This window comes from Microcoleus sp. Aus8_D2 (genome assembly GCF_036702665.1).
Classification (GTDB): domain Bacteria; phylum Cyanobacteriota; class Cyanobacteriia; order Cyanobacteriales; family Microcoleaceae; genus Microcoleus.
On the sequence record NZ_JAUBUN010000009.1, the window covers coordinates 88940 to 146610 of the forward strand.

51 protein-coding genes, 1 tRNA gene and 1 pseudogene are annotated in these 57671 nt (G+C 48.2%); 14 read left to right on the top strand and 39 right to left on the bottom strand.

The window, feature by feature from the left end; all coding sequences use genetic code 11:
• Positions 1-144: 144 nt before the first annotated feature.
• The gene (locus QUB64_RS09710) at positions 145-1482 is read left to right on the top strand and encodes a serine/threonine protein kinase (RefSeq protein ID WP_333267998.1); all 1338 of its coding nucleotides are present in this window, start codon (positions 145-147) and stop codon (positions 1480-1482) included.
• A 32-nt stretch (positions 1483-1514) separates the two neighbouring features.
• On the opposite strand, the gene QUB64_RS09715 is transcribed toward QUB64_RS09710, so the two are convergent.
• Entirely contained in the window at positions 1515-2399 is an 885-nt protein-coding gene (locus QUB64_RS09715; RefSeq protein WP_333267996.1) for a LysR family transcriptional regulator, read from the bottom strand.
• Positions 2400-2611: 212 nt separating this feature from the next.
• On the opposite strand from QUB64_RS09715, the gene QUB64_RS09720 reads away from it, so the two are divergent.
• The 8 genes and pseudogenes from QUB64_RS09720 (at position 2612) to QUB64_RS09745 (ending at position 8898) form a co-directional block, all read left to right on the top strand.
• Positions 2612-3547, top strand: a complete 936-nt coding sequence (locus tag QUB64_RS09720) for an aspartoacylase (RefSeq protein ID WP_333394040.1) — start codon at positions 2612-2614, stop codon at positions 3545-3547.
• A gap of 327 nt (positions 3548-3874) precedes the next feature.
• Positions 3875-5554: a S8 family serine peptidase gene (locus QUB64_RS09725; protein ID WP_333267992.1), complete on the top strand. Its 1680-nt coding sequence runs from the start codon at positions 3875-3877 to the stop codon at positions 5552-5554.
• 139 nt (positions 5555-5693) lie between these two features.
• The gene (locus QUB64_RS09730) at positions 5694-5975 is read left to right on the top strand and encodes a hypothetical protein (RefSeq protein WP_333267990.1); all 282 of its coding nucleotides are present in this window, start codon (positions 5694-5696) and stop codon (positions 5973-5975) included.
• Positions 5959-7383, top strand: coding sequence for a calcium-binding protein (locus QUB64_RS09735; protein WP_333267988.1), 1425 nt, complete (start codon positions 5959-5961; stop codon positions 7381-7383). The genes QUB64_RS09730 and QUB64_RS09735 overlap by 17 nt, the downstream gene beginning before the upstream one ends.
• A gap of 103 nt (positions 7384-7486) precedes the next feature.
• On the top strand, positions 7487-8098 hold the full coding sequence (locus QUB64_RS09740; RefSeq protein WP_333267986.1) for a WD40 repeat domain-containing protein: 612 nt from the start codon (positions 7487-7489) through the stop codon (positions 8096-8098).
• Positions 8099-8104: 6 nt separating this feature from the next.
• Positions 8105-8161 (top strand): annotated as a pseudogene (locus QUB64_RS32940) (hypothetical protein); the annotation flags it as partial.
• Positions 8159-8425 carry a hypothetical protein gene (locus QUB64_RS32945; protein WP_369124801.1) on the top strand — a complete coding sequence of 89 codons (267 nt, stop codon included), beginning with the start codon at positions 8159-8161 and terminating at the stop codon, positions 8423-8425. The pseudogene QUB64_RS32940 and the gene QUB64_RS32945, both read left to right, overlap by 3 nt.
• A 197-nt stretch (positions 8426-8622) precedes the next feature.
• The gene (locus QUB64_RS09745; protein WP_333267984.1) at positions 8623-8898 is read left to right on the top strand and encodes a LapA family protein; all 276 of its coding nucleotides are present in this window, start codon (positions 8623-8625) and stop codon (positions 8896-8898) included.
• A gap of 16 nt (positions 8899-8914) precedes the next feature.
• On the opposite strand, the gene QUB64_RS09750 is transcribed toward QUB64_RS09745, so the two are convergent.
• The 4 genes from QUB64_RS09750 to QUB64_RS09765 all read right to left on the bottom strand — a co-directional run bounded on the left by QUB64_RS09750 (position 8915) and on the right by QUB64_RS09765 (position 13793).
• Positions 8915-9913 carry a hypothetical protein gene (locus QUB64_RS09750; RefSeq protein WP_333267982.1) on the bottom strand — a complete coding sequence of 333 codons (999 nt, stop codon included), beginning with the start codon at positions 9911-9913 and terminating at the stop codon, positions 8915-8917.
• Positions 9914-9941: 28 nt separating this feature from the next.
• Positions 9942-11015, bottom strand: a complete 1074-nt coding sequence (locus tag QUB64_RS09755) for a transposase (protein ID WP_333267980.1) — start codon at positions 11013-11015, stop codon at positions 9942-9944.
• Positions 11016-11286: 271 nt separating this feature from the next.
• Complete coding sequence (locus tag QUB64_RS09760; RefSeq protein WP_333267978.1) at positions 11287-12348, bottom strand: hypothetical protein; 1062 nt, start codon at positions 12346-12348, stop codon at positions 11287-11289.
• 770 nt (positions 12349-13118) lie between these two features.
• Complete coding sequence (locus QUB64_RS09765; RefSeq protein WP_333267976.1) at positions 13119-13793, bottom strand: Npun_F0813 family protein; 675 nt, start codon at positions 13791-13793, stop codon at positions 13119-13121.
• 825 nt (positions 13794-14618) lie between these two features.
• Here QUB64_RS09765 and QUB64_RS09770 point away from each other — a divergent pair.
• Together QUB64_RS09770 and QUB64_RS09775 are read left to right on the top strand one after the other, a co-directional pair.
• The gene (locus QUB64_RS09770) at positions 14619-14825 is read left to right on the top strand and encodes a hypothetical protein (RefSeq protein ID WP_333267974.1); all 207 of its coding nucleotides are present in this window, start codon (positions 14619-14621) and stop codon (positions 14823-14825) included.
• Between the two features lie 175 nt (positions 14826-15000).
• Positions 15001-15074: transfer RNA gene (locus QUB64_RS09775), tRNA-Arg, on the top strand.
• 181 nt (positions 15075-15255) lie between these two features.
• Here QUB64_RS09775 and QUB64_RS09780 read toward each other — a convergent pair.
• The 30 genes from QUB64_RS09780 to QUB64_RS09925 all read right to left on the bottom strand — a co-directional run bounded on the left by QUB64_RS09780 (position 15256) and on the right by QUB64_RS09925 (position 49014).
• A complete protein-coding gene (locus tag QUB64_RS09780; protein ID WP_333267972.1) occupies positions 15256-15975 on the bottom strand; it encodes a hypothetical protein in 720 nt (239 codons plus the stop codon).
• A gap of 199 nt (positions 15976-16174) precedes the next feature.
• Positions 16175-16507 carry a hypothetical protein gene (locus tag QUB64_RS09785; RefSeq protein ID WP_333267971.1) on the bottom strand — a complete coding sequence of 111 codons (333 nt, stop codon included), beginning with the start codon at positions 16505-16507 and terminating at the stop codon, positions 16175-16177.
• Positions 16508-16778: 271 nt separating this feature from the next.
• Complete coding sequence (locus QUB64_RS09790; RefSeq protein ID WP_333267969.1) at positions 16779-19445, bottom strand: DUF3987 domain-containing protein; 2667 nt, start codon at positions 19443-19445, stop codon at positions 16779-16781.
• 591 nt (positions 19446-20036) lie between these two features.
• Entirely contained in the window at positions 20037-20228 is a 192-nt protein-coding gene (locus QUB64_RS09795) for a hypothetical protein (protein ID WP_333267967.1), read from the bottom strand.
• Positions 20225-20644 (bottom strand): hypothetical protein, encoded by a 420-nt coding sequence (locus tag QUB64_RS09800; protein WP_333267964.1) that lies wholly within the window; start codon positions 20642-20644, stop codon positions 20225-20227. Before QUB64_RS09800 ends, QUB64_RS09795 begins: the two co-directional genes overlap by 4 nt.
• Positions 20619-20960, bottom strand: a complete 342-nt coding sequence (locus tag QUB64_RS09805) for a hypothetical protein (protein ID WP_333267962.1) — start codon at positions 20958-20960, stop codon at positions 20619-20621. Before QUB64_RS09805 ends, QUB64_RS09800 begins: the two co-directional genes overlap by 26 nt.
• Positions 20961-21021: 61 nt before the next feature.
• Positions 21022-21150, bottom strand: coding sequence for a hypothetical protein (locus QUB64_RS09810; RefSeq protein ID WP_333267960.1), 129 nt, complete (start codon positions 21148-21150; stop codon positions 21022-21024).
• Positions 21151-21241: 91 nt separating this feature from the next.
• The gene (locus QUB64_RS09815) at positions 21242-21439 is read right to left on the bottom strand and encodes a hypothetical protein (protein ID WP_333267958.1); all 198 of its coding nucleotides are present in this window, start codon (positions 21437-21439) and stop codon (positions 21242-21244) included.
• A 93-nt stretch (positions 21440-21532) separates the two neighbouring features.
• Complete coding sequence (locus tag QUB64_RS09820) at positions 21533-21928, bottom strand: hypothetical protein (protein WP_333267956.1); 396 nt, start codon at positions 21926-21928, stop codon at positions 21533-21535.
• Between the two features lie 264 nt (positions 21929-22192).
• Complete coding sequence (locus QUB64_RS09825) at positions 22193-23332, bottom strand: site-specific integrase (protein ID WP_333267954.1); 1140 nt, start codon at positions 23330-23332, stop codon at positions 22193-22195.
• A gap of 669 nt (positions 23333-24001) precedes the next feature.
• Positions 24002-26752: a DUF6519 domain-containing protein gene (locus QUB64_RS09830; RefSeq protein ID WP_333267952.1), complete on the bottom strand. Its 2751-nt coding sequence runs from the start codon at positions 26750-26752 to the stop codon at positions 24002-24004.
• A gap of 21 nt (positions 26753-26773) precedes the next feature.
• The gene (locus tag QUB64_RS09835) at positions 26774-28981 is read right to left on the bottom strand and encodes a hypothetical protein (protein ID WP_333267950.1); all 2208 of its coding nucleotides are present in this window, start codon (positions 28979-28981) and stop codon (positions 26774-26776) included.
• A complete protein-coding gene (locus QUB64_RS09840; RefSeq protein WP_333267948.1) occupies positions 28978-31500 on the bottom strand; it encodes a baseplate J/gp47 family protein in 2523 nt (840 codons plus the stop codon). Before QUB64_RS09840 ends, QUB64_RS09835 begins: the two co-directional genes overlap by 4 nt.
• Complete coding sequence (locus QUB64_RS09845; RefSeq protein WP_333267946.1) at positions 31497-34001, bottom strand: baseplate J/gp47 family protein; 2505 nt, start codon at positions 33999-34001, stop codon at positions 31497-31499. Before QUB64_RS09845 ends, QUB64_RS09840 begins: the two co-directional genes overlap by 4 nt.
• Positions 33998-34402, bottom strand: coding sequence for a GPW/gp25 family protein (locus QUB64_RS09850; RefSeq protein WP_333267944.1), 405 nt, complete (start codon positions 34400-34402; stop codon positions 33998-34000). The genes QUB64_RS09845 and QUB64_RS09850 overlap by 4 nt, the downstream gene beginning before the upstream one ends.
• Complete coding sequence (locus QUB64_RS09855; protein WP_333267942.1) at positions 34403-34732, bottom strand: hypothetical protein; 330 nt, start codon at positions 34730-34732, stop codon at positions 34403-34405.
• Positions 34732-35241 (bottom strand): phage baseplate assembly protein V, encoded by a 510-nt coding sequence (locus tag QUB64_RS09860; protein ID WP_333267940.1) that lies wholly within the window; start codon positions 35239-35241, stop codon positions 34732-34734. Before QUB64_RS09860 ends, QUB64_RS09855 begins: the two co-directional genes overlap by 1 nt.
• Positions 35238-36368, bottom strand: a complete 1131-nt coding sequence (locus QUB64_RS09865; RefSeq protein WP_333267938.1) for a phage late control D family protein — start codon at positions 36366-36368, stop codon at positions 35238-35240. The genes QUB64_RS09860 and QUB64_RS09865 overlap by 4 nt, the downstream gene beginning before the upstream one ends.
• Before the next feature lie 15 nt (positions 36369-36383).
• Positions 36384-36656 carry a hypothetical protein gene (locus tag QUB64_RS09870; RefSeq protein WP_333267936.1) on the bottom strand — a complete coding sequence of 91 codons (273 nt, stop codon included), beginning with the start codon at positions 36654-36656 and terminating at the stop codon, positions 36384-36386.
• Positions 36657-36674: 18 nt separating this feature from the next.
• Positions 36675-37409 carry a hypothetical protein gene (locus QUB64_RS09875; RefSeq protein WP_333267934.1) on the bottom strand — a complete coding sequence of 245 codons (735 nt, stop codon included), beginning with the start codon at positions 37407-37409 and terminating at the stop codon, positions 36675-36677.
• 10 nt (positions 37410-37419) lie between these two features.
• Entirely contained in the window at positions 37420-37662 is a 243-nt protein-coding gene (locus tag QUB64_RS09880) for a hypothetical protein (RefSeq protein WP_333267932.1), read from the bottom strand.
• Positions 37663-37735: 73 nt separating this feature from the next.
• Positions 37736-39478 carry an eCIS core domain-containing protein gene (locus QUB64_RS09885; RefSeq protein WP_333267930.1) on the bottom strand — a complete coding sequence of 581 codons (1743 nt, stop codon included), beginning with the start codon at positions 39476-39478 and terminating at the stop codon, positions 37736-37738.
• 97 nt (positions 39479-39575) lie between these two features.
• Positions 39576-40919, bottom strand: coding sequence for an eCIS core domain-containing protein (locus QUB64_RS09890; protein WP_333267928.1), 1344 nt, complete (start codon positions 40917-40919; stop codon positions 39576-39578).
• A gap of 27 nt (positions 40920-40946) precedes the next feature.
• Positions 40947-43058 carry an ATP-binding protein gene (locus QUB64_RS09895; protein ID WP_333267926.1) on the bottom strand — a complete coding sequence of 704 codons (2112 nt, stop codon included), beginning with the start codon at positions 43056-43058 and terminating at the stop codon, positions 40947-40949.
• Positions 43055-44290, bottom strand: coding sequence for a Pvc16 family protein (locus tag QUB64_RS09900; protein ID WP_333267924.1), 1236 nt, complete (start codon positions 44288-44290; stop codon positions 43055-43057). Before QUB64_RS09900 ends, QUB64_RS09895 begins: the two co-directional genes overlap by 4 nt.
• A gap of 6 nt (positions 44291-44296) precedes the next feature.
• The gene (locus tag QUB64_RS09905; protein ID WP_333267922.1) at positions 44297-45202 is read right to left on the bottom strand and encodes a hypothetical protein; all 906 of its coding nucleotides are present in this window, start codon (positions 45200-45202) and stop codon (positions 44297-44299) included.
• Position 45203: 1 nt separating this feature from the next.
• The gene (locus QUB64_RS09910; RefSeq protein ID WP_333267920.1) at positions 45204-45977 is read right to left on the bottom strand and encodes a hypothetical protein; all 774 of its coding nucleotides are present in this window, start codon (positions 45975-45977) and stop codon (positions 45204-45206) included.
• Positions 45978-45983: 6 nt separating this feature from the next.
• Complete coding sequence (locus QUB64_RS09915) at positions 45984-46493, bottom strand: phage tail protein (RefSeq protein WP_333267918.1); 510 nt, start codon at positions 46491-46493, stop codon at positions 45984-45986.
• An 11-nt stretch (positions 46494-46504) separates the two neighbouring features.
• A complete protein-coding gene (locus QUB64_RS09920) occupies positions 46505-48076 on the bottom strand; it encodes a phage tail sheath family protein (RefSeq protein ID WP_333267916.1) in 1572 nt (523 codons plus the stop codon).
• Positions 48077-48144: 68 nt separating this feature from the next.
• Positions 48145-49014 (bottom strand): hypothetical protein, encoded by an 870-nt coding sequence (locus tag QUB64_RS09925; RefSeq protein ID WP_333267914.1) that lies wholly within the window; start codon positions 49012-49014, stop codon positions 48145-48147.
• A 796-nt stretch (positions 49015-49810) separates the two neighbouring features.
• Here QUB64_RS09925 and QUB64_RS09930 point away from each other — a divergent pair.
• From QUB64_RS09930 to QUB64_RS09940, 3 genes are read left to right on the top strand one after another with little or no spacing between them, the layout of a single operon-like run.
• Positions 49811-51184, top strand: coding sequence for an ABC transporter substrate-binding protein (locus QUB64_RS09930; RefSeq protein WP_333267912.1), 1374 nt, complete (start codon positions 49811-49813; stop codon positions 51182-51184).
• A gap of 57 nt (positions 51185-51241) precedes the next feature.
• Positions 51242-51400 (top strand): hypothetical protein, encoded by a 159-nt coding sequence (locus tag QUB64_RS09935; RefSeq protein WP_333267909.1) that lies wholly within the window; start codon positions 51242-51244, stop codon positions 51398-51400.
• Positions 51363-52616 carry an FAD/NAD(P)-binding protein gene (locus QUB64_RS09940; protein WP_333267908.1) on the top strand — a complete coding sequence of 418 codons (1254 nt, stop codon included), beginning with the start codon at positions 51363-51365 and terminating at the stop codon, positions 52614-52616. The genes QUB64_RS09935 and QUB64_RS09940 overlap by 38 nt, the downstream gene beginning before the upstream one ends.
• A gap of 332 nt (positions 52617-52948) precedes the next feature.
• On the opposite strand, the gene QUB64_RS09945 is transcribed toward QUB64_RS09940, so the two are convergent.
• From QUB64_RS09945 to QUB64_RS09960, 4 genes are all read right to left on the bottom strand, one after another.
• A complete protein-coding gene (locus tag QUB64_RS09945; RefSeq protein ID WP_333267906.1) occupies positions 52949-53350 on the bottom strand; it encodes a hypothetical protein in 402 nt (133 codons plus the stop codon).
• Between the two features lie 218 nt (positions 53351-53568).
• Positions 53569-55044 (bottom strand): dihydrolipoyl dehydrogenase family protein, encoded by a 1476-nt coding sequence (locus QUB64_RS09950; protein ID WP_333267904.1) that lies wholly within the window; start codon positions 55042-55044, stop codon positions 53569-53571.
• A gap of 272 nt (positions 55045-55316) precedes the next feature.
• On the bottom strand, positions 55317-56453 hold the full coding sequence (gene cobD / locus QUB64_RS09955; RefSeq protein ID WP_333267902.1) for a threonine-phosphate decarboxylase CobD: 1137 nt from the start codon (positions 56451-56453) through the stop codon (positions 55317-55319).
• An 18-nt stretch (positions 56454-56471) separates the two neighbouring features.
• Positions 56472-56783, bottom strand: coding sequence for an HU family DNA-binding protein (locus tag QUB64_RS09960; RefSeq protein WP_332948562.1), 312 nt, complete (start codon positions 56781-56783; stop codon positions 56472-56474).
• Positions 56784-57671 lie beyond the last annotated feature (888 nt).

The window sequence follows — 57671 nt, forward strand, 5'->3', positions numbered from 1 at the left end:
ATCTATTCCGTGGTGAGTCAGTTTTAAAATTGTCCGTTATTCGCGAAAATATCATGCTTCCGGGGCACCCTAATTCTGACTATCGAGAAAATAGTCAATTTAATAGTTAAGGCAATTTCGTAAAATCAAAAAGAGGGCAAGGCTATGTTAGAGCCAGGAAAAATTTTACAAGAACGTTATCAATTGCAACAGCGTTTAGGCCGCACAGCAGCCGGTCATCAAACTTGGCTAGCAGTAGATTTAGAGTCTCAAGAACAGGTGACGCTAAAAATGTTAGCTTTTAGCCCGGAAATGCACTGGGAAGAACTCAAGCTCTTTGAAAGAGAAGCACAAGTTTTGCAGGCGCTAAATCATCCCCGCATTCCTTGCTATCGAGATTATTTTTCCCTGGAGCGGGAAGCAGGAGCGGGATTGCCTTGGTTTGGATTAGTGCAAGATTATATCCCAGGGTTTTCACTTCAGGAATTGTTAGAACAAGGTCAGAGATTTTCCGAGAAAAAAGTACGACAAATTTCCATTGAAGTGCTGGAAATTTTAATTTATTTGCATGAATTGAGTCCACCTGTTTTGCACCGAGATATTAAGCCGAGTAATTTAATTTGGGGTGATGACAAGCACATTTATCTAGTAGATTTTGGCGCCGTACAAGCTCAAGCTGCGGTGACAGGTGTAACGTTTACAGTTGTAGGAACGAGTGGCTATGCACCGTTAGAACAGTTTTGGGGGCGGGCGGTTCCAGCTTCGGATTTGTATGCTTTGGGAGGTACTTTAATTCATTTATTAACGGGGACGACTCCTGCGGATTTGCCACAGAAAGATTCTCGGATTCATTTTAGCGATCGCGTGAGTGTGAATCCCAGTTTGGTAAACTGGATTGAGCAGATGACGGAAATCGGTTTAGAAAAACGTTTCAGCAAGGCTAGAGATGCTTTAGCAGCTTTGAAATCGGGAAATATAAAAAGGGCTGACGATCGGATTGCTAATATTAGGAAAATTCCTAAACCGCCCCACAGTCGCATTGAAGTGAGCAAATCAGCGACGGAGTTAAACATTAAAATTCCAGCTCGCTTAGTCCGAATGTCTTTCATCTCTGCTGCTTTTGTAGGAATAGTTATTTCAGGAACATTCGGATGGATGATTCTACTATTATTATCATTTGAACTATCGATCCTAAACTTAGTAAGTTCTGCAAGTATAATGTGGGTGTTCCTTAAATGTTTGGGTAATGGTAATCAATTGACATTTTACCGCAACAAGTTTGAACTAAAATATCAGATATTTGGCAGGACTTGCCTCCGACAAACGGGAGAAAAGTCTGAGATTTTGGGTGTTTTTATATGCGAGACGGTTACGGGATATGCAATCAAGATGCTTTCAGGCAAACATACAGGAACTGATTATCATGTCTTAGCGCAGGGTTTGAAAGAGATTGAGGCGACTTGGTTAGTTCAAGAAATCCAAGATTGGTTAAATTTAAGATGAGTGAATTGAGAGGAAAATTGGATTTAAATAACTCACTGGCTTTTAATGATATCGATGAATTGCTGCAAAATGGTCGATGAATCATTCTGCCGCCAAACCGCAGTTAAGTGAGTAGTTGCCGTTGGTTCCTGAATCGGACGATATACCACTCCTTCCCGTTGAATATTTAACACATGAGATGGCAGAATACTGATACCAGTTTCCCCAGCAACTAGCCCCAAAATAGTCACCATAAAGACGGCTGTTTGAACAACTTTCGGCACAAATCCTGCTTGCGAACATAGATGATAAATTTGTTCGGACAAGCCAGCCACAACCTGATGCAGGGGCATGACAAATTCTTCATCTTTTACGTCGGCAAGCGAAATTAGGGATTTGGCTGCTAGCGGATGATTTTTGGGTAAAACGGCGACAAGTGGTTCTTGCGTGATAGACATCGTTTCTAAATCATTGTCTTCAGAAATCTCGTGGTAGAGATACAGAAAAATGATATCAGTTTGCCGATCGCGCAATCTTTGAATTAGGGAAGCACTATGTTCTTCCTGCAAAATCAATTCTACCTCTGGATATCGCTGACGAAACGTTCGCAGCATCTCTGGAAAGACACCATTCGCGATCGAACTCGTAAAACCCACAGTCAAATAGCCCAATTCACCCTGATGAATGCGCTGGGTTTTCTGTACTGCTTGTTCTAACTGCGCTAGGGTTGTGCGAGATTCTTCTAAAAACGCTTGTCCTGCTGGGGTTAGCTGAATTGGGTGACTTTTGCGATCGAATAATTGCACACCCAACTCCTTCTCCAAATCTTTAATTTGGTGACTTAGGGGCGGTTGTGCCATGTGCAATCGCTCTGCTGCGCGGCTAAAGCTCTGCTCGTCTGCCACTGCAATGAAATAACGGAGATGTCTAAGTTCCATAAGTTATACCATTTGAGATTTGAATTTTTAAATTTCATTAATAATAATTAGCATAGCTATTATTGGGTAGATATTGCCATACTTTTTTAGTCTAATTTTAGATAAAAACAAGTATTTGACATTTGGCAAATATTTATTTTGAAACAAGTAGTAGTGAAAAAAATCTGCCGATCATTACCAATTAAAGTATTGCTCAATGAGGATTATTCATGATGTCGCACGTAATTCGACGAGTTGCAATTGTGGGAGGAACCCATGGAAATGAGCTAACAGGAGTTTATCTGGTTAAGAAGTTTCAAGAATTCCCAGATTTGCTGAAACGATCGACCTTTGAGACAGTTGCCTTATTAGCCAACCCCAAAGCGGTGGAGATGAATCGGCGTTATGTCGATCGCGATTTGAACCGTTGCTTTGGCCGCGCAGATTTAGCTAACCCAGACTTGACGAGTTACGAGGACACGCGCGCTAAGGAAATCTGGGCCCAACTAAGTCCTAAATACGATCGTGGGGCTGATTTCATTATCGACTTGCACAGCACAACCGCCAACATGGGGTTGACAATTTTACCATCTAGCAAACATCCATTCAATTTGCAATTATTAGCTTATTTAAGCGAACTCGATCGCTCAGTTCGAGTGTTTTTCCGAGAGGAGGATGGTGAGGATGCGCCAATGTTGCGATCGCTATCTGCTTGCGGTTGCACCATAGAAGTTGGGCCAATCGCCCAAGGAGTCGTCAACGCCAATCTGTTTCAGCAAACCGAAATGCTGGTTTACGCCATTTTGAACTATCTCGATGCCACAAATCGGAGCAATCCGCTAGTTATAGCATCACATTTAACTGCATATCAGGCGATCGTTTCCGTAGACTACCCCAGAAATTCCGTAGGTGAAATACAAGCCACAATCCATCCACAACTTCAATTCAAAGACTATGAACCCTTACATCCCGGTGAACCAATGTTTCTCACATTTACCGGAGAAATTTTTCCCTATCAAGGAGAATCTACAGTTTTCCCTGTATTCATTAACGAAGCCGCCTATTACGAAAAGCACATAGCGATGGTTTTGACGAAAAAACAACAGCTTCAGCTTGAAACTGCGTCAAATAACGTCCCGTCAAACACCAGAAATAAAAAAGGTTTGTAGTGAGGACTTTAGTCCGCATCCATCCCAAAACAGCAGAAAATGATGTGCCGTCAAACACCAGAAATAAAAAAGGTTTGATCGTTCGGAATGCAAGTCCGCATCCATCCCAGGACTGAATTTCCCACTATCGAACCAATCTTACTAAGGTGATTCTCCCCAATGATTCAAAATATGACTTTTATGACATTAGGGTTATGACTTTTATGAATTAAAGCAATGAATTTATGAATTGACGTATCATCTTGCCTCTGTAATAATGTTAATTACTTTCAAATCAAGTATGTTTTCCAAAACCAAAGTGAATCTAAAATTATCAGACTTAATCTTATGGAAAGTACCTTCGGTATACTTGGAAGCGATCGCCAACAGCAGCTAACAGCCGCATTAACCACCTTTGGTAACAGCGGTCAGCTTAATTTTTTCACGGCACCCAGTCAATTTAGTGGTAGCGTCCCCAGCAACGGCCCGGACGGGTATCCTTTGACAGCCAGCCCGATCGCCCAACAACAAATAGCAGATTTTCTAGCACCAGAAGCCAGCGACAGCCTCAATTTCTGGGCCCAGAATCAAGTCGCCAGCGGTACGCCTGCTACTCCCGAAAAACTCAACTCAGACACTCTCGCAGAGGGCACAGATCCGCTAACAGGAACGAGAACGGCCTCTCAGTTAAATTTATCATATCCAGACAACACCTTAGCCACTGCTCGAAATGTGGTGGGCGTTGAAAACGGCCGCATCAACTTAAGCGATTTTGTCGGAGTTGGCGATGACGAAGATTTTTACAAATTTACTCTGAACACCAATAGCGATTTAAACTTGCGTCTCGACGGTTTGACAGGGGATGCTGACTTACATCTGATTCAAGATAATAACCGTAACGGTATATTTGAGTGGAGTGAAATTATTGGCAGGTCTATTAACTACGACAGCACACCAGAAAACATTAATTTTTTAGGTCTAAATCCAGGGACTTACTATGTCAGAGTCTCTAGCTTCTGGAATGGCTCAACAAATTACAACCTGACTCTTTCTGCAACGCCTGGTACTGGTTTTAGCAGCAGTTACGGATACGGTTTACTGGATGCAAATGCAGCAGTTTCCCGCACGCTGAACCGTCCAACTCTCTTCCCAGCAGTTCCTGATTTGGGTGGGAATAATTGGGGGAGAGACATCATAAATGCGCCGGAAGTTTGGAATCAAGGAATTACTGGAAATGGGATCGTAGTCGCTGTGGTCGATAGCGGAGTTGACTACACGCATCCCGATTTGGACGACAATATTTGGCAGAATGCAGGTGAAATTCCCAACAACGGTATTGACGACGATCGCAACGGATATATAGATGATGTCAGGGGTTGGGATTTTGCGTCTAACGATCGCAACCCGATGGATGAGTTTATCTACGGTCACGGGACTCACGTAGCAGGTGTAATAGCGGGCGAACGAAATAATTTTGGCATTACAGGAGTTGCTTACAATGCAAAGATTATGCCTGTGAGAGTTTTGGATTCCTCGGGTTACGGAAAACTTAACGATATCGCTGCTGGAATCCGCTATGCTGCTGATAATGGAGCTAATATTATTAACCTCAGCTTGGGACATGAAATTGGGTCTCAAACCGTTGATGCTGCAATTCAGTACGCAACAGACAAAGGAGTTTTTGTCGTCATAGCAGCAGGAAATGATGGTTCTAACCAACCAGGATATCCGGCTAGAGATGCCGATCGCTTCGGAATTGCTGTAGGAGGAATTGATATAAATGGTAGGATGAATGAATACTCAAATCGCGCGGGTTCCCAAGTTTTGAATTACGTAGTTGCTCCGGGAGTAGATATCTATTCTACAACTCCCTATAACACCTATGAAACCTACAGCGGCACATCGATGGCGACGCCTCACGTAGCGGGTGTTGCGGCTTTAATTTTGAGTGCCAATCCGACTCTAACTCCGGCTCAAGTTGAGTATATTTTGACGACTACGGCAAACCCAAATGGGATAACAGTCTAGAAACAACAAGCAGCAACTATTCCGAAACATTAGTCGATCGCCCTACAACCCCGCTAATCTGTCTTCTGGGAAGCTCTGGGAGCCCGATCGATCGAATTCCTGTCAATTTACAAAACAGGTATTTTTAGTGTGAGGATTTATGACAATTACTCGCGTTTCTGTAGACTCAGCAGGCAATCAGTCTCTTGGCTCCTCCTTCGGCCAGTCCATCTCCGCCGACGGGCGGTTTGTGGCGTTTAATTCTATTGCCACCAACCTCGTGCCGGGGGACACTAACAATAGTCGTGACATCTTCGTGCGCGACTTATCAACCAACACCACCACCCGCGTTTCTGTAGACTCCGCCGGCCCCGCAGGCGATCGAATTCTCCAACTTTCCATCGATCTCAGCCGACGGGAGGTTTGTGGCGTTTACATCTAGTGCCACCAACCTCGTGCCGGGGGACACTAACAATCCAGCCGACATCTTCGTGCGCGACTTGTCAACCAATACCACTACCCTCGTCTCAGTTGACTCAGCCGGCGATCGGGCTCTCGGCTATTCCCACAGCCCCTCCCTCTCAGCCGACGGGCGGTTTGTGGCGTTTACATCTAGTGCCACCAACCTCGTGCCGGGAGACACCAACAATGAAGGCGACATCTTCGTGCGCGACAGGCTCACCAATGCCACCACCCTCGTCTCAGTCAGCTCCAGCGGCGATCGGGCTCTCGGCTATTCCTACCACCCGTCCATCTCAGCCGACGGGCAGAAAGTGGCATTTCTATCTTTGGCTTCCAACCTCGTGCCGGGGGACACTAACAATCAAGCCGACATCTTCGTGCGCGACTTGTCAACAAATACCACCACCCTTGTTTCAGTTGACTCAGCCGGCAATCAGGGGAACAAGTCTTCCTACCACCCGTCCATCTCAGCCGACGGGCAGAAAGTGGCCTTTCTATCTGATGCCACCAACTTCGTGCCGGGGGACACTAACAATACCTCCGACGTGTTCGTGCGAAACTTATTAACCAATACCACCACCCGCGTTTCAGTTGACTCCGCCGGCAATCAAAGGAACATCGGCTCGATCGCTCTCTCGATCTCAGCCGACGGGAGGTTTGTGGCGTTTGCATCTAATGTCAACGAATTCATGCCGGAGAACCCTAACTTTAATAACAGCGACATTTTGGTGCGCGATACGATCGCCAACACCACCACCCGCGTCTCAGTTGACTCAGCCGGCGATCGGGCTCTCGGCATCTTCCTTCGTCCCTCCATATCCGCCGATGGGAGGTTTGTGGCGTTTGCATCTACTGCCATCAACCTGGTGCCGGGGGATACCAATTATCTCTTGGACGTATTCGTTGCTGACTTAGCAAGCACTCCGAGCAGCACCAATAACCTTCCAAACGCCATCAACGGCACTCCAGGCAACGACAACCTGACAGGCACTCCCGGCAGCGATAACATCAGCGGTTTTGAGGGCGATGACACGATCGCCGGTTTGCGAGGTAACGACATTCTCAATGGCGCCGACGGCAGCGATGTTCTCACTGGCGGCAAAGGTTTTGACACCCTCAACGGGGGCTTGGGCAACGATATTCTCATCGGTGGCGTGGGCAATGATGTCTTTGTTTTAGGTGCGGGGTTGGGAATTGATACCATCTCTGATTTCACCAAAGGTCAGGATACCGTGCAATTAATTAACGGTTTAACCTTCGGACAGCTATCGATTTCCGCTGGAACTAACGCCACATTAATTAGCGTCACCAGCAGCGGCGAAGTTTTAGCTTCCTTGACTGGCGTTGCTCCCAACTCGATCGCCCCTGGAGATTTCCTCTCTGTTTAGGATATCTGCTTAGCACAAAATGGTTGCGCGGGCGATCGCGAATCTGCCTCTGCGATTCGCAACCGCGCGAATCTATCTTGTCCTCACCTGCGGGCGATCGGACATGATATTATTCTTTCACTCGATCGTTTTTGCTATTCAAGCTTTTATGAGCGATCGCTCCTTGGAATTCAACAATAGACAGATACTCATTCGCGCGATCGCCCCAGACACTCAAACCATCGCCAGTACCGACACTTGTCCCCAAGCAACCGCACCTCGGATTCAACTCTGGGATATTTCCCAGCACAGTTTTAGCTTGGTGTCTGAACTTGAAGACACCCACGGCGAAGTCACCAAAATCGCTTTCAGTGCGGACAGTCAAACAATCGCGATCGGCAACTTCCAGGGTACAATCACCTTGCGGGAAGTCAAAACAGCACGATTAATACAGACCCTAGATGGCGGTTCTTGCATAAATGACATCGCTTTTAGTTTAAACGGTCAGTATTTACTATCCGCCCCCGACTATGGTGGAACCCGGTTGTGGAACCTAAAATCTGGAGAGCAAATCAAGTGTTTTTCTGGTTTTCTAGGTTGGACTTACGCAGTTGCTTTCAGTCGAGATGGAAAATTTGCCGCCGCCGGTGACGATTATGGCTGCATTCAGATCCGCAGACTCTCAGATGGAATGTTGCTCAATACATTTAACCATTCATTCATTCTGGATTTTTGAGAATTTAGTTATAATGACCAGATAATCGCCAGTGCGAATAAAAGTGACGGCACAATTAAATTGTGGTGGTGGCGTGAAGAGAAAGAACCAATACCACTTTGCTTAGAACATGGCAATAGAGATATTTCGGCGATCGCATTTCATCCCCACAAACTAATCCTGGCTTCTGCTGCCACGGATGGCACTGTGATATTATGGGATCTTGAAAATCAATCAACGTTAAATTACCAACATCAAGGTAACGTTAACATCCTTCAACTTAGTTTAGATGGCAGCCAATTATTTACGTGCTGTACAGTTGGACTTGTTAAAATTTGGGACTTGTAATTTTATTTTTTTTATTTTGAAAAATCTTGAAAAATCGATTTTTTTTTCGTACCTGCTTGACTTTTACCAGCTTTTTATTATATATTTATTTTATAATCGGATGGTTGCAAAAATATTATTTTGGCACGGATTTGCATTATAAAACTTTTATTATGAATTAATAATATCAGTTAAATTGTTAGCTTGTCAAGCCTTTTATGAAAACAATTCCTCTGCTCGCCATTAGTTTTTTACTAGCAATTTTAGTCAGCGCGATCGGCATAATCTCAGTGCAGAACGCCGCCCCAGTAGCCTTAAGCTTTATCTTGTTTAAATCCATACAAATTCCCGTAGGATTAGTATTGGCAATGAGCATTAGTGCGGGACTGATCGGCGGTGCGCTGTTGCAACCGCTGTGGAACCTGTCAGATACCCCAGACTCGCGTCCCAAATTTCAAGCAAATCCCGAAGACTCGGACACCGTAGAATATTAAGTTAATTTTTCAAACCTTAGATGGCATAAACCTGACCGTCAATCAGCAGCCGAGTAATTCCCTTGGCTAGCAAGTAAGGCGCCGCTTTTTGCAGCAGCCTGCCGTCAGGAATCTTGAAAACTCTTTGATTGCGAGTAGCAAATCGGCGGGCTACTCGGTGATTGTCAAACACTGGTAGGGTTTTTTCGCGAAATTCCGCCGCCGGAATTTGACCGAGTTCCCCAAATGCTTTCAGAGGTCTAGTGATTAATTCTGCCGCCCGATCGACTACTAAATAGCAAATTTTCGGCAGAGATGCTTCGCTTAAAGGCAAAACTTGAATCGGCCCTGTCGCCCTAAGCTCGTTAGCGAAGCCCTCGAAGAGGATCGACTCCCGCGACATCGAACCCAGCAGACTCGCTTCAAACAGAGAGTCTTCATCGTCTAAATCTTCGTCGAAGTCGTCATCTAAATCATCCTCATCCTCATCCTCGTCCTCGTCCTCATCGTCATCCTCATCTGCGTCGAAATCGCTAAAATCTTCACCAGCGAGCATTGACTGTAATTCCCCAGTCACAGCAGCGCTGTCGCTGCGAGGAGCAAGATTGGCGGATAAAGCATCTGGCACATCAGAAACATCCAAATCCGACTCAGTTCCTCGAATTTCGAGATCCGCAACTGGTTGGGCCGCTGATACAGAACGTTTTCGGATCGTCGGCCTCGAATTGGGGGCTGACGGCGCGACGGGGACTGACTCAGACAGGGGAGTATCTACAGCGGCGGTTTCGCCAGCCACCGCCGAGGCAGCCGCCTCTGTCGGTTCAGAAACGGTGCTGCGACGATCGGACAAACGCTTTTGTTTTTGCTGGACGAGAAATTCGTATTCCGGCTCCGACAAAGCGCCCTGAAGGATGCGCCTCACTGTCGAACTGCTCACTCCGTAGCGCTTGGCCAGAGTGATAGTATTCTCGTCCGACTGTCGGTACAGCCGCAGGAGTTCCCGTTTGTCTGAATCGGACAGTTTTGTGGGCGTCATGCCAAGTTTTCCAGCAAAAAGACGTAAACTACCCCACGGCTAAAAGCCGGGGGCTTTCTGTAGCCCTGATGTGGTCTGCAAGATAGCAAGACAACACCGAACCTCCGAGCGGGTTTACAAATACCGCTCCCACGATTGAAATCATCTTTGAAGCATTTTCATCAGCAATCACTTCCACCCCATACTTCACGGCTTTGTAGCTCACAAACAATCGCAGTTGGAAGAATGCCCAACTTTGAGAGCGCCTGCGTTCAGTCTTGTTTCTAGGTTGCCCCTTGGTGCGTTCTCTGATGCCCGTCAAGTCTTCAATTGCAATGATGGCATGATGTTGAAGGGCAGACAGGACAATCAATTTACTGATGTTGTGGTTCAACCAGGTTTGATAGCGTCGCTCACGTCCCGACAGCCGTTTCCAGATTTGTCTCGCCCTGCGACGAGCAGACCTTGTGCCTTTCGAGGCTTTTTCTTGGAGCGATGCTCTCACCCTAGCAAATTTGTCTCTAACGTCTGTTATCTGCTTTCCATCCCATTTATCCCCAATGGATGTTACTGCAATATCTCTGCGCCCAAAGTCCACGCCAATCACTTTGTCAGATTGGATAGGCTCAGGCGCTTTATCTTTGAGCTGAATGTGGATGTAATACCGTTCATCTCTGTGTTTGCACTGGTTGGCACTGGTTGGCACTCTGCCAGAGAGTTTGCCTCTCTGGTAGTTACCCACATCAAGCTTAATATGTTCACGCCCATTCAGCAGCGTCAAACTAATCTTCCAGTCCGGCTCGCGGAACGAGAAAATGCGGGCATCGTAATCGGCACTGGTAGGAGCAAAAGCTTTAACAGGCTTGCCCTTACCCTTTGCTGTCTTCCGACAAGCTCCTACTCTGGCGCAGATTCTAACCGCTCCCTTAGCACTCAATTTGAACTGAGAACGCAATTGCTGATAGGTCTGAGTCTGGATTGTGGTTTGGCTGGCTATCGATGGCTTAACGGTCTGATTCGCATAGTTGCAAGCATCCGCAAACGCCTGAAGCAGTGCCTCAATTTCGATGGCTTGTTCAGATGTAGGTTTAAGCTTGCAAACTATTGTCAGGACTTGTGCCACAGCTTAGAAAAACTCACAAATTATTTGTCTAATTATATAACAGAAACGATCGATATCCCAGAATATTCACGGCGGTTTCAACCGCCTGTCACGTTCCTCCCTATGTCTGAAGCCTAGGGCTTCCCGCTCGTTTTATGGTGAAAAGACGCACTTCCGTGCGATCGGCGAACTGTAATTTTTCCTTGTCGATTAGAAGTTGAGAGATGCCGGCAAGGGCTCTCAAAGCTTTCGCCTTCCCATCCCTTGCCGAACCAACCCCAATCTCAAATCGCTATGCGGTGCGACGAGTCCGCCTGCTCTGGCGAGAACGGGTTGAGATGTCATGTTCCAAGACAGCTCCAATTCCGAACAGTATGCCACTGAAAACAAAAAAGACTTCCAGCAAACTGCCGCTTTGATAACTACCCTCAGCCTGAGTATCGCGCCATTTGAAGTACATATCTGCGATGTAAAGCGAAAAAGTTGCAGCCGCAATCATTCTCCAAGATTGGGAAAAACGTCCTCCCCAAAACGCCAGCAGCAGCGCAGTAGCAATAATCAGCAGAAAAACGTCCCCGACGATGTAAAACAAATTGATTGCATAGGCGTAAGGTGATAGTTGCTTGTCAAGTGCCATCACCCATGCGGGAGTATGAGTTGCCTCTGCTGATTCTTCTTCCGGTGCAGGTTGAGCAGCAGTCGCGGCCGCTCCTTTTGCCTTTGACTGGGACGAATTGTCCACAGCAGGTGCTTTTCCTTTGCCACCCTTTGCTGGTGCCTCTCCTGTAACAACTTCCTGGGTTGCTGCCGGAGCCATTCCTAGCTGTGCCCTCCAAGAGTCAGGTGCAGCAACCCAGATAGCTACAGCAATCCCAAAGGCTGCAATTCCGGCTAACAAACCCCACTGCCAAATTTCTAGATTCAGCCGCTTGGAAGTCACAGCTACCACCATGCCTCCGATCAGCACCACATAGCTGCCCAGATAAAACGCATCTGCTGGGGAAACGTCCGGGTCTAACTCGAAATAGAGTTCCCAAATCCCGAACAGCACGCCGGCGATAAAATAGAAGAGCATCCCCAAACCAATGCCCAGCCAGACGTTGCGCCCGCTCGCCATGTGGGGGCTTTTCCAGTTTCTCAAACAGACTAAAGCCGCTCCGAGGTATGCCCCGCATTCAAAAATATAAGTGCCGATCGAGTACCAAGGCGGTAAACCATCATCTTGTGAAAGGGGGACGCTGAACAGCAAAAAGAACAGCAGCGCCATGACAGCCCAGACAATGCCCACAATCACTAGGGTCTGAGCTGATAGTAAAGATGTAGATGTAGATGACTTTTCTGAAGTGCTACTCATAGGGATTTCACGATACCTAACTAGCGGTTGAACCCACCCCATCTCAATTTTTGATTTTCGATGAGGATTCTTTCGCCAAAGAACCTTGATCTGACGCTCCCCGAAACACTGGCGTCCTCAGCGTGTTGTCGGGACGGTTGCCCTCCTACACTCTAGAAAGACTAAGGAAGAATAATATCTATTTACTAATTCAAGGAATTAGTCGTTAGTCGATCTTTGGCCCGGAAATAATAGATGATAGAAATACGGTCTATGTCTTCACCCTTAAGGCTTTGACAGTACCAAATCTACCTCTGAAATCATATCCTCAAATGTTGCTGTCTCTGTTGTTTTGGGTTGCGCACTCCCCCACTCATATCAATGATTGTGGGTGGGGACTGCGAGCGAAATTTAGTTAAATTGCCAGACTGTAGCTGCCCCCCAAACCGACTCAACAATTTTGTCCCTCCATACAAGTTGGCAATCTAACCTGTATATCCGCTCTCAACAACTTACCCAAAACCCGATCGATCTGGAAAAACCAGACATTAAATAGTTTTGGGGTTCTCGAACTGCTTGATACGGTTGGCAATCCGATACCATCCACAGGCCGATCGCCAGTAAGCTACGGGCTGCACAACGAGAGTTTTAAAATTCTTAAACCCTCATCTTTAATCTTCGCGGCGCGGTATTTTCATTTCGGATCTTGAACGTGACCCTTACCCCCTACAGTGCAATGATCTCAGCTCGATTATCTGGGCCCAATTGTCTGAGCAATTGTCAAAGATTTTCTATGCTGCGATCCACAACTTGTTGAGGGCTGATTGTTTCAGCCAATCTAGAAACTGAGTGCGATCCTGTGCTGGCATATCTTGCAGCACATCGCTCACTCCCTCAGCGAAGTCGGTATTGCCAAAATATGATTTGCCCAAACGGTAGAGTTCTTGCAATAAGGTCTTGAGATGTTGCTCTTGCCAAGGGGGCACCTTATGATTTTGCAAGGGACTAACGGTCAGCCAATTTTTGAGCGCATCAGCGGAGTCTGCCTGGGGGAAGTTTCCCTGCTGAAATACCTTGGCGATATCTTTCTGAAACGATGCGGCTTGCCTTGCGCCTAAAAGGTCTTCTACATCAAAGTAAACAGCTTGGAGGAGCAGCAGACAACCCTGCGCGAACAGCGGTGGTTTAGCGGATTCTGTACCTGCCGGTTCTTCACTGGCAAGCTGATCTAAACGAACTTTTCCCCAGACGCTATATCTATCCGGCTCTTCTAGCAGAACGCAGGCTTTGCCTCGGTTGTCGGTTAAATCCCGCCACAAGGCTCTGGCGTCTTCTGCTTGCTTGCCGTTGAAGGCGCTGATCAGGCGAAAAGTCTGCCCCTGATAATTGAGAATGGGAATTTGTTGATCCCGTTTTGGGTGTTGAAAATTGGTTATTTCAACATCCTGCCGTTTCAGAATAAACATGACACTGCGATTTGACTCCTGTCATGGCCGAGGTGCTGTGCTTTTGAAGCTCCCCAGGCTTTTAGGCTTGGGGATGCTTGATTCAACGAGTCCACTTAAATTAGCAGGATTGTCCTCCTCAAGCGTTCCGATACTTTTTTGCTAACAAATGCTAACAAATGTCTAAGCTGAGATTGTCTCTCAACCATGTCATATGAACTAATGCACGAAGGAAATTCCCCCGCGCACAACTTACGACTGCTGTACTGGCAACGCTTGATTTTCGAGGTCGTGCCGATCGGGCGATTGACTATTTTGCTTTGATGCCGTAGAGGAAGCTTGTATAGGCTCCCCAACCATCAGGGATTTTCACCTGAGTCTTTCAATCCTAGTTCTACCACATTTTTCTCAAATATCAAGTCGAGCAGAATATTAGGAAATATAAATAAATATCAGGAAATTAGTCACTGTGGCTCAAGTCCTATACAAAACTTGGCTAAACTTATCTCGCGTTTCACGATTCAACTACAAGTAATTCCAGAGGTTCTGCTTCCTCTCTCAACCTCCAGGAGCCGGCTCCGAATTGTGGGCCGGCGTAGATTCTGGCCCAGCAGCCCCCTAGGGGCGGTCTTATAACTATTGCTTGTGAAGCTTTTAGCCCTTGTTCAACCATGATTCTTACCCAATTTAACGAATCGTGGTATCCCGATCGACCAGCGTTGCAGACCCGTCATTTTTGCATCTACTGTGCTTTACTTTCTGTGAATATTTTGAGATGTGCGCTATGCACCCTGGTAATTATACCAGATAATCACTAACCTGTCAAGACTCTGGCGATCGATAGCTGTGAGTAACTTTAGTCAAGTATGGGGCGATCGAGTCAAACTCTGGTACTGTCTGAGTGCGGACTTAATTTCTGGAGATATGCGATCGACAAAATATTTGGGTTTGAGCTCCACCTCTAAATACCTGACTCTAGTTCAAGTCCTACCTGGTTTTGATTGTCAATTTACAACTGTGCTGTTTGCCCGTGAGTCCCTCCAGCTTGTGTGACATAAACTCCAGGACGCACGGGCGCTCTGATCACCTTGGTTTTTTACCCCCGAGCCATGAGGCTCTACGCCCTATTTTTGTACATCAAACCCGTTTCTGGGTAAGTCATAAAATATTTACTTGCTCGATCGCACACTCCACCGATACAATGATATTGTTGACGATTTTTTGAGTTGGGTGCGTAACTCAGTTGGATAGAGTAGCTGCCTTCTAAGCAGCGAGCCGCAGGTTCAAGTCCTGCCGTACCCGTTAACAAAACCTAATAGCATCCATGCTTTGAGCCGTTTTCTACCGCCGGGGAGAGAGCGGCTCAAACCTTATTTGTTGTGCGTTTGTTGTGCAATTGTTGTGCAAGACAAATGCACAACAATTGCACAACACTGCTTATCTTGGACAGGTGGTATCCAGCCATCCCCTCGGTAGACAGGGGTTAACTCTCTGAGCTAAGTATTTCCAAGAGCGTCTCTACGTCTGCCAAGTCTGCTTTGGACTTTTTGCGCCGCGCTTTCAACTGGTTGAGCACGTCGGCGGCTTCTACTTTTGACAAATCGGTTCCGATCGCCACTGAGGTTTTGAGTTGAGTTGGTTCACGACTGGCAAGCGAGGACTCTAGTCTGTCGATTTGTTCGCCCAACTCTGCGATCGTTTCATCTCTCAGGGCCAGCCGACAATTTAGCGCTGAGATTTCTTGATTCCTCAACTTGACCAGTCCGTCGCATTTTCCTAGGCTCTGACGTAAAGCTTCAATTTCTGCAATGTCCGGCCTGAGTGATTCAGCAGGTGCGTCACTGGCTACCCTCAATTTTCCCAAGCGTTCCTCAATCTTTCCAAACCGCTCAGACAACTGATTTTCGAGTTCAGCCAAGCGTTGAGCTACTTTAGTATCTGGTGTGGTACTAGGTCTGCGATCGGGTGTGGTACTAGGTCTGCGATCGGGTGTGGTACTAGGTCTGCGATCGGGTGTGGTACTAGGTCTGTTATCTGGTGTGGTACTGTCTATTCCGAAAAACTGTGCCAGCGCTTTATTCACTGCCGCCGAATACATCGGCCCTTTCTTAGACTCCATACCGTTAGCGGTACAGAATTCAGTCAGCGCATCCTCTACGGCTCTGTCGAGGTATACAGCGATATGTTTCTTGTCTGTTGCCATAGTATGTTACTTCCTGGTGAGTACAATACTGATTTAACATACCACCCAACAAGTAACACACTTATCAATATAAAAAACACTGAGTAACATACTGTTGGTACACCTGTTACTCAGTATGTTACTAATCATTTATGGAAACGGATGTCAATGGTTTGGCTATCCTTTTATGGAAACGGTGACTGCCTACACCGTCACTTTCTTAATCAATTACAATGGCACAAACTCGCAATAGTGAGTCCCAAAAGTGGAGTTGCATCTCGTCCTCTCGAAACACTTGAGGCGGAATGTACCCAACATTAGTCAAGTAGTAAGCGAATTCATCAGAATTGTTATCACTTTTTTCTGATTGCAATTTGTAATCTATATCACACCTTAGTGGGTTACGGATTAAGCCAGATTTAAGAGGATAGTATTTGTCGTCTTCCTCCCAGACACAATACATTAATTTTAAATTGGCTAAATATTTGCCGATTTGCTTCTTACTACCCAGCAAGGGCAGTTCTGCCAAAGGTACTGTCAGTAACTGCTCCATATTGATTATTTTTCGTCAGTAAGATACTAGACCAATTATCGCTTGCTTCTAATAGTGGGGGCGACTTTGTACAAAATCACCCCACCGTTGCTGCCTAGCTACAATTTCATCAATTCGCTGGCAGGAAAACTCCCACTTGCGATACCTCTCACGGTTTTGTCAAATTGCACTGTCAACTCTTGCCTGTCGCGAGTGTAACAAACACTGACAACCTTGCCCCGAGCACCTTTGTATATGCCGCTATCAGGCGCTGCGACTACAACCCGATCGTTCATCTCAAAGGTTCGGGTAGCTTTTTGTGGTTTTTGCTCATGAGCAAACTCGACATTTGGCGGTTTTTCTGGTTTTGTACCATTTTTAAAAGTCGCTTGCGAAGGTTGCTCCACTTCCTCCACTTTCTCCTGAAATCATTACCTACTAAAGGTTTAAGAGAGTGGAGCCACCCTCCACTTTCCTCCACTTTCTCCACTATTGGAGTTGGCCAAAGTGGAGAAAGTGGAGGAAGTGGAGTGGAAGAGTGGAGGACTGAAACCTTTTCTGTATCAGCCTTAGAGCCTAAAAGTGGATCAAGTGGAGGTGGAGTAGTGGAGGAGGAGAAAGTGGAGGAGGAGATGGTGAAAAAAATGCTTTTTCCTTCTGCGACCACTTTCCCGTATTGCATGGCGGCCAATTCTCCGAACCATTCCCGCATCTGTTGGGTAGTTGGTCTGTTTTTAGACTCAAAAGACCGCCGACAATCGTTAATCGAGACAGTTCCGCCTTTACGCTCTGCCAGTAGGACAATCTTTGCTAAGTTGGGAGCGAGGGAATTTGGCCCGCAAGCTTCTAAATTCAAGCTCAAAGCTTGGTCGATCGTAAATTTCACAAACTTGATAGCAGTCCGCACGGTGTCAGCGGAAATGGTTTTGGACAGTTCGATGGAGAGATGTTTGGCATAAATGCAGTGAAGGATTGTTACCAACTTGCCGACCTTCTCAGGCGCTTTGCCCCACATTGCTCTCATGCCCTGTTTTGGGTGAGAGATTCTTTCTTCCTCGCAGTAGTCGTTAAACTCCTCAAATAACTTTCCTGCTGTCGGGTCTAGTGCAAATTTTGTCGGAGGTAACGAGTCTAGTTTTTCGTAGAGTGAAGTCAGCATGGGGGTTAAGTCAACAAATCCAGAAGCCTCGCGAAGTTTGGTGGCTGCTAGCGGTTGCTGGATGAAGTCAAACCGTGCAAATTTGCCGTTGTTGTCGGAACCGTCCCCTAGAAAGCCAGCCAATACCTTTGGTTGGATAGCGCCAAAAATTGACAGGTTGACTCTCGTGTCTGCGGTCAGGCCGCTTGCGCGTAACGTGGTACTTCTGCCGTGATTCCAATATTCCAATATTTTTTCTTCGTCACCGCCGCGTCCTCCTCGGTATTGGTTGGCGGATTTAAAAGCTCCGGCAAGCTCGTCGCACACCCACAGCAGCCCCTGCTCTGGCATTCTGTGAGCCTGGTTGGCGATTCCTTCGAGTGTTGCATCTGTAAAAGCGTAGACTTTTTGGGCTGGAGGCTTGGGTTTCGGATTACCATCTTTGCTGTTCCATTCCGCCAATTCCTGTTCGTAGGCTGCTTGGGCGGCTTCGTACTCTCGCTTGCTTCTGTCGAGTAGTTTCTCCATCGGTTGATTGATTATGGCGCGCATGATTGGTGATTTTTTCTGCGGGCTTTCGGCAACTATGACCCCAAAGTAATTAGGGCTGCTTTCCCATTTGTTGGATCTTTCGCAAACCATCGTACTAGTCCCGACTTTTAGCAAACTGCCACTTTGAACAAGCAGCGCCATCAGGTAGCATTCTGGTCTGAGGTTTAAGATTTTTGCCAACCTTTCGATCGGTTCAGCTAAGGTTTCTGGCAGGATTTCAGAAATTTTTAAGCTAGCAGACTTGGAAGCTAGCAGTCTGGCGACTTCGGTAGCAGTGTCTTCTTGAGCTTCCGCTTGCTCTGGTTCCTCTTCCCTTGTCTTGTAAAGGTTCCAGATTTCCTTCTTTGTCACCTTGAGTTTTTGGGATAGTTCCAGGACTTGGATTTTCAACTCCGATTGCTTTAAATCTTGGGTTAGCAGTTGGTCGATTTCAGTAGGTAGTGTGGCTAGTGGTTGCGGTTCAAATTTGGGATGTGCGACTAGGTTGTTTTTACAATCGCTTTTTTTAACCTGTTGCTCCCAGTCTGCTAGGGTTGGTGCGTTCGCCACGGCTTCTTTAAAAGCATTTGCACCATGGGCTTTTATGAAATCGTCCATGCCTTTGAATTTCGTGACCCAAACCGTGATGTGTACTTGACAACCGCGCTCTGCCAGCAAATAGGCAAACTTCAAAATGCCTGCATAGCATTCTGGTTTAACCGCATAGTCTGAATCGAAATTTATGTAATGGGTGGTTCCAGGTTGCGCCCATTGCTCTACGAACTCTGCCAGCTTTCCGTTTTTGCCCCAATTCCAGACACCTGTGACCGCAATAGTGGCTAAGCCTATACTCAACCCGGCCCCGGCTTTTTTGACTCCTTCTGTCCAATGGCGGGGAATAGATGTGTCGCTGTGAGTCTTGAGCCAGTAGTCTTTATCTGGCATTGGCAAAAATATCGCGTCTGCTTCCACACCGCTAGCTGTCAGGTATTTGCGTGGCTTAGAGCCTTCTGGGTGATGAGGTTTGTCCGGTTTGCTTTGCCCGTAGCGGTTGCCCATTTTCGCGCCCGTCCGCCAGTTGACACCGCGACACCACCAACCACCATCTTTGATGGGGTCTTTAGGCTGGATGCGTTCGTTGAGTTCGGTGGCGGTCAGCGACTCGATACTGAGACGGGCGATCGCTTCACTGACTGCTGAGCCTTCTACCCACTCGGTGAGGTGTTTTTGGCTGACAAAAGTTGATGCTGGGAATGAGGAGTTATTGCTGCTATCATTAGATACAGACATGACAATTATCCCAACCTAAAGCTGGGGATGATTCCAAAAAGCTGTTGTTCCGGTTCCAATCGAAGGCAGCGGTTTTTTGGTGTTTGTGGGTTTTGAGATATAGCTAAAATTTGGAACCTAGCTCTTGTTCACCAAAAAAAGCATGGTGAAAAAAGCCAGTTTCCCCGTACCAATGGGTTCTTCAGCTTAGGGTTTGTAAATTGGTGTGTTGCATCCTTGGTACGCGCAGCCCGCGTAGCTGCCAGTTTCCCGGACTCTGCCTAGATCCGCCCTCCCGCATGACTCTACTTTGGAAAGATTCCCGCAGAAATTGACTTAAGGATATTTCAAAAACCCACTCAAGCCGAACATCTTGCGCCTACTCTTTCTGATTCCAAAGCTTTTTCTCGGTCTTAACGGCCGAGAGCCGCCTATAGATTAAGCTGCGTCGCCACAGCCTGGGACTCCACCAATTGCCTATTTGGTCTTAACAGATAACCTAGAGCACCCTTGTTTTTAGGGCCACCCCTTGCAGGGGCTAGGAATGATTGCTTGTCTTGAATTTTACATCAAGATTTGTTTGGTTGTCGCTTTTTGCCTCCCAACACCATGTCACCAGGGCTCAGTTCGCGATACCTGCAAGTCGTACAGATAAAAAGCGAAGTTATTCACCTCATTCCTTTGGGGGTAATACTGACCGTTATTTTTCCAAGTGAAACCGAAACCTCCCAAGACGGATAAGGTAGCTCCAATCTCCGATTTAGTCCCTGTCAAGCGCATCGCTGCTAGTGAAATATTTGTCATTTTTGCTCCCTTTCAAACTGCTGCAAAATTGTTTCTAGTTTGGCTTTACCATCTGCGAATTTACGCCCGCCCATTTTGAGGACATTCTCAACAATCCAGGTGATGGACTTACCCGCTGACATTGACTTACAAACTTCCAAGTAAACTAGGTAATCTGGATTGTCGTTCGGGGAAGCGCCATCTTGTAAGTCGTTTTCGTACATGGCTTCTAGCGATTTACGTCCAGCTTCCACGTCAAGTCCAGGGGAAGCCAGCATAAGTTCTGCTTCCTGCTGCCTTTGTTGCTGCGAAATGTCAGCTGATGTTGAAATTTCATCAATCACGTCAGCCGTGATAGCCCGCTCCTTAATCACCTCGATTTCCGCGTCTTCAGACAGTTTGTGAGCGATACTACCAGCCTTCAGGGCACTCTTCAATCCCCGCACACAAACTCACGCCTTGGACTGCTTTGTGCCAACTGACTTTTTTATCAAGCGCGCTCAAAGGAGCTAGCCACAGCGCTACTGCTGACGCGCTTAAGACAAACATTTTTAGGTGCATACAAACACCCCCAAACCTATCAACAGCACAGCCAAACTGCTGACCAAAAGTGCCTGCAACTGGGTGACTGAGATTTTCAGGAGTTGGCCCAGGGAGTAGTCCAACAGCCAGCACATCACCCAAACGACTGCGACTGCTGCCAATAAAAAAGCGATCGCCCTGATTGCCATTGGATGCAAACTCGCTATCCATCCCAGAAGGGAGGAAGCGATGCACCCGGCAACAAAATAGTTAACCAGATACATCGCTTTCATCAGCCGTTATCCCCAGTCAGCTTGGCTTTGATGGCGTCAATGCGGGTGCGGGCATCGCTGTCGGCTTTGTCAATGCCCAGTCCCAAGCGGGCATAACCCGGTCGGAGTCCGTGCAGTTTTTTTGCCAAACCAGTATCTGCGCGCTTCTTGCCGAGTTCATTTTCGGCGACTGTTCCTTCGTACTGGCGGTGTGCTTTGTGGACTGTTTTGTCAGCTTCTTCAATCTTGCCGATCGCTTTGTAGGCTCGTTTGGACTGACGCGCGCCGTCGGTTTTCTGGCGTTGCTAACTCCTTAAGGCGATCGGCTTCTTCGCGGTCAAAGTAACGCGGTTCGGGCCAAACAGGGACTGTGCGGACTGAGCCAAAATTACCAGGGTTGTTGGGGGTGATGACACCGGGGGCGGTTGATGAGAGCACTTTGGATTTGTCGATCGCGTGGCTGCCTTCATTGGTAGCGGCCTTCGTTTCCAGCAGCAGCTTTTGGGCCGAACAGTCGCAGTTGTAGGCTCATTATTTTTGTCCTATTTGAATGGTGATGCGGATGGGGGATGGTAGGAATTTGAGGGGATTGTGCGGCCACAAAGAAGTCAGCAGCATAAACAGTCCCACTGAGGCAAAGGTCAACGCGATGAGTTGAGAAAACTCAACCCACTCTAGGAAGTTAATAGGTTTATGGCTGTCTACAGTTCCGTTTATGGCTATGTCTACAGGGTTACAACTCGAAGAGTCGTTGATTTTTGCAAGAAAGGAATCACCGCTAATCCCGTGTGCTCTAAACAGTTTTTGCCACGTGTCGGTTTTACTGAGTTTGCCGAATTTGCGGGCGTCTTCGTTGGTGAAGCCGAGGTCAAAGGCGACTGCTTTGAGTTGGTCAATGCGACGGAAGTTGACAGCGGGTTTAGTCATGGCTAACCCCTGTCTCAAACGTAAAGAGTTGCGATCGTCCGCAGGGACAATCGTTTGAAAGTGTCATAATTTATTGGCTCCAAACCGTTATGGTGAACGTTTGGGGAAGTCGTGGTTAGTGTGGTGCTGGTTACACCGCATTACCGCGCATCAATCTTCCTTAGTTACTCACGATCGCAGTTTCACAGCCATCTGTCACCAGAGAGGTTGTAAAGTTTTGTTTTGCCTCACAACCCAAATAGCGGGTCACAGAAAACACAACATTCAGCCCAGATCAGACTCCCGCAATACACCCGGTAAACTAATCCGCTCAATATCGAAATGCAAATAGTGCTGCATAATAAATTCCGGCGAATTCCCCACAAGCTTAGCCAGCTTTTGAATTGGAAAGTCATTATTAGCGTGGTACGAAATCATCGTGTGCCTCAAATTATATGGAATGCGATATCGCATCTCAAGATTCTTGAGTAATGTTTTCCAAATAACATTTAAAGCAGCCTGACTGACTTGTTTTCCCATCTCATTAGTAAACACAAAACCTTCTCGATGCGGGATGGATTCAAGCAAAATTTGTAACTCTTGATTGACTGGAAAAGTTCGCACCAGCTCCGTCTTAGTGCCTTTTTTTGAAACAATCTTACCGCCAGAAGTTAGTACCTGCGTCTGGAAAAAAGTTATGATTCTTTTCGCAATATTGACGTTATTCCACTTAAGAGCGATTGCCTCACTGGGACGGCAACCTGTCAACCAAAGAAAGTAAACGTACCTGTAATATTGGCTGTGCTTGCCCTTAAACCGAGAATGGGTATCATCTTTAATAGCATTTAGGATGCGGTAAACTTCATCAACCGCGTACACATCAATCTCTTTCTTCTCTTTTTTCTTGCCGTTGATTTTGACTGACCCCAAAACATCGCGATATTCGATGCCCCACTTGCGAGGTATATTACCCTGCTTGCTGTTCCAGTCAACTGCCGCAGTTAAGTGCATGAACCGTTTTTTCGAGGTAGCAGCAGAGCGTTTTGGGTCATCAAGTATCCACTGAAGAATCTCAGACTTGTCCTCTAGTCGCTTAAACGGACATTTTTCTAGCAGTCTAGAAACATGGGTGATTTCATTGTTGATGTAGGTTTGTTCCCACGCACCTAGCGATTGGTGAAAGTCCACATACTTTTTCCACAAGAGTGAAAGTTCGTCTTTGCGAACTATACGCAGAGAAGCTTGATTGCTGCTAGCCAGCAGCGGTTTTAATTCCCCAACAAAAGTTCGCAGATACTCCAAATCGATTGTTTCAGTACCGTCAACAAGTCGCTGTATCTCGCCGTCGAGTTTGCGGGCCAGCACCAGGGCTGTAAATTCATCAGAACCGAGTCCGATAGTCGATCGCCCGAGTTTCTGATGCAAGCGCGCTGCTCCCGTAGGGCCTTACTTGGTGTCGCTGCACCTGGATATTCAGCCACCGAAACTCAGAATTTGCCGCTGAGTACATACTTACCTCTCCAACTTGAGATTAATTCTACCCAAGAATGGTATAGCCTTTCTCAAAAAGGTGAGGTATGTCGGGCATAGGGCATAGGGCATAGGGCATAGGGCATAGGGCATAGGGCTATGGGCTATGGGCTATGGGCTATGGGCTATGGGCATAGGGCATAGGGCTATCCTCATGTTTTTGAGAACCGCTATATATGAAAATGGTATATAAACAGCACTTATTTGACTTACAGTTTGTAGAACCATTGTCAGGCAAGGGTCGGCGCCATAGAATAGGTAGACTCGAAATCTACTTTAGGGGTAACTCTAACGTGGGTTCAAATCCCACCCTCTCCGTACAGAATAGCGTCAAGTACAAAGCGCGTACCTTATTAAACTAGGGTGCGAGCTTTGCAACTAATCCAAACTTCAACGCAGGCTGCTTATGGCTAGCCGGCTCGCGAGCCTGGTGATATCGTGTCCGATCAATTAACCGCAATTAGATTGGACGTTTTTTTGATGGTAATCGATCGGACATGATATGAAGAGTTCCTTGATGGTGTTGCGCGCGCCTGCGGGTTGGCAAAGCAAGGAGAGCAACAGTTAACTGATGATTGTAGTATTCAAGAGATCGGGCAACGGTGGCTGTGGTCTACCATGAAATATATTGCCTGTAACTGAGCTTGCTGATATCTTTGACATTACCAAACTGATGGCTGCTTCTCCAGGACTCTCGTTAAGAATTAAGTTTCCGGTTACAGTACAGCGTTCTACATCTGAAATCGAGACTGTTCCCAGAAAATTGTTCTTATTTTCTGTAGGAATGTGATTGCGGAATTTGTTGGCGGTTAAGAGAACACTGCTAGTTGTCAGCCGATCGCGATTACCTCTTTCCCTACGTCGATCTGGATTCTGACGTTTATTCCCAGCAACCACCAAACCAGGGCCAGAAAGTACCTGAGCTCCCTCCGTTACCTGTGTATCAATGTCATTGGCTGAGGCATGGAGTGAGAGAGATAAGCGATCGATACCTGGAATATTCTGGACATTTTCCTCATACTTCTGGGCTAACTCACGCTCATCAAAAGATTCCGGCAATGGGAATAAGAACCCGAGTAAAGCGGTTTCAATATTTGCTCCCAAAAGTTCCCCAAGTTCAATTGGGGTCAACAAAAAACCAGAGATGCACTGCAAGACTGTATTGCTTTCTAAGCGCACCATCCCGGTATCTGCCAAAATCAACATTGCTGTGGTTAACCCGGTGAAGCGGTTATCGCGAATGACCGCATCTTGCAAAAGTGATGGCACGATATTAAATTGCCTCGGTTCTTTAGTAGGAATCAAGCTAGGAGACAACAGATAACCGAGCAGGAAACGCTGTTCGTTTTCGGTGGTTTTCTCTTGGGTGATTAGGTATTCTTCATCGCGTAGAAATCGATTGTTGACTAGCTGCAATTCCCAACATTCACTACCTGCAAAAATCCCAACGGCAAACAGGTTGATGGTTTTTTCGATCGCAAAACGAAACAGGCAATTCTCTACCGCGAGCAAAGCGCAATGCAATGGACGAATGCCGATCGATACTCGCAGTGTTTTCTGAAACCTCTCGCCAAAATTCAATTGCTCGCCCCTTGAGATTTCAGGTCGCCGTGAGCCTGGGAAAGGTGTCAAAATTCCCCCTGCCTTAACGAAAGGCACGATCGGAAGTTGAAATCTCAAGTTGCGTAAGGTAACGTAATTGGCACGATTTAATACAATTAACCCATGTAAGAAATTCACTTCTTTACCCGGTGCTGCTTGGAGTTCAGCACCATCACCGCAGCCTTGTAAAGTGAAATTAGAGTGCTGTGGGCCTAATTGCAGGGATTGCGGTAACTGGTAGATACCGGGCATCAGACAGATAGTGATGTGGTCTCGATTAGGGCGATTTCGACTCGCAAATCTATCCAGGATCGATTGCAGCGTTCTTTCCGGCGTTAAATCTTCAGGTCTAACGGTTACAGTGCAGCATCCGCCTTGATTCCGTCGTGTTAGGTCTACCAAACTATCAAATGGATGGCGGCAATCTTCAATAACGCTTAGCCGCCTATCCTTCCAACCGATTACCGCTAAAGGGCACGCCCACAAACGCGGCCCATTAGGAGGTTGAGGGGCTTCCAGATAGCGAGGTGGGTAAACTTCAGTCGGCTCCCCCGGACGGACGGCAATTTGCCAATAGTCTCCAATGTGAAATGGTTGATTATTGATGGTTTGTAAAGTGACTTGCAATCCGGTTTGTCCTAAGGTAACTGCCACACCGGGAGTAAAGGGAATGGCTTCTTCCCAAACCCGCAAAAACAGGCGAGGAGTCTCCTTTTGATCGAGGTATTCTGTTGACAATCCGGCGGCTAAACTAACTTCGCGCGTATCGGGATTGTAGGGCGCCGTAAGTGTTGTTACCAGTCCGGTAGCAGCAGCAATATATTCTTGATTATTCAATTGTGCAGCCGATCGCAAAATCTCGACGGCCTGATTGGCGCGGGGACGGTGAAAATCATCCACAGGACGTGATTTCAGTCGCAAAATCTGGTTGCTGACAACTTCTGCTCGATAAAGGAAGGCTGCATTATCAAAGCCCCAAACCAGTTGGTTAGTGCCGGAAATCTGAACTCGGATCAGTTGATTTTCTGCACCTAGATAGCCGCTGCGGGCTTCCGGTTCACAAAGATCCGCAGGAGTTGTCGGGGGAGAAAAGCTGACTTTCAGTGTAGCGGAAGATAACAGTTGTAGGGTTGAGCGATCCAACTCCAAGCCCTGTTTAGCGCGCCAAATTTCGATGGCTTCATCAAGAGCCCAACTGCAATTTTCACCTTTGGTTTGCAGTCGGACAATGTGTTGAATTAGCCGCAAGCGTTGCGTTGTATCCGGGCCACCCAGTGCTTTTTCTAACAGGGCAGAATCCTCAACTGCGCTGACTTCCTGTTCCCGTAGCAGCAAATAAACCAATTCCTGAGCCGACAGCGCATTGGCAAACTCATTCAGATCCACCCAAAGCGGATCGCCCACACGATCTAACCAATCTAGCTGGTTGCTATACTCGATCGCTTTAGTAGAAAACGCTCGCACACCACCGACATACATCGTGCCAGCCCTAGTCGCGAAGTCAAATGGTTGGGCTGCGGAAATCACTTCATAGCCATTGTCGGGCGTGCCGCTGGCACCCACAAAATCCAGGGTTTCTTCCCGCAATTCCTCGCTGGCAATTTGTTGGGCTTCATTCAAATCTGCCTCCAAGGTTACTCGTCCTTGCTGTGCTACTACCGCCCGGTATTTTTGGGTTTGGTCGTAGGAAATTCTGGCTCGATCGCTTCCCATAGTGATTCCTCACAGGTTGTTTCAGGTAACGTAAACAATAACGGGGACTAACCCCAAAGGCATATATTCTTCGTACTTAATACGCAAACTGCGCTCCTTAATCGCATTTTTTTCGCGAGCAAAGGCTCCCATCTCTGAACCATCCTCAGCCCCCTCTAGAATGGTCGCAATCCCACCTCCGGTGTGAGATTTAATAGTGACATCGGCACCTGACTGGAGTTGGGCATAGCCCGGATGACCAAACACCCGACTGGTAAACAGGGGTTCCTTGGGTGGAATCTCAACACTTTCGTAGGGACGGGGGAGCACGCTACCTGTTGCCCAGGCACTAAAACGAACGCACCCCTGCTGTGGATTTTCCACCTTAACAACGTCGTTCAAAATACATTCGCTGGCTTCTAAGCGATGTACTTTGGCACCTCCTAAAAGCGTGCAGCGATTGAGGCGAACCTCGCCATTGGTTAAGTTCAAAGTGTGTTCTGAATCAAATGCCTGAATGATGCTATCGCTGATGCTTAATTGGGTAATATTTCCCGTGGCGCGAGTGGCGATTGGCCCGGTAATACAGCGATCGATCGTCAGGTAATTTACCTGGGCTTCTACCAACAAATGCGAGGCACTTAACACTTTACCATCTGCCGCCAAAACATACTTATTAGTGTCACTGTCGAAATGACCTGGATCGAGGGTGCAGCAATTCAAAGTCACAGAGTCAAATTCGCCTTGAAGCACAATATCAATGCCACTAATCAACAGTCCCGTTAAAATTAAATGACTGCCGGATGCGCCATAGAAAATCCAGGCGATTGGATTTGTTGCCGTTGCGGGTGGGCGCAAAACTGGACGTTTCCGGTTTTCTGCCTGAATCGTCACGGCTTGAATCGGAGTCGTATTATCTCCAACATTACTGATAGCAGTATAGGTCAGAGAATCTTTTAGAGTAATTGTTCCGGTCGGAGCTAAAGTGGTCAGGGGAGCAGACAATTCACTGTCACCGCCCGCGATTTCAATGGTTGGTTCGGGTGTGGCGGTTGCAGTTGTGTTAATCAGGCGGCGATCGTAAGAACCCGCACCCAAAGTAGACGAAAAACCGTAGTGATAAGTGACGTATATGTTCTCGTCTGGTTGAGAATTGAGTATTTTGAATCGACCGTATTTGGGATATATCGTGACTTGTGGAGCAGGTCTTGCAGGCGTTTCGGGAGTAGGAATGGCGGCGGGTACTAACTCATAAAAACTCCCCGGCTTGCGGTAAACGCCGAGAGAATTGACTCTAACTTTGGTGCTGTCGGTAGGATCGATCGCCGCATAAAGTTCTTGCTCTTGTGCTTGCAAGTCTAGTTCCAGAAGCGATCGACTGATGGGTGCGGGCAATTGCCATTCTGCAGGAGACACCCAGCGATCGGGGGGGTCAAACGCCGGCAAACTTCTAGCAAACACCCCCACCAAGGGATCTGTGGGGTCAAACACGCGCCCGGTTGGATCGAACGTGTAGTGACCGGGACAGCCTTTAACCGCCACAGGCGTAGTGTAATCCAAGCCAAAACTTTTCAGTCGCCAGAGAAACACCCCTAAACGGGGAATATTGTGCCAGCCAACCTGTCCTTTACCGCGTCGAACATCGGCAGTATAGAAAAACTCGTCAAAGGCCGAGTGTGTTTTTGATGCCCCATAGATGTTTCGCAAATCTGCCCAGCCACCGATCGAGGTTTGGGTCAAGTTTCCCACCAATCCTTGCGCCTGCTGCAATTTCCGGTTGCCGGTTGGATCGTCAGTTTCTGAAGGTAATCCGATCGCCGGATCGAAATTATGGCGAGTGCGCCCCAGGCGGCGGAAAAACTCCACCACTCGTGCATCCCATCCGGTAATGTCCGCTGCAATTTCTTCTAGAATTGCCACCGTCCCCTTGCGACGGCGGTAGTAGATTGTTTTGGCAACATCCAGGCGTTGTCCTCGCGCATCGAGGCTGGCCACCAAATTAGTCGCCAACAGATCGCCGATATAGGCAATTACCCAATCATCGCAGGTTTCAATCGATTGATCGGCCCACAGGCGATCTAGGCTGCGGCGCAGAATGGCGGCTTGCGATCCTAGGCGATCGACCAGTTCTCGCAAAGGCCCGTTACGATCGAGAACGGTACTGTCCTCTGCCCGATAAATGGCAGGTAGCAAATTCCAGAGTCGATCGGCATAGTAGTTTTCGTAATGGTCGCGATCGTTCCCATTCATCCCGGCACCTCCGCTGTCACCTGCAAGTCTCGATCGGTAGATAGTTGATAAAATTTACCTTCCCCCGGATCGTGGCGGTAGGAGGTATCCAAGACAAACCCGCTGTCAGAACCTTTGAGGAACATCAGCCCGTGTACTGCCATCACCCCAGAAACTTGCAGACAGGCGGCGCAGATCTGGCTTTGATAAATTGATTGACCAATTCGCACCGCATTCGTGCCAAATAATCCGGTATCTGCGTCCAGCAAAGCAGTTCTCACTGCTGCTACAACTGGCTTTGGGGCATAAGATGGCTCAATTTTTAACGACAGGTTGAGCCGAATCGGGATCGCGATCGCCTGTTTGATTAATACCGGACGGTTGGGATCGGCAGCATTTCTCAAGGCAGTGGTGGCGGCTGTTACCGCACTGATATCGTCCCCCACATAAATCACCACCAGCGATCGCCCTTCGCCAGCATCCCAAGTCCAATAAGCCCGCGATCGCGCCACACCGGGGGCCTGGGCCGCGATCGTCTCATAATCATCTGCTGAAACAGCGCGATCGAAGGTAAGAACCGATCGCGGTGCATAGCGGCGAATTTGTTGGGGCGGATCGGGGTCAGCACCTCCGCCTACTGCCACAGGGTTACGAATCGCTTTGAGGTTGGGATACGGTTTGACAATGACATTTAACGTGCCCGGTTCCGGGGCTGCTGCACCGCTACCATAGCGATAGGTGGCAACCACGTTACTGCCAGTCGGGAGTCTAGATCCATTCACCCCATCCCCAAACAAAACATGGGTTTTCTGGTCAACATCTTCGCGGGTAACAAAGATGCGGGCATCAGCAGCCTGTCCGTAGAAACTGGGGACTTCTCGCCATTCAATGTCATTCACCCAAAGCCGCAACGTACTTTTGTAATCCTTACCAGAAGATGATTCGGGATCGAGTAGATATGTCAGTGGCGATTTGTTTAAGCTAAATTCCTGTCCAGCAAGGCTGGCATTTCCACTTCCCAGCACTTCATTGGTGATGGTTTGCCCTCGCGAGACGGGTAGTAGATTTAGAAGTACCCGCAGGGGGGATTTTAGTTCGAGATTGGTCTCGGCAAGGTTGGATAATTGCAGAAGGGACGGTGAACTGCCGGCTGTGGCATTAGCTGCGATGCCCTGATTGTTGGCATCCTCCAGTTGGATCGGTAGCGTACTGCTATCAGTCGGAAAGGCGATCGCGCTGGCAGTCACAATTCTGGGATCTGCACTGTGAAAAGCCGTGGCAGGTGTTTCGATTAACTGCCCGACATCCTGCCAATCGTAATGCACGATGACTTGTGTCTTCTGAGCATCCCAATTGCCGCTTAAAGCTCGGGTGAAGCTCAGTTGTGTATGGGGGATCGGGATTAGGGGAACATTAGCTGGGAGCGGCGGTGTAGGTGTTAGTGCAGGATTAGCACGATCGCCATTCGCATACCAGATTACCTCAGTGTATTCACTGACGCTAACCAATTGGGCGGCAGGTGTTGGTAACTCAGTAGAGCGCTTCCGAGTCACACCAGTCCCGATCGACAAGGTGCGTCTCAAGCTAGTGTCCTCAACCAGCAAATTCACTGCGGACACGATCGGCATTGCAGTCACGGCTGTAAAACGAGGTTGTGACGGGATTTCAAACAGAATCGGATCGCCGGCTTTGATTTGACGGGCGATCGCCTCCAGATGCACCTGATTTTCCTGAATGACCACTCCTGGATTGGCTGGATGTTGCCAAACGTGAGCCGATCGATCGCTCTTGAGCAGTCGAAATTGGCGTGCTTCGGCATTTCCTAAGGTGGGAGTGCTGGTAAAGGTAACGCGGGTGTTGGTGTTGCCGGCGGGGTCTTTTTCCGGCTGTACCTGCTGCACTACAACCAGGGCGTAGTTCCCTGAACCGTTCCACCCCTTTTCTATCAACAAAAGTCGATCGCCTGCTTTCACCGTAGTGACTTTGCCCTGAAGCAACACGCTAGCCCCCACCAGCAGCTTGGGATTGGCAAGCGGTACCGCCGTCACAGCATCCAATGGTTCGATCGACCTATCGACATCCAACTCAAAGATTTGGGGCTGTTTGCCAGGCCCCGGTTTGCTCTGAATCTGGAATCCTTGGGGTAGTGTGAATAAAGTGGGATGGTTGGTTAAAGCTGCTACCACACCGCGCGCACCGATGCCAGGACGGGGACGATAGCCCAAAATTTGGATCAGCCCCTGCACGCTTTCTGGCAAATCAGCAGTTTTGAGGTAGGACTCGTTAGCAATACGTTCGTTGTAAAAGGTGAGAATGTCTGCCAGATACGCCCACCACTCCACCAATTGCAATGCTAGATCTCGTTTGGCACCGGGTCGCCATTGAGTCAGTTCAGTTTCATGGGGAAGGGATTGCAACAGCGATCGACGGAAGGTAAGATAAGTGCCTGCACGATAGGCGATCGCATCTCGTCCAGGCGGATTAAACAAAACCGCAGGATGGGTAAAGCCTTCACAAGGACAAATCGGTGAATCGTTCATTTGCCTCCCTCCACGGTAATGTTTAGCGAACCCCGTTCCGGTCGGCTGGGGTCGTTATCCAATCGCAGTATGGCATCCACGGGAATCTGCACCGTATCGGGTAAGTCCAGGAATATATTTGTGATGCCACGTTGACGGTATTGAATGGCAACAACTCCTGCAACACCACCAGCATTTTGAATCGCAGATTCTAGAGCACTGCGCTCTAGAAACATACCAAATGTCCAGCGATCGACATGGAAAAATCCAGTCGTACCATCCCTCTGCCTGGTAGCACTCAAAGCCACCAGCAAAGCCGCTTCCACATCTCCCCGAAACGCATCTGGACGAGCGCACACCTGCACCCGCAAATCCAGAGAGATATAGCGTGGAGAGGGGACGTAGGACTCGTATCCTGCCAGTCGATACCGATTCAACAGGTCAATCAGTTGGGTGTGTTGCGGCACGGTTAAGGCTTCGCTGTCTAACGGATCTGGAGTTGTGAAAACCGTGAGCCAGCTTCCAGTCCAGCGAAAGACGGTGCCTGCCCGCTGCACCCAGGGAAGGGTTTGGGCTGCTGCTTGATAGTCCTGCGATCGCACCGCGCGAAATTGTTTGGCGCGAAATGCCTGGGGTGCCAGCCGGCGCACTCGTTCAGTGGGTTCGCGATCGGCTCCACCTGTTGCCGGGAAAGGATTGGTGACAGCAGCGATCGACGCAAGCGCAGTGGAATCGATGCGGGCGATCGCATCTGCCGCCACATTGCCGATCGCACCTCCCCCAACCCGGTAAGTTACTTGAAACACGGTTTCTCGATCGGGAATCTCGCCGAAAATCCCATCCCCAAAGCGGATTGTGTCACCTTCATCGCCATCGTAATCCAGGTGTTCTTGAAAGCTTGAACCATCTTTGATGCGGGCAATTCGGCTGTATTTTGCTGGATCGAGGGTAAAGGCAGATTCAAACTGCTCTGCATCCAGCAGTTTTCTGCGCCATTGCCAGGGATTGCCACTGGCTTGTGGTTGCAGGAGAATTTCTGGCAATGGAGGTAGATCGGGCTCATCGGATGCTAGCCATGCCAGGGGAGCAACACGGAGAGTGTACAGGTATTGCGGAATTCTTGCCGGCGGCCGGGCTGGGTGGGAGGGATGAGAATTTTGTGCGGCGTTCGCGTAGCGTCCCTCACGGGCGATCGCCTGGGGAATGGCAGTATTAGTATGCGTTTCCGGATCTTTCGGAATGGCAAAGGTTTCGGTATAGCGCCTGCCCTGGGTGGCTGGAACGAGATTGCCGACTACAATAGTCTTCAACTCTCCCTGCTTGTCTGGTGTTAAGTCGCGATCGAATTGCAACGCATCTTCCGATCGCCAGATTAAATGAGTCAGGCCGACATTAAACAGCGGATCGTCCTTGAACTCTGTTTTTATCAACCGAACGACTTCTCGAATTGGCGGATCTGCTGGGGTTGCGCCCCTGGTTTCAATTAACAGTAAAAATCGATGATTTAGAAGATTCTCGTCATCTGGAAATCCAAAGGATTGACCATTTAAATTCTCAATCCATAGATCGGTAGAACCAGCCCGCAGACAGCGCTGACTGTCATCCCAATAGTATGGCTTCATCCCTTCGTAGGGTTTAGTAGTCTGACTGCGATTATGTCGATTCCAGCGAGGATCTACGAGGTAAGTTTTTGTATTCAACGTCGGTCGATCGACAGACCGATCGACCAAGCCTGTACCTATTTCAAAGTAAATGGTCGCACCATCTGGAGCCTGAGCGCTAACAATTAACCCGGAAGCAATTGAGTTACCCGTTACATCGAGTTGTAGCAGGGTAGTAGCGGCCGTCGCAGGACGGGGTTCGTAGTCCACTAGACGGGCATGGTGCAGGATGGAGCGGCGTTGAGTAGCCGTTTCCAGGGTGGCTTCAGCGGCAATCCGATCCTGGGTATAACTGAGGTCATCAGCAAGCGCACATAACGCCTCCATAAACATCATCCCAAAATCGGCTTCCGATCGTTCTTGCCAGTCGGGGTAACGCAAAGCCGAAAAGTCGGACAGCGCCCGCCTAAAGCTCAGGAAATCCTTTGCTAGATAGTCGATCGGCGGTAAATCTTCCGATAATGGAGGACAGTCTGGCGGTGCGGGCGCGCAATCGAGATCGGAAGGACAGAGGACTTTAAATGAAAAAATAACTTGACTAAAAAAGGCATCTAATTTAGGACTGGTGAGGCTGAGGGTGTAGCGGGAAAAGTCACCGGGAGCCGCAACGCGCAGAGTTAGTAAAAGATGACCTTCTTCTGTGCTCCAGTCTGAGTCTTGAATTGGGTTAACCTTAACTGTTGCGATCGTTTCACCGCCAGTAATCGTAACGGCACTGACTGTTCCCTGAAGCGCCACTGGATTGAGGAAGTGAACCCGCAGTGTTTTTTGATCGGCACTGGCAATTTCGACAAAATCAATGCCGTTAAAGGTGGTTGAGGCAATTAAGCGCGATCGGCGATTTTTAGGTTCTACTGTCATGATGGCAATCTCACCTCTAGACGTTGATTGGATTGCGTTTCAATTAACACGTACTCAACCAAGATCAGTAATTGAGATTGATCGAGCAATTCCCCTTGTTCGGTGGTGGTTCCTGGTGGAATGACCTTCACGGCTTTGACATCAATCTGTCCGGCCAGCCAGCGATTAAGTGCTTGAAATACAATCAATTTGGTGGTGGTATCCAGCGCCTCTGAATGGGGAGCAAAGATTAACTGTCGCAAACCACAGCCGAATTCAGGCAGGTTTACCCGTTCTCCAGGGGCAGTCAGCAACACTTGCCGAATCATTTGTTGCACGTGGGCAGCATAGTTAGTTTGGGCGGCTTGCCGGGAAGCAGCATCAATCCGAAATGGAAAAGCGTAGTCCTGTCGTAGCATCATCTACCTCCCAGAAACCTTGGGTTGAGCTGTATTAATCAAAACCGTTCCTTGCACTGCCATATCTGCTGCGACGCACAAACCAACACTGTTCATTGTTAAGTTAAAATCCCCGATCGCCTTCGATTTCAATGCAGTTTGTACCCATTGCACTTGCACGCAGGGATGAGGGACGGTGGCAACATTTAAAGGACAACCAACGATGATAAAGGTGTCGGAAGCGCGTAACAGGTAACTTCCGGCGGCCTTGGTTTTGGTGTTGGAACTGATGGCGTTGACTGTTCCCCCGTGGGGACACATCATCACACTGGCAGCAGTCAATAAATTTGCCATCAAATTACCTCTAATGAACCATCGTTGACATCGACTTTGGCATCGCTAATTACCACCTTTTTGCCCTGTCGTTCGAGAGTGATACCGGAGGATTCGAGGGTGATGGTGTTGTTGTTGGAGTCTGCGATCGTAATAGTTTCGCGATCGTCATCCAAGAGGATTTTGTGTCCCGACTTGGTGACGATCGCCTTAACAGTAGGTGTTGCATCTTCCGGTTGTTCATCCGCGCGCCAGTAGCAACCCGTCCAGATGGGATAAGAGACATCTCCACCCTCAAACTCAATCCAAACTCCCGTCCCTTCCTCTGGCAAAAAAGCAAAGCCCACATTACTTCCCGCATAAGGTACGCAAGGCATACACCACCCGGTTTTTTGCTGCCCCAACACCGCCGGGACTTTGGCTTTAATTCGCAGCGTACCCGTATCAATGTCGGTGACAGTACCCCTGTATTTACCGTAGAAACGGTTGCGGACACGCTCCAAAATCTCCAGCATCATGGCATCATTCATAACAGTCCTCCCAACAATCCGCTGCTACCTTTATGTGGCGGCCCAACCGCATTGCGAACCAGTGTAAATTTCATTTTGTGGGAATCGCGAGTCAGGGTATGGCGCACATTCCAGACGTAGTATTTGCCAGAGTTGAGGCTGCCTACCCCTTCAATTTGCACCACAGTCCCCACCCGCAACACCGCATTGAGCCGCGATACATCTGCTTCCCCTTCACAGCGGACAAACCAACCGGACTCTCGCAACAGGGATTTTGCCCGCAATTGCAGTTCCCCGGCATCGTCTACGGGGGCAGTCAGTAACACAGTCATGGGTTTGCCCGCAAAATCTGCCAGCTTGCGAGCATCTAGAGGAGTTAATCCGGAATCGTCTGTGTCGCCGCTTACCCCATCTTCGTTGCTGTCATTAAAGAGTGCCTGACTTGCTTTCACCGCACTGGGACGGGTGACATCCCAATCAAAGTCTAAAGCCCTCACAGTCCACGCTTCTGGGTCATTTAAGACTAGGGTAACAACGGGGTCGCCATCCAACTTAGGACTGGCAAAGTAGCCATGCTGCTGCCCTGGTTTAGCGGTGCAGGCGACGCGACAGAGTTTGCCATTCCGCCGTGCCAGGTTGCGGAGGAATTGGATATCTGAACCTCGCTGCATCAGGCTGTGCCCGTCTTCTGTGTGGGAAGGAGAATCGTCTGCGGTGTTACCGGATGCGGGGGTAAAACCGTATTGATTAAAAATGGTATTTGCGACATCGGCATCGGTGACATCAACCCATTCCCGTGTTTTTTCTTCTAAGTTCATCAGCCAGGAAGCATCCTGTCCCCAGACTTGCAGGGAGGAGTTGGTAATCCCGGTTTCTAGATGCAGTTTGTGAGCTAGAACGTAGCCATCAAAAATGCACTCGTCGGGTTTATCTTCTGCGGTAGCTACGACTGCGAGATTAGCAAAGGGCTGCAATCCAGCATCGTTGACGAAGGTTAAATCTTCTGCTTCGGAACGACTGATGTTTAGATTCAGTTGTATGGCACCAGGAAGATCGGCGTTTTCTTCCACTTCTAATGAAGACAGCGCATTTTGCAGATTATCATCTGCCGCTGTCCCATTTAGGAATAGTTGGAAGTTACTAGCCATAATCTATTTTGTAGTTTAGGATTTGGTGGGAATTCCGATTAAATCTCTGGCCGCCAAGGCATCGGGAACCATGGCATCATTGGCATCGCAGAGTTGCCAGAAGGCGGTGGGATCTTTCAAGTAGCGATTGGCGATTAGATCTAGCCGCTGTCCGTCTAAGCGGCGGTGGTAGCCCAATAGTGGCGGTTGTCTGGGTAAGGGAAGTTTTGTAGCCCGCACGGTTTTGCCATTGGGGAGTGTGACTGAGTAAGTGCCTGCGGTTTGGTAGCGACTGCCGGGAAAAAACATAGCGCTCTCCTGGTGAATTTAAATTGGTAACATACCGATGATGGATTCGGCGGCGTTGCCTAGATTGGCGATCGCCAAAGCCTGACGCAATCCCTGAGAATAGGTATAAGCACCTTTAGCAATCTCGCTGAGATCCCCTGTCACAAACTTGAGTTCTTCTGGGGTTAACACCCGCAACCCAATCTGTGCTTCAGCATGGATCGGATTCAACAGACTGTCATAGAGTTTTTCTGTAATAGTCAAATTGGTGACACGCACAGGCACGATGCGTCCTGGGCCCCAAACGAATAACACCGTCGGTACTTGCATCACTGGTATGTCTCGTTTGGGTGCAGATGCCGAGGCGCTGGCAGAAACACTGGCAGAAGCCCCCTGAGAACCAACTGATAGAGATACGGAACCGACTAGCTTGGTGCCTGCGGCAGCTTGTGTGGGAAACTGCAACATCTCCAGCGCTGCTAACCGGGAATAAATCCCACTGACTTCAGCAATACCTTTAGCTACAGGACTGCCGTCGGCAATCACATCATTGGCATCCATAAGGATGGTGAAAGAGAACGATTCACCGGGTACGCCTTTTACTGCTAGTGGATTGATATCACCTTCGGCATTTTGAGCCCGCACTGATTCTGGCTGTGTCCAAGTATGAGTTATGGTTTCAGGGTTGAACTGGAAAACGATGACGTTCGGCAAGGGGATTAAGAACGTCTCCATGAATTCAACTAAGGCACCTTTGATGAATTTTCCAGCCATGATGGTTCTGTTAAGCGAGGGTTTGGTTTAACTGACGCAAGACTTCTGACACGATTTGATTGGCTAGGCGATCGACGTTGGCATTTGGTTGGGCGGTAATGTTCAATTGCAAGGAAGGTGAATCGCGGGCGGAGTGACTGGAAATTTCACTGTTGGCAAGTCCTTCTGCAATTAATCGTGCTAGGTGTTGTCCCTGGTTTTGGGAGAGTCCAGAGAGTTTTAGAGTTAGGCGATCGATGTTGAGGTTTGTCATATTAGGTTACGGTTATCGTTAAGTTTTAAATGATTGAGTTTTTGTATTTCAAGCAAGTTATTTAGATTAGCGGTCATACTACGTTGCCCTGACTGCTCAAACATACCAAAATGTTGTGTGGAACAAACACAGGTGAAGAAATGCCGTGCCTTGCAAACGCGGCTTTGTCTGCTGAACCTCTGGGTTCTACCTCTACAAAAGTCGTGTGTCCATAAGCACCATGAGTGCCTGGACGGAACTGATAGGTAGGCACCACCTGTACGTTGTCTGCTGTAGTGAATCGCACGCCCCCGACGCTAATGATTAACAAATCGGTTTCACCGATCGTGCCTTCTATTCGGTACATTGGGCAGAACCGAAAACTATCAGTTCCTTGAACAGCAGAGATGGATCGAATATCGTAGAGTGCAGGAGCTTGGCTATCGTCGATCGTTGAAAGTTCAGCCGGCCAAGTGCCAGAAATACCGACTGGAGAGAAACTGCGGTTTCTCTCGAAATCGTGGTCTCGATCGAATTCAGCTAACGAAGCATTGGTGCTCAACTCGCCGCAGAACCTTCCAATACTGGCTCTAGAATAGCCTCGTACAGCACGATAGAAACCAATCAGGTTTGAAGGCAGGTCTTCCTGGGCAAAAGATGAACTGCCAATCAAATCTGTCCATTGCTGCTGTGTTTCAAATACAACGGACAACTTCTTGAATAAACTTAGTGCCACTGCAAATATCTCATCAGAGGATAGCGGTCGCAGCAAGTGTACCGACATACTCGCACTGGAAAGCACTGCTCCTACACGAGGAACACTCGATGTCATCGTGGGTGTAATCAGATCCCCCGTTCCAGATGGAGAACTTGACCCTGCCACTCGCAGAGCATCGGAAGCATTTTGCACCCGAGTTATCAGTGTATTTGCCAGACCAGGATCAGCGTGAGACCAATCAATCCAGCCACAATTGGATGAAAAACTATAACGCCCATTGGGAATTCCATCCCGAGCGGGGACGCGCCACAAAGATGAACCACGTACTCTGCCTTGCTGAACTATATGTACCAATTCGTGCGCGAGGAGTCTCTTGCCTTCCGCTGTTGAAGGCGCATATTCGCCCGACCCAAACACGATATCGTGTCCGGTGGTATATGCCCGCGCCCGCACTGCCCATGCTGAATCTGCTGACGCGCCATCGACATGCACCCGCACTTGGCTGAAGTCATACCCAAACCGAGATTCCATGAAGGTACGGGTTTTGGAGTCAAGAGGTTGTCCTGAAGAGTTAATGACTTTGTGAACAATGGGGGGGGCTTGGGAGGAGGATTGGGATCGATTCAGAGGGGTAGGTTTGGGCACTGCTTTTCTCTGAATCATTTCCCCTTCTTCCTCTTTCGATTCAATCTGAGGTTTAAGGGATGGTTCAGGCATTCGCATGATTTGATCGGCTATATAATCGGCTTCCTGCTCATAGCGATCGCCCGGTTCACCGATCTTCAATTTAGTTTGTAAAATACCCTCCTGCTTGCTCTGACACTCTGCACAACTTCCTGATGACCCAGCACTATTGCCACAGGCACATTTACGTTGCAATATCCCTCCTTTCACAGGATTTGCTACAGGAGAACGCCCCTTCATCCTTAAAACAGCCTGATTCCCGTATGTCTTTTGCAAAGTAGCTAAATCTTTCCCTTGTTGGAAAGTTGGGGATTGACGAGATCGATCTCTGTGACCCAACAACAGAGAAGATTGCTCCCGCCCCAGCAAAGGTTCGGCAGTTTTGGAACTTGTGGTGGTTTGAGTTTTGCGATCTTTGGTAGGAGTTTGTAGCATGGCTTTTTCTTAAATACGTAAGTTACACTAAGTAATGTTGTCTCTAGTATTTTGAAAGTTTCTCTCTAGTGTTGTGAAAGTTTCATAGTAGGGATAACTAAACTACTTCAAGTTCACCAACACTTTGATTATCTTTACGCGCTGAGATCAAGTAATTCCAGATTTGGGGCCATTCCGAAGTTTGGTTAATTGTTGTGCATCCAAGGCTAACTCGCCCTGGATGCAAATAGCGATCACCGCTATGTCCAAGGCGAAACCAGGTTGTACCAAAGTCTCCGTATTTTGCTCCGTGATCGTGGTGAAAATCAGGAATTTCGATGTCATGCGTACCTTTTGGTGTAGGGTTATCTGGTTGCGTCATTGCACTAATAGGACCCTTACCGCCGTACCAAAACTCTCCTTTAGATATGTCGAATTTTGCGGTAGCTTTTGGATTAGCTGCGGTAGCTGAGACAAGCGAAGTAGCTGGAACAACTGCTTCATGACCGTAATAGCGCCCCTCAACAATTTGCACTTTCTTTGGAGATCTAAGCACGTTACTTGACTCTACTTTAAGAAAATGTGGAAGTTCTACAGGTTCGCCCTTTGAAATTAACCAGTAAACTGGGGTGACACTAGCCCATCCAGGAGATGTTGAGGCATATATTCGCCACTCTGGAATCACTGGACCTGTCAGTGTATTTGTCTGAGAGAAAGTTATATCAAGCGACTTATTTTCTAGCTGACTGGTACTATCTTGAGCTTGGGTACTGGCACTATCTTCATCCTGATCGCTGTCAGTTTGGCGCTGTAGTATGACATTGTTTGACAGAGACAAATTAACAGATACTGGTTGACCTGCTGTCACATAGTTTTCTGCTTCACTTGCCTCAACTTCCTGTTTAGACCGATTATTAGCATTGTCAATTGATGGATGAGTTAGTATAGCTGAATTACCTGCACGCTGTTGAATTGTGTGGGCTAACTCGTGGGCAATTAACTTTTGACCCGCAGGTGTCTTTGGCATGTATTGTCCGGTTCCAAACACAACGTGTTTTCCTACCGTATAAGCTAGAGCATCCACGGATTTTGCTGATTCTGCCGCTCTTGCATCGGTATGTAGTCGTACATGACTAAAATCATGTGCAAAGCTTGATTCCATGAGGGTGCGAGTGTCAGAGTTTAAAGGCTGGCCTGGTAAACTCAGAACTTCATGAACAATCGGCGAAACTTCACTACCCCTTTCACCTCCTTTGGTTTTACGTTGTAAGAATAATCTCTCCTTCTGCTGCATCCGTAAAACAGCCTGATTCCCATAGGCTTTCTGCAAAGCAGCTAAATTGTCTCGCTGTTGAAGTGGATGAGATCGCGCCATCCCACTCTCCTGTTCTGGCAAGTGTTCAAGAGTTCTGGAACTTGCCTCAGCTTTGGTTTTACGATCGCTAATAGGAGCCTGTAACATAGCCTTTCCTCCGAAATTACCCGAGTGCTAATTCAAAACCAAACTTCGCCCGTTTCCCAAACCATCCCAATCCTCCGGGCGCAGCGCCACACCATGTTTCGTCATCTCCCGCTGCGCTGCGTGCAAAATATGCTGCATCGTGATTCGAGTCCCATCCGCACGAGCCAAAAACGCTGCCGATAAAGCCGCCATTTTAATGTTAGCTCCCGTCATATTCAGCCGTTCTGCCAAAAACTGCCAGTTAATTTCATCTAATAACTCCTCTCCCGCCGGAGTCCGTTCCGACAACGCCAATTTCCACAGCGCTAACCGCTCGATCGGCCCCGGTTGCATAAAATCGACAATGAACCGAATTCGCCGCAGAAATGCCTTATCTAAATCGCCCTTACGGTTAGTGGCAAGAATCGCAATTCCATTAAATTGCTCCATCCTTTGCAACAAGTAATCAATCTGAATATTCGCATAGCGATCGTGAGCATCTTTGACCTGACTCCGCTGCCCAAATAACGCATCTGCCTCATCAAAAAACAGCAACACATTCGATCGCTCGCAGGCATCAAACACCTGCTTCAAACGTTTTTCCGTCTCCCCAATATACTTATTCACCACCCCCGCTAAATCAATGCGGTAAAGCTCCATATCGAGCGATCGCGCCAACACCTGCGCCGCCATCGTTTTCCCTGTTCCGCTGGGGCCTGCAAACATAGCAGCAATCCCCTGCCCCATAGGACACAACCGCTCAAATCCCCATTCCTGATACACCTCTGGGCGCAAACGTGCCTGTTGTTCCAGTTCCGTCAGATGTTGCCGCACATTAGCAGCTAGCACAATGTCCTCCCAGCCATAGGGGCAGGGTAGCGACACAAACAACTCACCCGGAGCTTGATACACCATCTGCCGACACACTTCGATCGCAGCCTCGGTTCCAGCAAAGGCAACTCTGGCAGCATTGGCAATCTCTGCGGGGGTGAGGTGCCATTGCTGAATCGGTACAGGTAGTGGCAGATTTGTCAACCCCTCCCAGAGGTGAATGCGTGCCGCCAGAGTCAGCGCAGGCAGGGAAAACACCCGATGGATACAGCCCTGGCATTGCAAAATCATCGGCTTTGAGGTGCTAAAAAGCGTTAAAGGTGCGAGTTCCGGTTGATTCTGCCAGATTTTGGCAGAGATGTCTTCCAGTCCGTGCCAGTAGAGGGCTGCGCCACTCAAAGCTGCCTGCCGCACTGCCCGCATTAGTCGTTCTGCTACCAAAGCTGGGGAACTTTCACTCCCCAATAGCAGCCCCGCATTCACCGCCAGCAATGGGATTTTTAAGGCAGAACAAAGTTGAGCCGCCAGGATTCGCTTGCCAGTTCCCTCTGCCCCTACCAACTCCAAGGAAAGCGGTAATGGCCCCGTTTTTTGCCTCTGATTAAGCATCGACTCCACAAAAGCTTGCATCTGGGCGAGTAGTTCCGGGTAAAGGCAATGGTTGCTGACATTTTCCAGGGGCCAGATCTGTTGCAGGGCATGACCCAGTGCTGGGTCTAAACCAGCGCCCTCGATCGCCCAGTTAACGATCGCCGGATCGGCAATCCAAGCAGTGGCGATCGCCCAGGGATGGCGGCTTTCCGGTGTAGGATACGCCAGTTGCCAGCGCACCAGCGGCGATTGTGGACTGAAACTGTGCCAACCTGACTGCTGAAACAAGCTGGCTGCCAGATGGGGCGTAGCATAACCTGCGGTAGCATCATCCTGGAGGTAGCCATATACCCGTCGCAGTGAGGGTTCGACTGCAACTGCGATCGCCAGTGCCAACAAATCCTGCTCCCGCACTGACAAGCCAAACATCTGTTGCAACTGCTGCCACTGTCGATCGCGAGCAACTTGCTGCTCAACGGCTTGAATCTGGTGAGCGAGCTGCCGTGCCTCGGCATTCTGGGTATAAAAGGAAACTTCTGCCGCCTGGGTGGCTTCGGGATTGGTCAGTAGATGCTGCACCTCTGTATCAGAAATTACCATCTCTCCCGGCATTTCCACATCTAGCTGTGACCACAGATGGCGCAACCAGAGCGATCGGCGCTGGGCAAACAGTCGCACCCGCATCACGATCGCAGGTTGACTGGTTTGGGGCTGACAGGTCGTTGTGCTTGCCATCATGCCACCTCCACCCACTTAGCAGGTAAAGACTCTACCTGGTTTACTCGCACTCGTACAAGATATCGTCCCGAGGCAATCGTTGTGGGGAGTTGCAATTGCAGTGTGGTAGCATTTACTACCTGAAAGTCCCCTGCTTCTGGGATGCTACTTACACGGGTCAGCTTGATGCTGCCTAGCAATAGGTCAGTCTTACCGGGTACAAATCCCTGGCCTGAGAGTGCGATCGCGCTCCCAATTACACCATTCACCACTGCGCCACCACTCGGATCGACAAAGGCAGCAATACTAAAAGGCGTGGGATTAGATCGACTCGCACTGGGATTTGCGATCGCCAAATCATTCCCAACTCGCAACTGGTAAACTCCCGGTGCAGGCGGACTGACTGATGGTATCTGCAACTCTAAACGGGTTGCTTCTCGTGCCTGAATCCAACTCGTCACATCTGTTTCCGTGCCATCTGCTGACAGCAGGTAAAGATGACTCGCTTGTACCCCTGTCAACCCCGTTCCATATAGGAAAAACCGCTGTCCCGCCGCAACTAAAGCCGGCGAGGGCGAGATATTATAGGTTTTCCCATCGGGTGCGAGATAGCTGAGATTGGCAGAGGTGCTGAGTAATTGCCCAGGAAGGGTGAAGGGAAGCACTTCCGGCGTAATCCGAAACACCCACACGGGCGCCGGGGAAATCGCAGGGGCAGGAGGTGTAATAAACACCACGCTCACTTTGTAAACCGTTGCCAACCGCATGGCAGTGGTCGATGCCTGCCACAGCCGCCCCAAGCTATCGGCGGTTTCCATCTCCATTGTCAGGCAAAATTCTTCTTTAACAGTTTGCCCATCCAGAATCACATTGGTGCGAATAATCGGATTTTCATGAAAACACCGCAGGGCAATGCTCATTGCCTGTTGTTCTTCTAAATAGCCGCCGTTTGCATTGTCAGAAAACGCACTAAGCAGATAGTACAAGTTCAAACTCAACGGTTGAGAGGGAATTTTTGAATCTCTCGCACCACTAACCGGACTGTTTTTCTGAAATTTGTCTGACTCGATGTGGAATAAATAAATACTGAGTTGACTGCCGCCTTCTTTGGAGACCTTATCTGGCGGGTTGCCGGATACAGTAAATGCAGCAAATCCCTGAAACAGCGTTGACTGCCGATAGGTTTCCAACAGCTTAACGAGCCGATCGGTAACAATTGAAAGATCGAGTAATCCCAGAAGTCCTAGTGGCATAGTTTATTACCCCTGCCGTAAGCCGAAGGAGGATGTAAACCCCCGTGCCAACGGGGACAGAGCAACGGGTTTCGGAGCCGTTGCCACAGGTTGGATTGGTGGAGTTGGGGGGGGTGCGATGTGAATATCGATCGTCCCGATGTGAACCGTATTGCCTCGAGCTGTAGCGGTTGACTGTGGCGGTCGATCGAACTTTTGGCGTTCTGATGCTGAGATATTGGGATCTGCATCATTCTGAGGTGCCTGGAGAATCACAAATGATTCGGATACTTCGGCAGATGCTGTTTCTGTGGATGCTACTTTTGAGACTTTTGAATGAATCACAAATGATTCGGATACTTCGGGAGATGCTGTTTCTGGGGATGTGGCTTTTGAAACTTTTGGACTCGTTTTCAGCATGAAACTTGTGGCAGCCTTTGCTAAATACGATCGCGGTTTTGGTAAGGTCGTAACTGAAGTAAGATTAGAGCTTTGTCCCGATCGATTTGGTGACTGTGCCAGCGAGTCTGGCGGTTGTATTGAGTGACTGACTGGAGTTGTCGGTTGCACAGTCTGGGTGCTGGGTTGTTGCTGAGAATTCTGTACAGCGGGACTGACAGAACTCGTTTGAGAGAAAACTGGAGTAGCCTGAATTTCCTGGGGCAGTTCGACGGATGGAACCTGTGCAGGGGAAGTAGTTGCGCTATCTACGGGCGATCGCACTTGCTTCATCTGTATTGAGGGCTGTTGCTCAGAGGAAACAACTACCCTGTTTGCAGGCTCTGATGGCAGTTGTGCGGGTATTGACTCACCGGCAACTTCAGGCGTCTGGGGAGCTTCTATGCGTGACAGGGGCGATCGCGGTGGCATGAGTACCGGCAGATGGCTGGTGCCGCGACGGGCGATCGTTTGTAGGTAGGATGACTGTGGCATCTCAGGCAGACCTCCATGCTTGACGAACTCGTTCGGCATACTGCTGGCGGCGGTGATGCGGTAACGCCAAGATTGCGTCCTCAGACCACTTATAGGATGATGCCAGCAAGTGAACTTCTTCGTAGATGAATGCAGCCTGACGGCGAAGTTCTTGCAGCGTGAATTGCTCAACATCGAAGAACATTGTGACTGCTGTCCCGCACTCCACACACTGCCCCTGTAAATCGTCCGACAGATTGGGAGCGAGGGCTGCCATTGCCGTCTCTACCCGCCGCCGCAATTTTGCTGAAATATCACCTGGTTTAATACATCGTTGCCTTAACTCCTGTTCTGGTTGAGGATGGTAGGCGATCGCTATGCGATCGGCAACCGTAGGAAGTCGGAAAGTCACAGCAGTATTGCGCAGTTGAAACCAACCAGGTGTTTCCGTGCAAGTGACGGTGGGCGATCGCCGAGGGACATGATGGGACAGATAATCACTAATCCGAAACGACACATCAACTCGTTTGCCACACCAGGGCGCTGGACAAATTGCATCTGTGCCGATCCAATCCCCAAACACAATTTGTCGCAGGATCAGCAGCAGGAATTCTAAATCACTAACACTCAAATCCCCCCAATTAACAACGGTGCGATCGATCGATTCAGCCAGCCGGGAAACTAGCTTCAGAGCCAGCCCTGCATCATTGGCTGGGGTTTCCAGCAGCAAAATATCCTCCGCCCCAGCAGGTTGACGCAGCGTCAGATCCAGTCCACTCACAGGCAGGCGTACCATGCTGCTTTAAACCTCCGTCGGCTCAGTCAAGGTCAGATCCCGTTCCCAACCTTCGTTTTCCAGTTTGATGTGTTCGATCGCGTAGGCATTAGCACCAGCATCCAGATCGGGGAGAGCCTGATATTCGGATACCCAACAGCGATGCACAATGTAGCGTTGCACGGGTTGTCCGGCTTCGTTTAGTAAATCAATCCGCACCTGCTTTCGCAAGTTCTTGAGTGTTTGCGTAGCAGCTCCTTTGTCCAAGACTTGAGGTGCATTCGCCCACAGTTCAAAGTCTGTATCGTGGGTGACTCCACGTTCCAGAGTAATGGGTTCATATTTAGTGCGTCCCATGCCTTTGCGGATAATGGGATTGCCGCCTTCTTTGTATTCGATCGCATCTGACGATCGCTTCAAACCCGTCACTTTACTTAAACCGGCAACAGGAGTGGTAGCGGTGTCGAAATAAACCAGGAATCGGTAAGTTTTGTAAGGATCGAAGCGATTGATGTTGACAGAAAATGGTTTACCCATAGGAGTCTCCTCTATGATTGAACCTGACCAGCAAGCTGGGCAATTTTGACAATGACAAATTCCGCAGGCTTCAACGGTGCAAACGCCACAATAATGTTGACAATGCCGTTATCAATATCTGTTTGAGTTGTGGTTGAAGAATCGCACTTTACCTGAAATGCCTGACTCGGTTTTGAACCCTGAAATGCACCTTGATTGAACAACGACAGCATGAAGTTCTCGATCGAGATCCGAATCGCTACCCACAAGGGTTCATCATTGGGTTCAAACACAACCCAACCGAGATTTCGGAACAGCGTTTGTTCAATAAATAAAGCCATCCGCCGCACGGGCACATAACGCCATTGCTGATAAGCAAGATTCTTTGTAACCAGGGTGCGCGCCCCATAAACAACAGTTCCAACTCCTGGAAACGATCGCAAACAATTCACCCCAATATCATTTAGCTTTCCCTGGCGCAGATCGGTCATCAATCCGCGTTCGACTAAACCTGTAGTATTTAAAATCGTGGTTTCTAGACCAGCAGGGGCTTTCCAAACGCCTCGATTTAAATCAGTCCGAGCATAAATCCCCGCCACAAATCCACTGGGGGGTAAGTCAAGGCGTTTTCCGGTTATGGGATTGACCGATTTTAGATAGGGGAAATAAAGCGCCCCATTCTTACTTTTAGGCAGGATATCGATCAAATCTGCGATCGGGGTTAACGTGCCACTGCCATCTGCCGCAGCTTGAGGAGGCGGGTCCATAATGAAAAAAGCCTGTTTGCGCTCACAAAAAGCAAGTGCTTCACTCAAAATACCGTTAGCCACCACCCCAGGAATCAACAGCAGATTAAAAATAGAAACTTTGTCGAGCGAACTATCGGCTTTGAAAGCATCAGTGAATTCATCAGGATGAAACGTGGTCGTAGTTCCAGCGGGAGGTGCTTTTTTTAAAGATTTATGCTGGTCAGCAGAAGCGGTAGGAAAGGTTGTCGGATACGTTAGAGAAGCGGGCGCAACTCGAACCAACGCTGAGATAGGTTTGGCATCGGTTCCCAATCGTTTCTCGATAAATTCAGGACTGCTGCTGTCAAGCTTAACTCCTCGATAAACCTCTACTTGAGAGCCGTAGGCAATCACAAGATCGGCGGTATCAGCAGTGGTATTCAGGTTGCTAATTGTTACGGTCATGGGAATTTGTTCAGCGGGTTCGAGTCCAATGAACTTGATTCCGCCCGTTGTTGCTTCTGGACGCTTAAATGTACTATCCTCTCCTGGTCCACTAGATAGTTTGGCTCCCGAAGCATTACGATAGTTTGCTTGAAGCCCAACCACGTAAGCTACAGAACCACCGTTGATAAAAAATTGATTTACTGCATGAGCAACCTGACAATCAACTAGCTCACTCTCATATAATCCCCCAAATTCTCGTTCGTATTCCGTGAAGTTGAAAATCTCGATCGCCTGATTAAATTTCCTCGTTTTAAACGGATGGGTGTAGCCGACAAATACAGTTACAGATGTTGGCGCTGCCGTAATTGTGCGGGCACTACTGGGCAGTTCTTCAATGTAAATACCTGGATAGGTGGGTGTAACTGGCATAATCTCTCCCTTAAATTTAGATGGAGCCGATCTGGCGTGTACGAACCTGTCTCTCTGTGAATCGCAAATTAACTCGCTGGGATGGTTGCAGATGCCTGTACCGCATCTCGTTTGTCAGCTCCACCATTGAGCGCAAATAAGCCGGCAGAAGGAATCATTGTAAAGCCGCTGAGGCTTCCATCTGGTTTAGTAACGGTGATGATGTATTTGTTTGTTCCTTCTAGCTTGGCTGGCAAATCAGCTAGTTTGATCGCTGCGATCGTTTTAGTCCAGGTGATAGCCATTACAAATGTTTTCGCCGCTGCATCAACACCAGAAATACTAGCAACTGTATTGTTACCATCCTCACCAACTTTCTTAGCCTCTAGGTTGAAGGCAATACCCGATGGATCGCCGTCTACAGGTTTGGCTGCTTTGGTTGTAGCATTTCCGTTTTCAAGCGTGTAAGTTCCTGCTTTCGGTTTAGATGGCGTGGGTGTAGCCTTAATATGAACCAGGCTTTGTTTGCTTCCAGGCGTTGTGTCTATTCCCAGTATCGTTCCGATAAAAATTGGTGAAGTCGAATCGATGCTGAGCGTGTGAGTTTCCTTTTCAGTCACAATGGCATCAAAGGTTGTCTTTGCCGGATTCAAGGGGTCTGCGGGATCGGGCGTAACATTCTTAAACTCAATCTGAATATCGTTTCCTGCAATACCTGCATCGGTTGCCTTAATCATCAAGGCAGGTGGTGTTGGTGGAGTCTCACCTGCTGTAATTGTCTCCTGTTTAGCTAGGTACTCTAGCCACGGTTGAAGTTCCGCTTGATAAGCACTGTAGCCAGCACTTAGTTTAACAGCACCATTTTCAAAGCTAATGGCAGTCAGGGGAATCAGTAGTGCCTGACCATCTTTAGTCGTAAACGCAATGGGTCCTGAGCCGACGGCGATCGCGCTTGACATTTTGCTCTCCCACCAGTAATTAGGGAATCTATCGAGTAAGCATTTGTGCATTATAATTTACAGATCGTAACCGCATAAATCTTAGAAGTCGGAATAGTTACAGAATTTATATATAACTTATCTTTTGACAACAAATCACAACATTTCTCAACACCCTGGTCAGCGATCGCTACAAATGCGTTCCATGATTGAGCTCATTGTTTGTCTGGAGTTCCCCCATAGCCTATCTCGTCGGGTCTTCTCCGATCGCTCTTTGCCACCAATGTCTTCGCTATAGCAATCCTGGCATAATTTGTGATAAACAGCAATAGATAAAAAGCTTGGAAAACTCAAAGATTTGGATAGGTTCTGCATCCAGGGCTGAATTAGTTATTGAAACTAATCTACAAGAATATGACTTTTATGAACTCAAGAATATGACTTTTATGAGTTCAAAATATAAATTTATGAATTGACTTTAAAAAAGCTTTGATTGATAATCTGTATATAGCAATCCTCGCAGGATTTGTACATATGTAGGGGTAGTGCCAAGAGTGCCTGCGGTGGCAGCGTAAAGAGGGCAACCACGGGGGGTTGCCCCTACAAGAATTACACAACTGATGAACGGACTGCTATATCAGCTTCGGGCAGCACTGAGCAACTACCACAAAAGTCGCTCGAAATCAAAGGTACTAGATATTTCTATAGATTGACAACCGGAGTATTCCCCGGCCATAGCCGATTTATTCCACTATGCCAGGAAATGCTTACCCGAAATCAAAGCCTCGAAACAATATTGAACTCAGGAGAACTAATCATGTATCAAGAACCTCAAAAAAGAAAAGGCCCGCCGCCAATTGTTTTTATTGCATTTCCTTTGATTGCCTGGGGTGCATTCATTTTTATTCCATACATATTAAATAGGAGAAATACAGGTACACCCGATCCTGGCAATAGCCGTCTCAGTTTGGGAGATAAGATATTGGTGCAATCGCAAACAACAGCAGGAAAACAAGCAGGTGTCAAGGCTTTTGCTGGCGGTGATTACAAAGAAGCTGTCAAAAATTTTCAGGCATCGCTGCAACAGAATCGCAACGATCCAGAGACAGTAATTTATTTGAACAATGCCAAAGTTAACAATGACAATCCTCTGAAAATTGCCGTCAGCGTTCCCATTGGCACTAACCCGAATGTAGCGCAAGAAATGCTCCGAGGAGTTGCCCAAGCTCAAGAGGAAGTTAATGCTGGGGGAGGGATTAATGGTGCGGGTTTGCAAGTTTTGATTGCGAACGATGATAACAGTCCAGATTTTGCCAAAGAAATTGCAACCGGATTCGTAAATGACCCTAAAATTTTAGCAGTTGTCGGACACAATGCGAGCAATGCTTCTTTAGCTGCTGCTCCTATCTATCAAGAAAAAAAACTGGTGATGGTGACGCCAACTAGCTTTGCTAACAATTTATCAGGTTTTGGCAGCTACATTTTTCGGACAGTCCCTGCAATTCAATCGATGGCGGCTCCTTTAGCAGAATATATGGTGAAGAAAGCTGGCAAAACTAATGTTGCTATCTGCTATGATTCTCAAGCTCCCGATAATGTATCGTTTAAGGATGAATTTGTTTCGTCGTTTTCGGCTTTGGGTGGTAAGGTAGTGCCTGCGGTTTGTGACTTTTCAACGCCGACTTTTAATTCGAGTGCTAGCATTGCTGATGCTGTTAGCAAAGGTGCACAAGCGTTAATGTTAGCGCCTCATATCGATCGCATCGATCGCGCGATCGACCTAGCCCGCCTCAATACTGGCAAATTAGCGCTCTACGGCAGCACGACGCTGTACACCTTTCAAACGGTAAAAGAGGGGAACAAAGACGTTGACGGGCTTATTTTGTCCGTTCCGTGGCATCCTGACACTAATCCCAACAACCCATTTTCTAAGAATGCGATTCAAAAGTGGGGAGGTGTGGTGAATTGGCGAACCGCCACGAGTTTTGACGCGACTAAAGCTATTATCAGCGGTTTGCAGCGCAGCAATACGCGATTCGGATTGCAACAAGCACTCAGAAATCCGAACTTCGTTACCTCCGGTGCGAGTGAAGATGTGAGGTTTTTGCCAACGGGCGATCGATGGAACAAAGCAATTTTAGTACAGGTTCAACGCCAAGGCAACGATTACAGGTTTGTGGCGCTACCTTGATTCTGAAATTGATAGCTTAACCGCAGATGTGAGGCCCATTAACACAGATTAACGCAGATGCATTCAAGAATTGAGAGCGAAATGCTGGCAATTGAAGTTTATTCTGGAGCGCCGTCAACGGAAATGCCCGATCGACCTATAATGAGAATTGTTATCATTCGCAAATTAGCAATTCTCCATGCAAGCTACATCAGCAGCCACGCCGCCCCAAATTGATTTAGCTTTAATCGGCGCTGGGCCCCACGCCCTAACTCTAGTAGCACACATATTACAAAAACGCAATAGCCTGCGGGATAAACTTTTAGCATTCGATCCGAGCGGCGAATGGCTGACTGAGTGGCGGAGACAATTTGCAGCTTTAGAAATTGGGCATTTGCGATCGCCCGCAGTGCACCATCCAGATCCCAACCCTTACCAATTGCGGAGGTTTGCCGAAAATCGCTCCTCGGAATTGTTTCCACCCTACGATTTGCCGGGAAGTCGGTTATTTGAGGATTTTTGTGCTGATACAGTTAAAAGATGGGATTTGGGCGATCGAGTTATCCAAGCAAAAGTAACCCGCATTCAGCCCAAATCCGGCCGTTTCCGCCTGTGGTTTGAAGATGGCAAAAGTGCGATCGCCCGCCGAGTAATTGTCGCCGCCGGTAGTGGAAAACCGCATTTACCAGCCTGGGTAAATCAAATTCAAACACAGCATCCCGCCGAAAGAATTCGCCACTCTAGTCAAGTAGATTTACGAAATTTAGAATTAGCAGGAGAACAAATATTAATTGTCGGTGGCGGGCTAACTAGCGGACATTTAGCAGTAGGAGCAATTGCTAGAGGAGCAAAAGTCCTGTTAATGACGCGGCGCTATTTCCCAGAAAAACTCTTTGATGCCGAACCCGGTTGGTTGGGGCCAAAATACCTGAAAGGATTCGCCACTGAAGCTGATTGTCATAAGCGTTGGGAAGCTATTCAACAAGCTCGCAATGGCGGCTCAATGACACCGGAAATTATGACACAATTACGCAGGTTGTCCCACAGCCAAAAGCTGACATTTCACGAAGAGTGCGAAGTTGTTGGCGTTCGGTGGCAAAATAACAGATGGACTGTTGATTGCAGCGATGGAGAGAGCTTCTTTGTCGATCGCATTTGGCTAGCAACCGGCACTAAACTAGATATTACAGCCGAGCCTTTGTTCAAAGAAATGTTAGAAACCCATCCCATTGAAATAGTTAAAGGTTTGCCAGTTTTAGATAAACACCTGCGTTGGCCCGGATGGGAATTATTTGTGACTGGTGGTTTAGCAGCGCTGCAAGTGGGGCCAGTCGCCAGAAACCTTTCAGGGGCGAGAATGGCTTGCGATCGCATTGTACCGGCGATCGTCAAATCTAGCATTGCACTCTCGCCCGCAATAATTAGTCAGCAGTCATCAGTTATTAGTCATTAGTCATTAGTCATCAGTCATCAGTCATCGGTCATTAGCTCTTAATTAGTAAGTGCAAAAACCACAATGTCTTCTAGGGACTTTTATGGTTGGTTTAGCGATGATTCGCGCCCCTGAACGAGTCAACCATTTCACGCACGCGCTCTCCCCACTAATGACTGCTGACTGCTGACTGCTGACTGCTGACTGCTGACTGCTGACCAATGACTGCTGACTAATGACTAATGACTGCTGTTGGCGATCTATATGAGCTCGCAAAACATGACTAATGACTAATGACTAATGACTAATGACTAATGACTAATGACTAATGACTAATGACTAATGACTAATGACTATTGCAACTTAACAGCAGCCCGCTGAATTGGCAAAACTTCATCCAACGTCAATTCGCGATCGGCTGTTAGGTGACTGGAACAGCAAATCGTGCTGAAATAAAGAGAACGACCCACAACTTGAGAAAAATGCTGTTCCAAAAGTAACCGAGAAGTAATATCGCCCAACAGTTCAGATATATCTTTTGTCAACTGTTCGGTATCGTCCCGGTGAGTAATTCTGAACTGAAAAGGCGTCTTGCCGATCGACTTTTTAATTTCTGTATCAAAAGCATCATCTTTCCCGGCGACAAAAGCCAAAGACTGAGCTGTCAAAAATTGCCAAGCTTCGGGAAATATGTTGCGAATGTTTTCTAGGGGATTTCCTGTTTCGTAAACTAAAGTAGCAGTTTTGCAATCCATGAATCCGACCTCGGGTAGTTAGTAGCGTGTCTCAACTATTTTGAGTTTTTGACCTCGATTATTATCTTCCCCATTGGCAACTAAATCAATAGCTTTTGATAAAATTAGATAAAAATTTATAACTTTTAACAAATGATGTATCTGACTTTACCAATGACCTGTTTGGCCAATGCCCAATGCCCAATGACCAATGCCCAATGCCCAATGACCAATTTTTTCTACTTCCAATACCTGCGCCAGTGAAACAAATTCTCCCACAAATTCTGGAGAAAAGTATTGCTGCGGAAGCGCTGTAACTCCCAAACAGCAGCAGCTTGACCGTTAATTGCCGAAAAACTCGACCAAATATAAGGAAGTTCTGCGATCGCCTCAACCTTCATCCCGCGGGGCACAGCAAAGGCGATCGCATGAATCAACTCAGCAGCTTGCGGGCCGACAATAGTCGCTCCCAAAATCTCCCCGTTGCGGCGCCCGACAATCTTACAAAAACCCGTTGTCTCACCGGACATTTGAGCTCTTTCAACATTCTTGAAATATTCCCGAGCCACAATCAAATCGTCTCCAAAACGCCGCCTTGCTTGCGCTTCCGTCAAGCCAACCCTCGCCAACTGCGGATCGGAAAAAATCGCCCAAGGAATCCCGCGATAATCTATGTGAAACAGCGGCAAAAACAAAGCATTTTTCACAGCCACCGCAGCTTCGCAGTTGGCGATGTGAGGGAACGAATAACCGCCAGCAACATCGCCGATCGCATAAATACGCGAATTAGTTGTTTGCAGCTTTTCATTTAAAATCAACCCGCGATCGCTAAATTTAACCCCAGCCGCTTCGAGATTTAACGATGCAAAATTATGCTGGCGCCCCGCCGCCAGAAAAATCTCCTCAGCTTCGATCGCCCTTGGCCCTGCTTGAATCCACTTTTTACCATCTATCACCCGAGCTTGAGTCACCTCAGTAGCAGTCAAAATCCGCACTCCTTCGGCTTCCATTGCAGCTTGAACCAAGCCAGCAGCCTCTCGGTCTTCTTTCGTCAAAATGTGGGAACCCTTCACCACAAGCGTCACAGCAACCCCTAATCGAGCAAGAGTTTGAGCCACTTCGACACCGCTGGGATCGGCACCGATTACAGCCAAACTTTTAGGTAACAGTGGAAGTTTTGCTAATTCCCCGACAGTTTCGGAAGTAAAAAAGCCTACAGACGAAAGTCCTTCAATATTGGGAATTGCAGCCATTGTTGGACAAGCTAGCAAATAACAGCGCGATCGCAATGAACGGCCACCCGCCACCACAGCCAAATCCGGTTCCACAACAAACTCGCTGCTACCACAAATAATATCGACCCCGCGAGCGGCCAAAACGCCTAGAGCATCAATTTCTGACAAATTAGAAACAACACCGTCAGCCCACTTCAGAACCCCATCAAACCGCAATTCGATCGGCATCGACGAATTAGCAGCTCCCCAGCGAACCCCCAACTGCTGGCGGCCGATCTGCTGCGCAAAACGAGCAGCTTCCCTCAAAGTTTGGCTGTATCTCAAACCAAAGTCGATCGACTCTTTCCCCCCAGTCTGCAAATCTTGCGAATTACTTAGCGGTTCCACCAAAGCAACACGAGCCGGGAAATTAGTTGCAGTCAAAGCAGCATAGCGTCCGGCCGCAGTTCCACCAATAATCACTAAATCATAATCAAGCATAAATAGTCAGTTGTCAGTTGTCAGTTGTCAGTTGTCAGTTGTCAGTTGTCAGTTGTCAGTTTAAAAATACCAGCGAACCTTTATATTTCTATTTTTTTCTTCTCTTTCTTCTTTTTCTTCTCTTTCTTCGTGTCCTTTGCGTCTTCGCGGTTCGTTCAAAAAATCAATCAACAGCGCCAATAGAATATATTAATTCCAAATAATTTATAAGAGTGCGAGCATCTCCCTCGCAATGCAAGCAACATCTCGCACTCCCAGCAACATCAGGGGATTCACAACTGACAACAGACATCCGCAAGTCCAGCAATCAGCCGCAGATTGTCCGCCCTCTCGCGCACGGCGACTCGGAAAAATCGATCGCCCAACTCAGGAAAACTCAAACAATCTCGAATCAAAATCCGGTGTTGTTGCAACAGACTTTTTTGAATTGCAGAAACCGACACCGACGACTCAACTAACAAGAAATTAGCCGCCCCAGCCATTGGCCGCAAACCCGGCAAATTAGCCAAACCCTCAAACAGCTCTCGACGAGCCACAGGTAGCCAATCCCAAGTTTGCCGCTCAAAAGCAGCATCCCGCACCACAGCAGCCGCTGCCGCCGCAGCCAAGGCATTCACAGGCCAAGGATCGCGCAGCAACTGCCAGCGGCGGAGGATATCGGGATGCCCGATCGCACATCCCATCCGCAGTCCCGGCAGAGAATAGAATTTGGTGAGCGATCGTAAAATCACCAAATTCGGAAACTCCTCAACAGCAGCGATCGAACTTTGCTGCTCGAATGGCGGTAGAAAGTCCATAAAGGCCTCATCCACCACCACCATACCCAACTGCTCCAAATAAGGCCGAATCGCCTCCCTAGCGAACAGCAAACCCGTCGGATTGTGGGGGTTGTTCAGTAGCAAAGCTCGATCGGCATCCAGAGCAAGAGGAACCGGAATCTCCAGAGAAGGGGAGACAAGAGAACGGTTAGAAACCGAAAAATCATCCGTTACTAACCCGCTCCCGGGTTCGGCATCCAACGATTTCAGATCCAAAGGACAATCCAGCACCTGCGCGCCAAAAGCCGAAAGAGCCCGCCAGTAATCGCCAAAAGCCGGAGTCACCAAATAAGTCGCCTCCAGCTTCGACAAATCCCTTGCCGCCCAAGTCAACAATTCCGCCGAACCATTCCCGGGCAAAATCCAATCCGGGTCAACATTCAAAGCCTCACCCAAAGCAGCCCTCAGCTCTCCATAATCCGGATCTGGGTAAGCCGTGAGACTGCCCAAGTGAGCTTGAATCGCAGCCAGGGCCGACTCAGGAGGGCCCAAAGGACTGATACTCGCAGAAAAATCGAGAATAGCAGAGGCAGGGCAGCCCGCCAGTGTGGCTGCCCAAGCTAAATTCCCACCGTGTACAGGTCTAATCAAGACTCAGTTCGCCAGTTATTAGGAGTTTTTCGGCGGTGCAACTCTGTCCTTGAACAACTTACCTGCGGAAAATGCAGGAACTTTAGTTGCCGGGATTTCCATCTTGTCGCCAGTTTTGGGATTGCGACCCTCACGGGCCTTGCGTTCCCGCGACTCAAACGAGCCAAAACCGACCAGTGTAACCTTGTCGCCGTCGGAGACAGCTTTCATGATTGCTTCCAAGGCTGCACTCAAAACGGCATCTGCCTGTTTTTTAGTGACACTAGCATTTTCGGCCACTACATCAACCAATTCACCTTTGTTCATTGCGCACTCCTTCTGGGTTTGCAAAATACGTCAAACAGAGTTCAACTATTAGCTGTGAGTTATCAACTGCATTGGAGTTTGGGTTGGGAGGTTTGGGTCGTTCCCTATTGCTCCAGCCCGCTTCCCAATTAAGAACTCCTGCTGAATACCAATTACCCTAGGATAATTGGTCAGAAAAGGAATTTTTGTTGCTAATTGCTGAAAACCCGACAGCATCTAATTTTCACTGCATTATTCTAAAGTCTTGCCGACCGTTATGGATCGGTGGAACCTTTAATTTATATGGAACTTGCCAACTTTTTAGAATTAATACCCAAATTTAGCTAAAAAAATACCACCTTGGAGAGAAGATTTTTCGCCTCTGTGGATTTGAAATGGGGAAATAACCAAAAATGGAAAGAAGAAAATGTCATTTGTCAAGGGTTAAACCAATTTTTTTTCTGATTCCTTCTTGCTTCTGAGAGAAAGAAGGTGAAATAAAACGAATAAAGTCTGAATAGTCAAGGGGAAAAGAAAAATTTATTTCCCTCCAACCTCTTCCTTCTTCCCATTCGTGTCACCAATCGCCTAAAAATCTTTGTATCTGTCGTTGATAGCCTCTTGCCAGATCCCCCTCGCATCCCCCTTAAAAAGGGGGACTTTGAGAATAATCCTGTCCCTCTCCCCGGATAGTCGGGGGACGCAAGACGACGCTCTTCTCTCCCGGATAGTCGGGGGACGCAAGACGGCGCTCTTGTCCCCCGGATAGTCCTACGGTGTACACACATCTCTGTGTAGAACCAAAATCCTCGGAGATCCCCCTCGCATCCCCCTTAAAAAGGGGGACTTTGACTCCGGTTCCCCCCTTTTTAAGGGGGAGTAGGGGGCAAGCTAAGGGGGGATCTCATGAATTGTGTGTACACGGTAGCGGAT

What these genes read in the sequence shown, in the direction of transcription:
- QUB64_RS09710 (WP_333267998.1), top strand. Translation starts at nt 145, where the DNA reads ATGTTAGAGCCAGGAAAAATTTTACAAGAACGTTATCAATTGCAACAG.
- QUB64_RS09715 (WP_333267996.1), bottom strand. Translation starts at nt 2,399, where the DNA reads ATGGAACTTAGACATCTCCGTTATTTCATTGCAGTGGCAGACGAGCAG.
- QUB64_RS09720 (WP_333394040.1), top strand. Translation starts at nt 2,612, where the DNA reads ATGTCGCACGTAATTCGACGAGTTGCAATTGTGGGAGGAACCCATGGA.
- QUB64_RS09725 (WP_333267992.1), top strand. Translation starts at nt 3,875, where the DNA reads ATGGAAAGTACCTTCGGTATACTTGGAAGCGATCGCCAACAGCAGCTA.
- QUB64_RS09730 (WP_333267990.1), top strand. Translation starts at nt 5,694, where the DNA reads ATGACAATTACTCGCGTTTCTGTAGACTCAGCAGGCAATCAGTCTCTT.
- QUB64_RS09740 (WP_333267986.1), top strand. Translation starts at nt 7,487, where the DNA reads ATGATATTATTCTTTCACTCGATCGTTTTTGCTATTCAAGCTTTTATG.
- QUB64_RS09745 (WP_333267984.1), top strand. Translation starts at nt 8,623, where the DNA reads ATGAAAACAATTCCTCTGCTCGCCATTAGTTTTTTACTAGCAATTTTA.
- QUB64_RS09750 (WP_333267982.1), bottom strand. Translation starts at nt 9,913, where the DNA reads ATGACGCCCACAAAACTGTCCGATTCAGACAAACGGGAACTCCTGCGG.
- QUB64_RS09760 (WP_333267978.1), bottom strand. Translation starts at nt 12,348, where the DNA reads ATGAGTAGCACTTCAGAAAAGTCATCTACATCTACATCTTTACTATCA.
- QUB64_RS09765 (WP_333267976.1), bottom strand. Translation starts at nt 13,793, where the DNA reads ATGTTTATTCTGAAACGGCAGGATGTTGAAATAACCAATTTTCAACAC.
- QUB64_RS09780 (WP_333267972.1), bottom strand. Translation starts at nt 15,975, where the DNA reads ATGGCAACAGACAAGAAACATATCGCTGTATACCTCGACAGAGCCGTA.
- QUB64_RS09785 (WP_333267971.1), bottom strand. Translation starts at nt 16,507, where the DNA reads ATGGAGCAGTTACTGACAGTACCTTTGGCAGAACTGCCCTTGCTGGGT.
- QUB64_RS09790 (WP_333267969.1), bottom strand. Translation starts at nt 19,445, where the DNA reads ATGTCTGTATCTAATGATAGCAGCAATAACTCCTCATTCCCAGCATCA.
- QUB64_RS09795 (WP_333267967.1), bottom strand. Translation starts at nt 20,228, where the DNA reads ATGACAAATATTTCACTAGCAGCGATGCGCTTGACAGGGACTAAATCG.
- QUB64_RS09805 (WP_333267962.1), bottom strand. Translation starts at nt 20,960, where the DNA reads ATGGATAGCGAGTTTGCATCCAATGGCAATCAGGGCGATCGCTTTTTT.
- QUB64_RS09820 (WP_333267956.1), bottom strand. Translation starts at nt 21,928, where the DNA reads ATGACTAAACCCGCTGTCAACTTCCGTCGCATTGACCAACTCAAAGCA.
- QUB64_RS09830 (WP_333267952.1), bottom strand. Translation starts at nt 26,752, where the DNA reads ATGGGAAGCGATCGAGCCAGAATTTCCTACGACCAAACCCAAAAATAC.
- QUB64_RS09835 (WP_333267950.1), bottom strand. Translation starts at nt 28,981, where the DNA reads ATGAATGGGAACGATCGCGACCATTACGAAAACTACTATGCCGATCGA.
- QUB64_RS09840 (WP_333267948.1), bottom strand. Translation starts at nt 31,500, where the DNA reads ATGAACGATTCACCGATTTGTCCTTGTGAAGGCTTTACCCATCCTGCG.
- QUB64_RS09845 (WP_333267946.1), bottom strand. Translation starts at nt 34,001, where the DNA reads ATGACAGTAGAACCTAAAAATCGCCGATCGCGCTTAATTGCCTCAACC.
- QUB64_RS09850 (WP_333267944.1), bottom strand. Translation starts at nt 34,402, where the DNA reads ATGATGCTACGACAGGACTACGCTTTTCCATTTCGGATTGATGCTGCT.
- QUB64_RS09855 (WP_333267942.1), bottom strand. Translation starts at nt 34,732, where the DNA reads ATGGCAAATTTATTGACTGCTGCCAGTGTGATGATGTGTCCCCACGGG.
- QUB64_RS09860 (WP_333267940.1), bottom strand. Translation starts at nt 35,241, where the DNA reads ATGAATGATGCCATGATGCTGGAGATTTTGGAGCGTGTCCGCAACCGT.
- QUB64_RS09865 (WP_333267938.1), bottom strand. Translation starts at nt 36,368, where the DNA reads ATGGCTAGTAACTTCCAACTATTCCTAAATGGGACAGCGGCAGATGAT.
- QUB64_RS09870 (WP_333267936.1), bottom strand. Translation starts at nt 36,656, where the DNA reads ATGTTTTTTCCCGGCAGTCGCTACCAAACCGCAGGCACTTACTCAGTC.
- QUB64_RS09875 (WP_333267934.1), bottom strand. Translation starts at nt 37,409, where the DNA reads ATGGCTGGAAAATTCATCAAAGGTGCCTTAGTTGAATTCATGGAGACG.
- QUB64_RS09880 (WP_333267932.1), bottom strand. Translation starts at nt 37,662, where the DNA reads ATGACAAACCTCAACATCGATCGCCTAACTCTAAAACTCTCTGGACTC.
- QUB64_RS09885 (WP_333267930.1), bottom strand. Translation starts at nt 39,478, where the DNA reads ATGCTACAAACTCCTACCAAAGATCGCAAAACTCAAACCACCACAAGT.
- QUB64_RS09890 (WP_333267928.1), bottom strand. Translation starts at nt 40,919, where the DNA reads ATGTTACAGGCTCCTATTAGCGATCGTAAAACCAAAGCTGAGGCAAGT.
- QUB64_RS09895 (WP_333267926.1), bottom strand. Translation starts at nt 43,058, where the DNA reads ATGATGGCAAGCACAACGACCTGTCAGCCCCAAACCAGTCAACCTGCG.
- QUB64_RS09900 (WP_333267924.1), bottom strand. Translation starts at nt 44,290, where the DNA reads ATGCCACTAGGACTTCTGGGATTACTCGATCTTTCAATTGTTACCGAT.
- QUB64_RS09905 (WP_333267922.1), bottom strand. Translation starts at nt 45,202, where the DNA reads ATGCCACAGTCATCCTACCTACAAACGATCGCCCGTCGCGGCACCAGC.
- QUB64_RS09910 (WP_333267920.1), bottom strand. Translation starts at nt 45,977, where the DNA reads ATGGTACGCCTGCCTGTGAGTGGACTGGATCTGACGCTGCGTCAACCT.
- QUB64_RS09915 (WP_333267918.1), bottom strand. Translation starts at nt 46,493, where the DNA reads ATGGGTAAACCATTTTCTGTCAACATCAATCGCTTCGATCCTTACAAA.
- QUB64_RS09920 (WP_333267916.1), bottom strand. Translation starts at nt 48,076, where the DNA reads ATGCCAGTTACACCCACCTATCCAGGTATTTACATTGAAGAACTGCCC.
- QUB64_RS09925 (WP_333267914.1), bottom strand. Translation starts at nt 49,014, where the DNA reads ATGTCAAGCGCGATCGCCGTCGGCTCAGGACCCATTGCGTTTACGACT.
- QUB64_RS09930 (WP_333267912.1), top strand. Translation starts at nt 49,811, where the DNA reads ATGTATCAAGAACCTCAAAAAAGAAAAGGCCCGCCGCCAATTGTTTTT.
- QUB64_RS09935 (WP_333267909.1), top strand. Translation starts at nt 51,242, where the DNA reads ATGCATTCAAGAATTGAGAGCGAAATGCTGGCAATTGAAGTTTATTCT.
- QUB64_RS09940 (WP_333267908.1), top strand. Translation starts at nt 51,363, where the DNA reads ATGCAAGCTACATCAGCAGCCACGCCGCCCCAAATTGATTTAGCTTTA.
- QUB64_RS09945 (WP_333267906.1), bottom strand. Translation starts at nt 53,350, where the DNA reads ATGGATTGCAAAACTGCTACTTTAGTTTACGAAACAGGAAATCCCCTA.
- QUB64_RS09950 (WP_333267904.1), bottom strand. Translation starts at nt 55,044, where the DNA reads ATGCTTGATTATGATTTAGTGATTATTGGTGGAACTGCGGCCGGACGC.